Annotated in this window: 53 protein-coding genes and 1 pseudogene (1 of these 54 running past the window's edge); 35 read left to right on the plus strand and 19 right to left on the minus strand. The window is 69.2% G+C overall.

Features of this window, described 5'->3' with window-relative positions; translation table 11 throughout:
• From ACXJKB_RS14400 to ACXJKB_RS14425, 6 genes are all read left to right on the plus strand, one after another.
• On the plus strand, window positions 1-2974 hold a 2974-nt coding region (locus ACXJKB_RS14400), incomplete at its 5' end, for a glycosyl hydrolase (protein WP_457189469.1).
• A gap of 17 nt (window positions 2975-2991) precedes the next feature.
• Window positions 2992-3183: a LuxR C-terminal-related transcriptional regulator gene (locus ACXJKB_RS14405; RefSeq protein WP_457189471.1), complete on the plus strand. Its 192-nt coding sequence runs from the start codon at window positions 2992-2994 to the stop codon at window positions 3181-3183.
• A gap of 38 nt (window positions 3184-3221) precedes the next feature.
• Window positions 3222-4031, plus strand: coding sequence for a (Fe-S)-binding protein (locus ACXJKB_RS14410; RefSeq protein ID WP_457189473.1), 810 nt, complete (start codon window positions 3222-3224; stop codon window positions 4029-4031).
• A gap of 86 nt (window positions 4032-4117) precedes the next feature.
• On the plus strand, window positions 4118-5602 hold the full coding sequence (locus ACXJKB_RS14415) for a lactate utilization protein B (protein WP_457189475.1): 1485 nt from the start codon (window positions 4118-4120) through the stop codon (window positions 5600-5602).
• Between the two features lie 131 nt (window positions 5603-5733).
• Window positions 5734-6255, plus strand: coding sequence for a LutC/YkgG family protein (locus ACXJKB_RS14420; protein ID WP_457189477.1), 522 nt, complete (start codon window positions 5734-5736; stop codon window positions 6253-6255).
• Window positions 6256-6464: 209 nt separating this feature from the next.
• Complete coding sequence (locus tag ACXJKB_RS14425; RefSeq protein WP_457189479.1) at window positions 6465-9764, plus strand: family 78 glycoside hydrolase catalytic domain; 3300 nt, start codon at window positions 6465-6467, stop codon at window positions 9762-9764.
• A 71-nt stretch (window positions 9765-9835) separates the two neighbouring features.
• Here the strand turns inward: ACXJKB_RS14425 and ACXJKB_RS14430 are convergent, their stop codons facing one another.
• Together ACXJKB_RS14430 and ACXJKB_RS14435 are read right to left on the minus strand one after the other, a co-directional pair.
• A complete protein-coding gene (locus ACXJKB_RS14430; RefSeq protein WP_457189481.1) occupies window positions 9836-10072 on the minus strand; it encodes a hypothetical protein in 237 nt (78 codons plus the stop codon).
• Between the two features lie 25 nt (window positions 10073-10097).
• Window positions 10098-10754, minus strand: a complete 657-nt coding sequence (locus ACXJKB_RS14435; RefSeq protein ID WP_457189483.1) for a hypothetical protein — start codon at window positions 10752-10754, stop codon at window positions 10098-10100.
• A 114-nt stretch (window positions 10755-10868) separates the two neighbouring features.
• Here ACXJKB_RS14435 and ACXJKB_RS14440 point away from each other — a divergent pair, with 114 nt between their 5' ends.
• The 5 genes from ACXJKB_RS14440 to ACXJKB_RS14460 all read left to right on the plus strand — a co-directional run bounded on the left by ACXJKB_RS14440 (window position 10869) and on the right by ACXJKB_RS14460 (window position 14992).
• The gene (locus ACXJKB_RS14440; RefSeq protein WP_457189485.1) at window positions 10869-11861 is read left to right on the plus strand and encodes an aldo/keto reductase; all 993 of its coding nucleotides are present in this window, start codon (window positions 10869-10871) and stop codon (window positions 11859-11861) included.
• A 25-nt stretch (window positions 11862-11886) separates the two neighbouring features.
• Window positions 11887-12276, plus strand: a complete 390-nt coding sequence (locus ACXJKB_RS14445) for a DUF1801 domain-containing protein (protein WP_457189487.1) — start codon at window positions 11887-11889, stop codon at window positions 12274-12276.
• A gap of 69 nt (window positions 12277-12345) precedes the next feature.
• On the plus strand, window positions 12346-12984 hold the full coding sequence (locus tag ACXJKB_RS14450) for a hypothetical protein (RefSeq protein ID WP_457189489.1): 639 nt from the start codon (window positions 12346-12348) through the stop codon (window positions 12982-12984).
• 103 nt (window positions 12985-13087) lie between these two features.
• Window positions 13088-13387 carry a hypothetical protein gene (locus tag ACXJKB_RS14455; protein WP_457189491.1) on the plus strand — a complete coding sequence of 100 codons (300 nt, stop codon included), beginning with the start codon at window positions 13088-13090 and terminating at the stop codon, window positions 13385-13387.
• Between the two features lie 216 nt (window positions 13388-13603).
• The gene (locus tag ACXJKB_RS14460; protein WP_457189493.1) at window positions 13604-14992 is read left to right on the plus strand and encodes a calcium-binding protein; all 1389 of its coding nucleotides are present in this window, start codon (window positions 13604-13606) and stop codon (window positions 14990-14992) included.
• Between the two features lie 32 nt (window positions 14993-15024).
• Here the strand turns inward: ACXJKB_RS14460 and ACXJKB_RS14465 are convergent, their stop codons facing one another.
• Both ACXJKB_RS14465 and ACXJKB_RS14470 read right to left on the minus strand, forming a co-directional pair.
• Window positions 15025-15909 (minus strand): homocysteine S-methyltransferase family protein, encoded by an 885-nt coding sequence (locus ACXJKB_RS14465; RefSeq protein ID WP_457189495.1) that lies wholly within the window; start codon window positions 15907-15909, stop codon window positions 15025-15027.
• Entirely contained in the window at window positions 15906-16199 is a 294-nt protein-coding gene (locus tag ACXJKB_RS14470; RefSeq protein WP_300048975.1) for a virulence factor, read from the minus strand. The genes ACXJKB_RS14465 and ACXJKB_RS14470 overlap by 4 nt, the downstream gene beginning before the upstream one ends.
• Before the next feature lie 180 nt (window positions 16200-16379).
• Here ACXJKB_RS14470 and ACXJKB_RS14475 point away from each other — a divergent pair, with 180 nt between their 5' ends.
• Window positions 16380-16775 (plus strand): PLDc N-terminal domain-containing protein, encoded by a 396-nt coding sequence (locus ACXJKB_RS14475; protein ID WP_457189497.1) that lies wholly within the window; start codon window positions 16380-16382, stop codon window positions 16773-16775.
• A gap of 150 nt (window positions 16776-16925) precedes the next feature.
• On the opposite strand, the gene ACXJKB_RS14480 is transcribed toward ACXJKB_RS14475, so the two are convergent.
• Window positions 16926-17375, minus strand: coding sequence for an iron chaperone (locus ACXJKB_RS14480; RefSeq protein WP_457189498.1), 450 nt, complete (start codon window positions 17373-17375; stop codon window positions 16926-16928).
• 447 nt (window positions 17376-17822) lie between these two features.
• Between ACXJKB_RS14480 and ACXJKB_RS14485 the strand changes: the two genes are divergently transcribed.
• From ACXJKB_RS14485 to ACXJKB_RS14495, 3 genes are all read left to right on the plus strand, one after another.
• Window positions 17823-19091 carry an IS110 family RNA-guided transposase gene (locus tag ACXJKB_RS14485; RefSeq protein WP_457189500.1) on the plus strand — a complete coding sequence of 423 codons (1269 nt, stop codon included), beginning with the start codon at window positions 17823-17825 and terminating at the stop codon, window positions 19089-19091.
• A gap of 176 nt (window positions 19092-19267) precedes the next feature.
• The gene (locus ACXJKB_RS14490) at window positions 19268-20179 is read left to right on the plus strand and encodes a tyrosine-type recombinase/integrase (RefSeq protein ID WP_457189502.1); all 912 of its coding nucleotides are present in this window, start codon (window positions 19268-19270) and stop codon (window positions 20177-20179) included.
• A gap of 524 nt (window positions 20180-20703) precedes the next feature.
• Window positions 20704-21606, plus strand: coding sequence for a VOC family protein (locus tag ACXJKB_RS14495; protein WP_457189504.1), 903 nt, complete (start codon window positions 20704-20706; stop codon window positions 21604-21606).
• Window positions 21607-21870: 264 nt separating this feature from the next.
• On the opposite strand, the gene ACXJKB_RS14500 is transcribed toward ACXJKB_RS14495, so the two are convergent.
• From ACXJKB_RS14500 to ACXJKB_RS14510, 3 genes are all read right to left on the minus strand, one after another.
• Window positions 21871-22650 (minus strand): class I SAM-dependent methyltransferase, encoded by a 780-nt coding sequence (locus ACXJKB_RS14500; protein WP_457189506.1) that lies wholly within the window; start codon window positions 22648-22650, stop codon window positions 21871-21873.
• A gap of 619 nt (window positions 22651-23269) precedes the next feature.
• Entirely contained in the window at window positions 23270-24280 is a 1011-nt protein-coding gene (locus ACXJKB_RS14505) for a hypothetical protein (RefSeq protein WP_457189508.1), read from the minus strand.
• A gap of 458 nt (window positions 24281-24738) precedes the next feature.
• Window positions 24739-25338: a TetR/AcrR family transcriptional regulator gene (locus ACXJKB_RS14510; protein WP_457189510.1), complete on the minus strand. Its 600-nt coding sequence runs from the start codon at window positions 25336-25338 to the stop codon at window positions 24739-24741.
• Between ACXJKB_RS14510 and ACXJKB_RS14515 the strand changes: the two genes are divergently transcribed.
• A complete protein-coding gene (locus tag ACXJKB_RS14515) occupies window positions 25337-25561 on the plus strand; it encodes a hypothetical protein (protein ID WP_457189512.1) in 225 nt (74 codons plus the stop codon). The genes ACXJKB_RS14510 and ACXJKB_RS14515 overlap by 2 nt on opposite strands.
• A gap of 373 nt (window positions 25562-25934) precedes the next feature.
• Here the strand turns inward: ACXJKB_RS14515 and ACXJKB_RS14520 are convergent, their stop codons facing one another.
• From ACXJKB_RS14520 to ACXJKB_RS14530, 3 genes and pseudogenes are all read right to left on the minus strand, one after another.
• Complete coding sequence (locus ACXJKB_RS14520) at window positions 25935-26309, minus strand: hypothetical protein (protein WP_457189743.1); 375 nt, start codon at window positions 26307-26309, stop codon at window positions 25935-25937.
• Window positions 26269-26451, minus strand: a complete 183-nt coding sequence (locus tag ACXJKB_RS14525; protein WP_457189745.1) for a hypothetical protein — start codon at window positions 26449-26451, stop codon at window positions 26269-26271. Before ACXJKB_RS14525 ends, ACXJKB_RS14520 begins: the two co-directional genes overlap by 41 nt.
• 26 nt (window positions 26452-26477) lie before the next feature.
• A pseudogene (locus ACXJKB_RS14530) lies at window positions 26478-26840 on the minus strand (hypothetical protein); the annotation flags it as partial.
• Window positions 26841-26981: 141 nt separating this feature from the next.
• On the opposite strand from ACXJKB_RS14530, the gene ACXJKB_RS14535 reads away from it, so the two are divergent.
• From ACXJKB_RS14535 to ACXJKB_RS14550, 4 genes are all read left to right on the plus strand, one after another.
• Window positions 26982-28124: a serine hydrolase domain-containing protein gene (locus ACXJKB_RS14535; protein ID WP_457189514.1), complete on the plus strand. Its 1143-nt coding sequence runs from the start codon at window positions 26982-26984 to the stop codon at window positions 28122-28124.
• A gap of 294 nt (window positions 28125-28418) precedes the next feature.
• Window positions 28419-31313 carry an ATP-binding protein gene (locus ACXJKB_RS14540; protein WP_457189515.1) on the plus strand — a complete coding sequence of 965 codons (2895 nt, stop codon included), beginning with the start codon at window positions 28419-28421 and terminating at the stop codon, window positions 31311-31313.
• 995 nt (window positions 31314-32308) lie between these two features.
• Window positions 32309-33736: an alpha/beta hydrolase gene (locus ACXJKB_RS14545; protein WP_457189517.1), complete on the plus strand. Its 1428-nt coding sequence runs from the start codon at window positions 32309-32311 to the stop codon at window positions 33734-33736.
• A 605-nt stretch (window positions 33737-34341) separates the two neighbouring features.
• Window positions 34342-35427: a fibronectin type III domain-containing protein gene (locus ACXJKB_RS14550; protein ID WP_457189519.1), complete on the plus strand. Its 1086-nt coding sequence runs from the start codon at window positions 34342-34344 to the stop codon at window positions 35425-35427.
• 494 nt (window positions 35428-35921) lie between these two features.
• Here ACXJKB_RS14550 and ACXJKB_RS14555 read toward each other — a convergent pair whose 3' ends face one another.
• The gene (locus ACXJKB_RS14555) at window positions 35922-36401 is read right to left on the minus strand and encodes a hypothetical protein (protein WP_457189521.1); all 480 of its coding nucleotides are present in this window, start codon (window positions 36399-36401) and stop codon (window positions 35922-35924) included.
• A 241-nt stretch (window positions 36402-36642) separates the two neighbouring features.
• Entirely contained in the window at window positions 36643-38568 is a 1926-nt protein-coding gene (locus tag ACXJKB_RS14560; protein WP_457189523.1) for a hypothetical protein, read from the minus strand.
• 594 nt (window positions 38569-39162) lie between these two features.
• Between ACXJKB_RS14560 and ACXJKB_RS14565 the strand changes: the two genes are divergently transcribed.
• The 9 genes from ACXJKB_RS14565 to ACXJKB_RS14605 all read left to right on the plus strand — a co-directional run bounded on the left by ACXJKB_RS14565 (window position 39163) and on the right by ACXJKB_RS14605 (window position 45280).
• Window positions 39163-39975 (plus strand): hypothetical protein, encoded by an 813-nt coding sequence (locus tag ACXJKB_RS14565; protein ID WP_457189525.1) that lies wholly within the window; start codon window positions 39163-39165, stop codon window positions 39973-39975.
• 476 nt (window positions 39976-40451) lie between these two features.
• Window positions 40452-40775 (plus strand): WXG100 family type VII secretion target, encoded by a 324-nt coding sequence (locus ACXJKB_RS14570; protein ID WP_457189527.1) that lies wholly within the window; start codon window positions 40452-40454, stop codon window positions 40773-40775.
• A gap of 2 nt (window positions 40776-40777) precedes the next feature.
• The gene (locus tag ACXJKB_RS14575; protein ID WP_457189529.1) at window positions 40778-41080 is read left to right on the plus strand and encodes a WXG100 family type VII secretion target; all 303 of its coding nucleotides are present in this window, start codon (window positions 40778-40780) and stop codon (window positions 41078-41080) included.
• Entirely contained in the window at window positions 41077-42429 is a 1353-nt protein-coding gene (locus tag ACXJKB_RS14580; RefSeq protein WP_457189532.1) for an HNH/ENDO VII family nuclease, read from the plus strand. Before ACXJKB_RS14575 ends, ACXJKB_RS14580 begins: the two co-directional genes overlap by 4 nt.
• Window positions 42430-42509: 80 nt before the next feature.
• Window positions 42510-43082, plus strand: a complete 573-nt coding sequence (locus ACXJKB_RS14585) for a hypothetical protein (protein WP_457189533.1) — start codon at window positions 42510-42512, stop codon at window positions 43080-43082.
• Window positions 43083-43145: 63 nt separating this feature from the next.
• Window positions 43146-43493: a DUF2185 domain-containing protein gene (locus ACXJKB_RS14590; protein ID WP_457189534.1), complete on the plus strand. Its 348-nt coding sequence runs from the start codon at window positions 43146-43148 to the stop codon at window positions 43491-43493.
• A gap of 1 nt (window position 43494) precedes the next feature.
• Window positions 43495-43830 (plus strand): hypothetical protein, encoded by a 336-nt coding sequence (locus tag ACXJKB_RS14595; protein ID WP_457189536.1) that lies wholly within the window; start codon window positions 43495-43497, stop codon window positions 43828-43830.
• Between the two features lie 92 nt (window positions 43831-43922).
• Window positions 43923-44540: a hypothetical protein gene (locus ACXJKB_RS14600; RefSeq protein ID WP_457189538.1), complete on the plus strand. Its 618-nt coding sequence runs from the start codon at window positions 43923-43925 to the stop codon at window positions 44538-44540.
• Between the two features lie 521 nt (window positions 44541-45061).
• Entirely contained in the window at window positions 45062-45280 is a 219-nt protein-coding gene (locus ACXJKB_RS14605) for a hypothetical protein (RefSeq protein WP_457189540.1), read from the plus strand.
• Between the two features lie 4 nt (window positions 45281-45284).
• On the opposite strand, the gene ACXJKB_RS14610 is transcribed toward ACXJKB_RS14605, so the two are convergent.
• Both ACXJKB_RS14610 and ACXJKB_RS14615 read right to left on the minus strand, forming a co-directional pair.
• Window positions 45285-45524 (minus strand): hypothetical protein, encoded by a 240-nt coding sequence (locus tag ACXJKB_RS14610; RefSeq protein WP_457189542.1) that lies wholly within the window; start codon window positions 45522-45524, stop codon window positions 45285-45287.
• A 113-nt stretch (window positions 45525-45637) separates the two neighbouring features.
• A complete protein-coding gene (locus ACXJKB_RS14615; protein WP_457189544.1) occupies window positions 45638-46615 on the minus strand; it encodes a hypothetical protein in 978 nt (325 codons plus the stop codon).
• Between the two features lie 1686 nt (window positions 46616-48301).
• On the opposite strand from ACXJKB_RS14615, the gene ACXJKB_RS14620 reads away from it, so the two are divergent.
• A complete protein-coding gene (locus ACXJKB_RS14620; protein WP_457189546.1) occupies window positions 48302-49186 on the plus strand; it encodes a phosphorothioated DNA-binding restriction endonuclease in 885 nt (294 codons plus the stop codon).
• A gap of 250 nt (window positions 49187-49436) precedes the next feature.
• On the plus strand, window positions 49437-50645 hold the full coding sequence (locus tag ACXJKB_RS14625; protein WP_457189548.1) for a calcium-binding protein: 1209 nt from the start codon (window positions 49437-49439) through the stop codon (window positions 50643-50645).
• A 101-nt stretch (window positions 50646-50746) separates the two neighbouring features.
• On the opposite strand, the gene ACXJKB_RS14630 is transcribed toward ACXJKB_RS14625, so the two are convergent.
• Together ACXJKB_RS14630 and ACXJKB_RS14635 are read right to left on the minus strand one after the other, a co-directional pair.
• Entirely contained in the window at window positions 50747-51418 is a 672-nt protein-coding gene (locus tag ACXJKB_RS14630) for a hypothetical protein (RefSeq protein WP_457189550.1), read from the minus strand.
• A gap of 325 nt (window positions 51419-51743) precedes the next feature.
• Window positions 51744-52412 carry a hypothetical protein gene (locus tag ACXJKB_RS14635; protein WP_457189551.1) on the minus strand — a complete coding sequence of 223 codons (669 nt, stop codon included), beginning with the start codon at window positions 52410-52412 and terminating at the stop codon, window positions 51744-51746.
• A 252-nt stretch (window positions 52413-52664) separates the two neighbouring features.
• On the opposite strand from ACXJKB_RS14635, the gene ACXJKB_RS14640 reads away from it, so the two are divergent.
• Together ACXJKB_RS14640 and ACXJKB_RS14645 are read left to right on the plus strand one after the other, a co-directional pair.
• On the plus strand, window positions 52665-53384 hold the full coding sequence (locus ACXJKB_RS14640; protein WP_457189553.1) for a thermonuclease family protein: 720 nt from the start codon (window positions 52665-52667) through the stop codon (window positions 53382-53384).
• A 391-nt stretch (window positions 53385-53775) separates the two neighbouring features.
• Complete coding sequence (locus tag ACXJKB_RS14645) at window positions 53776-54189, plus strand: hypothetical protein (RefSeq protein ID WP_457189555.1); 414 nt, start codon at window positions 53776-53778, stop codon at window positions 54187-54189.
• Window positions 54190-54452: 263 nt separating this feature from the next.
• Here ACXJKB_RS14645 and ACXJKB_RS14650 read toward each other — a convergent pair whose 3' ends face one another.
• Complete coding sequence (locus tag ACXJKB_RS14650; protein ID WP_457189557.1) at window positions 54453-55103, minus strand: potassium channel family protein; 651 nt, start codon at window positions 55101-55103, stop codon at window positions 54453-54455.
• Window positions 55104-55421: 318 nt separating this feature from the next.
• Between ACXJKB_RS14650 and ACXJKB_RS14655 the strand changes: the two genes are divergently transcribed.
• Window positions 55422-55754 carry a hypothetical protein gene (locus tag ACXJKB_RS14655; protein ID WP_457189559.1) on the plus strand — a complete coding sequence of 111 codons (333 nt, stop codon included), beginning with the start codon at window positions 55422-55424 and terminating at the stop codon, window positions 55752-55754.
• Between the two features lie 211 nt (window positions 55755-55965).
• Window positions 55966-57459 (plus strand): hypothetical protein, encoded by a 1494-nt coding sequence (locus ACXJKB_RS14660; RefSeq protein WP_457189561.1) that lies wholly within the window; start codon window positions 55966-55968, stop codon window positions 57457-57459.
• A 121-nt stretch (window positions 57460-57580) separates the two neighbouring features.
• Here the strand turns inward: ACXJKB_RS14660 and ACXJKB_RS14665 are convergent, their stop codons facing one another.
• Window positions 57581-57671: the 3' end of a hypothetical protein gene (locus ACXJKB_RS14665; RefSeq protein WP_457189563.1), read on the minus strand. 206 nt of this gene lie beyond the right edge of the window; only the last 91 of its 297 coding nucleotides appear in the window; the start codon falls outside the window, past its right edge; it ends in the stop codon at window positions 57581-57583.

The following is a 57671-nucleotide window of genomic DNA, read 5'->3' on the forward strand; positions in this document are numbered from 1 at the left end:
CCCCGGCGGCGCCTCGGCCGCCACCCAGTGGCTGCCCAAGGACCTCGTGCGGCGCTTCGCCTCGCCCGGCACCGCGACCGCGGCCGGCTTCCGCTGGTGGTGGCCGCACGGGCTCGTCGACCCCGTCGAGATCGCGCGGGAGGTCGACCAGGTCGCCGACGCCGGCTTCGGCGTCCTCGAGGTCGCGGACGTCACCCACAGCCTCCGTGCCCGCAACATCACCATCGACGTCGGGACGCACGGCTGGGGCACAGCCCCGTGGGTCGCCGGCGTGAAGGCCGCCCTCTCGCGCGCCGCGGAGCGCGACGTGCGCATCGACGTCACCGTCGGCCCGTCGTGGCCYGCCGCCGTCTCGACCATCACCCCGGACGACGACGCCGCCTGCACCGAGCTCGCGCACGGGCTGGCCGACCTGGCCGCCGGGGCGACGTACGACGGACCCGTCCCGGCCGCCGTGCTGCACGCCGAGGACGTGGTCACCGAGCAGACCCTGGTGGCGCTGCAGGCGCACCGCTACACCCCGTCGACCAACACGCGCGTGCTGCCGCAGGTCGACCCCGACTCCTACGTCGAACTGCTCGACCAGGTCGTCGACGGCCGCATCACCTGGACGGCGCCGGCGGCGCCCGCCGGAGGGTCGTGGGTGCTGCTGTCCTTCTGGCAGCGCGGATCGGCCCAGGAGCCCGAGGCCGCGCCGCACACCAGCCCCCGGTCGTACGTCGTGGACCACTTCAGTGCGCTCGGCTCACAGGCCGTCGTCGACCTGTGGGAGGACCGGGTCCTCGACCGCGAGCTGCGCGGCCTCCTCGGCCGCGCCGGTGGCTACCTCTTCGAGGACTCGCTGGAGATCGAGACGGAGGCGACCATCTGGACGCCGAAGATGTTCGAGGAGTTCGAGAAGCGCGCCGGCTACGACCTGCGCCCCTGGCTGCCGGTCGTGATGGAGCTGAAGGAGAAGTACCTCTACGACCTCGGCACCGGCGCCAACGCCGCGACGACCGACAGCCTGCGCACCAACCAGGTCCGCGACGACTACAACCAGGTGCTCTCGGACCTCTACCGGGACCACCACCTGCTCCCGCTGCAGGCCTTCGCCCGCACGCTCGGCATGGGCCTGCGGGTCCAGCCCTACGGCCTCGAGACCGACACGGTGGAGCACGCGGCGCTGCTCGACATCCCCGAGACCGAGTCGCTCGGCTTCAAGAACCTCGACGACTACCGGGTGATGGCGGGCGGTCGCGACATGGGCGGCCACACGATCCTGTCCTGCGAGGCGATCTGCTACAACGGCGCGGCCTACAACACGATGCTCGGCGGCAACAGCGCCAGCCCGACGCAGCAGAACCAGGCGCTCCTCACCCTCAACAGCATCTTCGCCGCGGGCGTGAACCAGGCGATCATCCACGGATTCCCCTACGCCGACGCGCCCGGCGTGACCTGGCCGGGCTTCGCCGCCTTCTCGCCCTACTACAACGGCGCGATCGGCTTCGGCGAGGCCTGGGGGCCGCGGACCCCGCAGTGGCAGCACATGCCCGACATCGCGGCGTACCTCTCGCGCACCCAGCTGGTCCTGCAGACCGGCACACCGAAGTACGACGTGGTCTTCCTGCGGCAGAAGGGCTGGACGTCCACGGGCATCGGCGCCTTCTGGGCGACGAACGACGGCATCCCGCTCGGGTGGACCCACTCCTTCGCGACTCCGGCCCTGCTCGACCTGCCGCTGGCCACGGTCCGCGGTGGCCGGCTGGCCCCGGACGGTCCCGCCTACAAGGCAATGATCGTCGGCACCGACCAGTTCCGCGGCCAGGTCGCCACGATGGCCGTCCCGACCGCGCGACGGGTGCTCGAGCTCGGACGCGCCGGGCTGCCGATCGTCTTCGTGCGGGACTGGTCGGACCCGCGCCCCGTCGGTCTGCCCGAGGGCACGCCCGACGCCGAGGCCGCCGAGCTGCGCGACCTCGTCGCGCAGATCAAGGCGTTGCCCACGACCCGAGTGGCGGCGGCCGACGCCGACATCCCGGGCGCGCTCGCCTCGCTCGGCATCACGCCCGACGTCGAGCACGAGCGGTCGACCGTGATGACCCTGCGGCGGGTGGTCGGCGACGTCGACCTCTACTACGTCGCCAACGCGCGGCACGCCGAGAACCGCAGGCTGAACCGCGTGACACAGGACGTCTGGCTGACCACCACCTCGCCGCGCGCGGTGCCGGTGGTGCTCGACGCCTGGACGGGCGAGACCCGCCCGGTCGGCCTCTGGGAGCGCCAGGCCGACCGGGTGCGGGTCCGCGTGGACCTCGCCCCCGGCCAGTCCACCGTGATCGCCTTCGCGACCCCGCAGTCGGCCGATCCCGCCCAGCTGCACGCGATCGCCACCACCGCCCTCGACGTGCTGCGCGAGCCGGGCAAGCTCGTGGCCCGCGCGGGCACCGCCGGCAGCCACACCGTCACCCTCGGCGACGGCCGCACGGTCGCCGCGAAGGTGGACCGGGTCCGCGACCCGGTCGTCCCGACGTCCTGGCGGCTCGAGGTCGAGGACTGGCAGCCCGGCGCGACGGCCACCGAGACGGTCAAGCCGGTACGGACGGCCGAGCTGACCACGCTGGTGCCGTGGAGCCAGATCCCCGGGCTCGAGGACGTCTCGGGTCTCGGTCGCTACACCACCCAGGTCGACCTCGGCTCCGACTGGACCGACCGCGACGGCGCCTGGCTCGAGCTCGGCGAGGTCACCGACACGTTCCGGGTCACCGTCAACGGCGTGGCGGTGGGTGGGTGCGACCCGCTGCACCCGCGCGTCGACCTTGCCGGCCTGCTGCGCCGCGGTACCAACGTCATCGAGGTCGAGGTGGCCTCCACCCTCCTCAACCGGCTGCGCACGGTGACGCCGGCTGTCTACGGCGTGGCCCAGCGCCAGGCGTACGGCCTGCTCGGACCCGTCCGCCTGGTGCCGTACGTCGACCAGCCGGTCCGCCGCTGACGATGGGTAGGAGCCCGGTGCCCCTCGGCGACGACGAGCTCGTCGTGCTGCGGCTGATGGCCGAGGGGCGGACGGTCGAGGCGGTGGCGCGCCGGCTCGATGTCTCCGAACGGACCGTGAGGCGCAAGGCCCGTGCGGCGTGCGAGAGCGTGGGCGTCGACACCACTGTCGAGGCGATCGTGTGGGCCGTGCGCCGGCGGCTCATCTGAGAACACCACACCTGCATCACCATGAAAGGATCGCCAGCGTGAGGGTCGCCCTCCAGGTCACCTGCGTCAACGACGCCATGTTCCCCGACACGGGGAAGGCCGTCGTGCGGTTGCTGCGCCGTCTCGGGGTCGAGGTCGACTTCCCGCGGGCGCAGACGTGCTGCGGCCAGCCGATGGTCAACACGGGCTACCTCGACGAGGCGGTGCCGGTGGTGCGTGCGTTCGTCGACGCGTTCGCGGGGTACGACGCCATCGTCACGCCGTCGGGCTCGTGCGCCGGGTCGGCGCGGCACCAGCACTCCATCGTCGCCGACCGGTCGGGTGATCCTGCGCTGGCGGCGGCCGTCGCGGAGACCGGACCGCGGACCTACGAGCTGAGCGAGTTCCTCGTCGACGTCCTTGGCGTCACCGACGTCGGTGCCTACTTCCCGCACCGGGTGACCTACCACCCGACCTGCCACAGCCTGCGGATGCTCGGCGTCGGCGACCGGCCCACCCGGCTGCTCGAGGCCGTCCGCGGCATCGAGCTGGTCGACCTCCCCAACGCCACCGAGTGCTGCGGCTTCGGCGGCACCTTCGCCCTCAAGAACGCGGACACGTCGATCGCGATGGGCGCCGACAAGGCGCGGCACGTGCGCGACACCGGTGCGGAGGTGCTGGTCGCCGGCGACAACTCCTGCCTGATGCATGTCGGCGGGATGCTCTCGCGCCAGCGGGCCGGCGTCCGCGTCATGCACCTCGCTGAGGTCCTGGCGGCCACGGAGAGCACCGAGGGCGACCCCGGACCCAGCAACCGGCTGGTCGAGGAGGTCGCGCAACGACCGTCACGAGACCGAGGCACCCGATGAACACCCCACGCCGTTCTTCTCCTCCGCTCCGCTCCCCCGAACAACGCCGCGGGGACCCCGAAAAGCGGAGCGCCACCTTCGTCGGCATGCCGGCGTTCCCGACCGCCGCGCGTGAGGCGCTGGCCGACACCCAGCTGCGCCGGAACCTCGCCCACGCCACTCGCACGATCCGCGACAAGCGCGCCGCGGTCGTCGCCGAGGTGGAGGACTGGGAGGAGCTGCGGGTCGCGGGCGCCGCGGTGAAGGAGGCCGCGCTGCGCGACCTCGCCACCCACCTCGAGATCCTCGAGGCATCGCTGACCCGCGCCGGCGCGACCGTGCACTGGGCCCGCGACGCCGAGGAGGCGTGCGCGATCGTCGCGTCAGTCGCCCACGCCCACGGCGTCGACGAGGTCGTGAAGGTCAAGTCGATGGCCACCGGGGAGATCGGCCTCAACGAGGCCCTCGAGGCCGAGGGCATCGCTGCCTGGGAGACCGACCTCGCCGAGCTGATCGTCCAGCTCGGCGACGACCTGCCCTCCCACATCCTGGTGCCGGCGATCCACCGCAACCGGGCCGAGGTGCGCGAGATCTTCCGCCGCCGGATGGGCGACGTCGGGCGGCCCGCGCCCGCCGACCTGACCGACGAGCCGTCCGTCCTGGCCGGGGCTGCGCGCGAGCACCTGCGCGAGAAGTTCCTGCGTGCGAAGGTCGCCGTCAGCGGCGCCAACTTCGCCGTCGCCGACACCGGCACGCTCGTCGTCGTCGAGTCCGAGGGCAACGGGCGGATGTGCCTGACCCTGCCCGACGTGCTGGTGAGCGTGGTCGGCATCGAGAAGGTCGTCGCCACGTGGTCCGACCTCGACCCGATGCTGCGGCTGCTGCCGCGCTCGTCGACGGGGGAGCGGATGAACCCCTACACCTCGACCTGGTCGGGCGTGACGCCCGGCGACGGTCCGCAGGAGGTGCACGTCGTCCTGCTCGACAACGGCCGCACCCGCGCGCTCGCCGACGACGTCGGCCGCCAGGCCCTGCGCTGCATCCGCTGCTCGGCGTGCCTCAACGTCTGCCCGGTCTACGAGCGGGTCGGCGGCCACGCCTACGGCTCGGTCTACCCCGGCCCGATCGGCGCGATCCTCAACCCGCTCCTCAACGGCGTCGCCGACGAGCAGACCGCGTCCTTGCCCTACGCGTCGTCGCTGTGCGGCGCGTGCTTCGAGGTCTGCCCGGTCCGCATCGACATCCCGTCGGTGCTCGTCGACCAACGCGCCGCCGTCGTCGACTCGCACCGCGGCGACCGGGTGCCGAAGCCGGAAGCGGTCGCGATGAAGGCCGCCGCGTGGACGTTCTCGTCCGCGAAGCGGCTCGCGAGGGCCGAGCGCGCCTCCGGGCTCGCCGGCCGGGTCATCGGTCGCTTCTCCCGTACGACGCTGCCCGGAGGCCGCGCCGCCGCGGGYCGCCTGCCCGGGCCCRCCGCCGCCTGGACCGGAGCGCGCGACCTTCCCGCCCCGCCGACCGAGTCCTTCCGCGAGTGGTGGGACCGCACCGACGGTGGACGCGGCCCCGACAACGAGCAGGAGGGCCGTTCATGATCACCCCACGACGTTCTTCGCCTCCCCCGCTCCGCTCCTCCGTCGAACAACGCCGCGGGGACCCCGAAACCAGCGCGCGCGATGAGATCCTCGGGCGTGTCCGCTCGGCCCTGTCCGGCGTGTCGCCCGCGGTGGACCTCCCTCCGGCCCCTCGGGCCCCCGACCGCGGCGACCTGGTCGCGCTGTTCGTCGAGCGCGTCGAGGACTACCGGGCGGTGGTGACGCGGTGCGCCCCGGACGACCTGGGCTCGGTGGTCGCCGAGGTCCTCGGGTCGGCGTCCAGCGTCGTACCTCCCGGGCTCGGCCTCGACGTCGCCGGCTCGGTCGTGGACGACGGGCTGGCCGCGGCCGCTCTCGACCGCATCGACGCCGTCGTCACCCGCGCCCGCGTCGGGATCGCCGAGACCGGCACCATCGTGCTCGACCACGCGCCCGACCAGGGCCGCCGGGCGATCAGCCTCGTGCCGGACCTGCACGTCTGCATCGTCGACGCGGCGCAGGTCGTGGCCGACGTACCCGACGCGATCGCCCTGCTCGACCCCGCCCGCCCCACGACGTGGATCAGCGGACCGTCGGCCACGAGCGACATCGAGCTCGACCGGGTCGAGGGCGTCCACGGCCCCCGCACGCTGCACGTCGTGCTGGTCGGCTGAGGCGCTGCGTCGAGCGGTGAGTGACGCAGGTCCTGCGCCTTCACAACCTGTCTGACTCACCGCTGGCCCCGCCACGTCCCACCGTCGACCGTCCATCCTTGCCGACGGCCGGTGGCGCACGGCCTGTCCGATAGCGGTCAGCGGGGTTGTGACGGCGGTCACGCAGCGCCTACGGTCGCCTGAATCGTTTCATCGTCTCGGAGGTTCCGATGTCCCGCTCGCTCTCGCGCACCCGCGGCACCGCGGCCGCGCTCGTCCTGGCGCTACCGGCTGCGCTGCTGACCATCGGCGCGGCCGACGCCGCCCCCGGCAAGCCGGGCGCCAAGCCGACTGCTCCCATCCACCTCGTCGTCGACGACCTGACCGCGCCGCTCGACGCCGCGACCACGCCACGCTTCGGCTGGCTGCCGCAGGACGTCGATCCCAACGAGGTGCAGACCGCCTACAAGATCGAGGTCCGCGACGAGGCGGGCCGCATCGTGTGGGACAGCGACAAGGTCTCGTCCCGCCAGCAGTCGTACGTCGACTACGCCGGCGCCGACCTCGAGCGGGGGGCGGCGTACACCTGGCGCGTCCGCACCTGGGACAGCGACAAGCGCCCCTCGCCCTGGTCGGCATGGTCCGGCTTCGAGACCGCGATCTCCGACGCCGACTGGGGCGACGCGGCCTGGATCCGCCGTCCCGCCGGCAACCCCGACGCCAGCGCGCTCAGCATCGTCGACGGCCGCGGCCGGGTCAGCGGCGGCAACGTCACGCTCGCGAGGGCCGGCGCCGACTGGACCGACTACGTCGTCAGCATGGACGTCACCCCGGTCACTCGCGCGGCCGCGATCGTCTTCCGGGCGCCCGACGCCGCGACCGGCTACATGTGGCAGCTCCACGCCAATGACGACGCGATCAAGACCCACCGGATGATCGGCGGCGCCTTCCCGACCGACGCGCGCCGCACGGTGCCCCACGTCATCGACCCGGGCGTCACCTACCGCCTCGGCATCAAGGTGCAGGGCCAGACGTTCACGACCAGCGTCGACGGCACGGTCGTCGACACCTGGACCGACCCGTCGGCGACCGGCTCGCGCGCCGGCACGATCGGCTTCCGCGAGGCCAGCGGCGAGGTCGCCGACTTCGACAACGTCAGCGTGACCTCTCTCGACGGCGCCACCACGCTGTTCTCCGAGGACTTCTCCGGCGACCTCTCGAAGTGGGTCCGCGGCTCGACCGGCCAGGAGGCCGACGAGTACACCCTGGCCCGCACCGAGGTCGACGTCCCCGCCGGCAAGGTCGTCCGCGCCCGCAGCTACCTCGCTGCCAGCCACACCGCCGAGCTCTACCTCGACGGCGAGCGCGCCGACCGGATGAGCAACTACGGCTACCCGAGCGAGGGCTACTACCAGGTCGCAGACGTCACCGACCTCGTGCAGCCCGGCAAGCGCCTGTCCATCGGCGCGATGCTGCACTGGTTCAGCGCCGGGCAGGGCCGCGCCGCCGGCGTCCCCGGGCTGCTCGCCCGGATCGTCGTCGACTACGCCGACGGGTCGTCGTACGTCCTGACCACCGACGGCAGCTGGAAGGTGCGTCGCGGGCCCTACGTACTCGTCGGCACCCGCAACGGCGAGGGGCTCTACGTCGAGCATCGCGACGGCCCGGCGGCCAAGGCGATCGGCGACTGGACCGCGGTCGGGTACGACGACAGCGGCTGGTCCGACGCGGTCGTGATCGGCACGCACCCGGTCGCCCCGTTCACCTCGCTCGAGGCGCAGCAGACCCGGCTCACCGAGACCATCGTCCACCCCGAGCGCATCCTCACCGCGCAGGACGGCACGCCGGTCGCCGACTTCGGCAAGGTCATCCCGGCCCGCCCGGCGGTGCACTTCGAGCAGGGCGTCGCCGGACGCGTCGTCCCGATCCGCGCGAGCTACGGCCTCGCCACCGACGGCCGCGCGTCCACCAGCGGCGTCGACACGCAGGGCACCAACATGTCCTTCCCCTACACGCAGGTCGCAGGGGAGCAGGACTACGCCGCCTTCGGTCACCTCGGCTTCCGCTACCTCGAGGTCCCGGGTGCCGGTGAGGACATCTCCGTCGACGACGTCACCGCCACGGTCGTGACCACCGCCTACCCGGAGGACGGCGAGGCGACCTTCAGCTCCTCCGACGAGACCCTCGACGCGGTGTGGGACCTCATGTCGCGCTCGCTCGAGTACTCGGTCCAGGAGACCTTCGTCGACACCCCGACCCGCGAGCAGGGCCAGTTCCTGCACGACACGGTCAACATCTCCTACGGGCTGATGGCGACCCACAGCGAGCGGGTGGCCAGCCGTCAGGCGATCCGGGAGTTCATGCTGAGCCAGACGCGCTACTGGCGCACCGGCAACGACGCCGGCCGCTACAACGCGGTCTACCCCAACGGCGACGGCAAGCGCGACATCCCCGACTTCACCGAGGTCGTGCCCGACTGGATCTGGCGCTACTACCTCGAGACCGGTGACACGCGGATGCTCGAGCAGACCTACGACGAGCTGGCCGCGACGGCGGGCTACGTCCGCCGGCACATCGCCACCTCCGGCCCGACCCAGGGCCTCGTCACCCAGCTCTCGGGAGGCAGCGGCCAGTACCTCTACGGCATCGTCGACTGGCCGGCGCACGGCCGCTTCGGCTACGACATGTCCGCCACGGCCCGCACCACGGTCAACGYCCTCGGCGTCGACGTGCTCCGCAAGGTCGCCCTGGTCGCGGAGGCCCTCGACCGCCCCGGCGACGAGGTGGCGGCGTACCGCTCCGACGCAGACGCGCTCGCCGGCCGGATGAACGCCACGCTCCGCAAGCCCGACGGGACCTACGTCGACGGCCTGCTCGGCGACGGCTCGCAGAGCCCGCACGCCGGCCAGCACGCGACGTCGTACGCCGTTGCGCTCGGCATCGCGCCGGAGGCTGACGTTCCGGCGCTGGGCGACCACCTCGCGAGGATGGGCATGAAGCAGGGCCCGATGACGGTCCACTGGCTCGTCGAGGCCCTGGCCGACTCGGGTCGTGGCGACGCGCTGCTGAAGCTGCTCACCAACGAGGACGACTACGGGTGGGCCGGCTGGCTCGAGCAGGGTGGCACCTTCACCCCGGAGGCGTGGGAGCTGAGCGGCTCGGCCAACAGCGCCTCCCACGGCTGGGGCTCGCGCGCGGCCGTCGACCTGCTGAGCGACGTCCTCGGCATCGACCTCGCGGCGCCCGGCGGCTCGGAGCTGTCGATCAGCATCCCCGACACCGGCCTGTCGCAGGCCGAGGGGACGCGGCCCACGCAGCACGGCACGGTTGCCTCGTCATGGGAGCACGACGCCAGCGGCACGTCGCTGACGACGACGATCCCGGTCAACACCACCGCGGTCGTCGAGCTGCCGCCCGGTGACTACACGGCCACCGGCCGCGGCGGCGTCCGCCCGGTGAAGGTCGCCGGCGGCGACGGCACCGTGCGCTACGAGGTCGGCTCCGGCACCTGGAGCTTCGTCTCCCGGTAGGCGTTGGCCGGCCTGGCTCGAAGATCACTCGTACCTGTGCGAGTGATCTTCGAGCTTCCGGGGCGCCCGTCCTAGGGGATGGCGTTGATCTGCTCCCAGTCGCGGATCCGCCCGTTCCACCGCTCCAGCACCCACGGCCACTGCTCGCGGAGCTCCGGCGGTCGCTGCTGGTTGCGGCTGGCGGCCCACTCGCGGGCGGCCTTCTCGGCCTCACGGCCGGTCACGGCGGTGAAGTCGCGCAGCGTGCGGTCGCGTTCGGGCGAGTCCTCCGGCCCGGGCGCGTAGGCGACGCGGTACATCACGTACATGAGCCCTCCTGAGTCTTTCCTCCACTCAGACAGGAGGGGCCGGGGAGGACTTTGATACGTAGACGTCGGGCAGGAGGTGCTCGAGGACGCCGACCTCCTCGACGTTGTGCCTCACCCACGCCTCGGCCATGGCGGTCGGGAAGACCCGCGAGGTGAGGTGACGGTTGACCGGCGTGGCCGCCCGGAGGCGGGAGCCGAGGTCCATCACGCTGACGTAGTGCGTCCCGTCGGGACCCCACGACCAGGTGTGCTCGAGCTGGAAGATCCGCACCCCGGCGATCCGGCGCACGAGCCGGATGCCGGTCTCGTCGAGCTTCTCGACGCGCTCGACGGAGTCGACGCGGAAGCGCTCGTCGCGCCCGAACGCCTCCACGATGCGATAGCTCGCGCCCTCGCCGGCGCCGCCGCCCGGCGCCGGTCGGGCCAGCTCCCACGCGATGTGGTCGAGCGGGTGCCACGCGAGGTAGCCCGACATCCGCTCGCCGGCGTACTCGATCTCGTCGCCGATGTGGCGGAACCACCACAGCAGCATCGGCGGCGTGATGCCGGCCAGCGGCCGGTGGTCGATGGTGACCCGCATCCGGTGGTGGGAGAGCCGGCGGATCGTGCTGCGGGCCGAGTCGGTGGTGCGGAGCGGGTGGAGCACCGGCCGCGGCGCGGGCAGGGTCATCGGACGGGCCACGGGCGTCACCTCCGGTCGGCGAGGGATCCCACGGTAGGGGCGGAGCGGCAATGCGGGCGAGAGGTCACCCCGCTGTGCGAGGCCGCGACCTGCCGGGGCTGTGAGACTCACCCCATGGATCACCGCACCCTCGGAAGGACCGGCCGCGAGGTCTCGGTCGTCGGTCTCGGCACCTGGCAGCTCGGCGCCGACTGGGGCGACGTCAGCGAGGCCGACGCGTTGGCCGTGCTGGAGGCCTCGGCCGAGGCCGGGGTGACGTTCTTCGACACCGCCGACGTGTACGGCGACGGCCGCAGCGAGCAGCTGGTCGGCCGCTTCGTCGCCGCCCACCCCGACGCCGGCTTCACCGTCGCGACCAAGATGGGCCGCCGCGCCGAGCAGGTGCCGGCGAGCTACGTCGAGCAGAGCTTCCGCCAGTGGCTCGACCGCTCCCGTCGCAACCTCGGCGTGGACACGATCGACATGGTGCAGCTGCACTGCCCGCCGAGCGAGGTCATCGACGACGACGCGACGTACGACGTCCTCGACCGGCTCGTCGACGACGGCGTGATCTCGGCGTACGGCGTCAGCGTCGAGACCGCCGCGCAGGCGCTCAGCGCGATCGGCCGGCCCCACGTCGCCAGCGTGCAGATCATCCTCAACGCCTTCCGGATGAAGCCGCTCGACGAGGTCCTCCCCGCGGCGGCCTCCGCCGGCGTGGGCATCATCGCCCGGGTGCCGCTGGCCTCGGGGCTGCTGTCCGGCACGTACGACCTCGACACCACGTTCGCCGAGGACGACCACCGCACCTACAACCGCGACGGCAGCGCCTTCGACGTCGGCGAGACGTTCTCCGGCGTCGACTACGAGACCGGTGTCTCTGCCGCTCAGGAGTTCTCCGCGCTCGTGTCCGACTCGGGGCTGGACGTCACGCCGGCTCAGGCCGCCATCGCGTGGATCGTGCAGCAGCCGGGCGTCTCGACCGTCATCCCGGGCGCGCGGAACGTCGACCAGGCGCGGTCCAACGCGGCAGCCGGACTGGTCGGCGAGCTGCCGCCCGCCTTCCTCGACGGCGTGGCCGACCTCTACGACCGGCGGATCCGCGACCAGGTCCACGCTCGCTGGTGAGCGCCGTCGCTGCCACAATCTGTTCATGACGGGACGCGCACATCCGGGGGTCGACGCCTACATCGCGAAGCTGCCCGAGTGGCAGCAGTCGATCTGCGAGCAGCTGCGCGAGATCGTCTGGGCCACGGACCCCGAGATCGAGGAGACGATCAAGCGGACGGTCCAGCCCTACTTCGTCCTCAGTGGCAACGTCTGCGCTCTCCTGGCGACGAAGGACCACGTCAACCTGTTCCTGTACGACCCGACGGTCAGCGATCCGGCCGGCGTGATCAACCAGGGGCACGACAACCTGACCGCCCGGTCGATCCAGGTCTACGAGGACGACGAGATCGACCGCGACGCGATCACCGGCATCCTCGCCGAGATCGTCGAGCACAACCGGCAGGGTGGCTGGCGGCGGCTGGGCCGCCCCTGACTCGTCGTTGCGTGAAGCGGCGGAAAAAGATTTACGCGACGTGTCGGCCCGCGAGTCCTACATTGAGGCATGGCTGACATCATCCTGGGCGTCCTCGCGATCGTCGCCGGGGCCGCCATGCTCGTCGCAGGCCAGGCTGTGCTGCGACTCATGATCCCCATCTGGGGCTTCTTCGCCGGCTTCGCCGCCGGCGCCGGCCTCGTCGCCGGGTTCGCCGACGAGCGCTTCCTCGGCACCGTGCTCGGCTGGGTGCTCGGCTTCGTCCTCGCGGTGGTCTTCGCGGTCCTGGCCTACCTCTACTACTACGTCGCCGTCGTCCTCGCGATGGGCGCGGCCGGCTTCGCGATCGGCTCGGGCATCATCGTCGCCCTCGGGATCTCCTGGAGCTGGGTGGCCGTCCTGGTGGGTCTGGTCGTCGGCCTCGTCCTCGGCCTGCTGTCGGTGTTCACCAACGTGCCGATGATGGTGCTCGTCATCGTCGGCTCCATCGCCGGTGCCGTCGGCGTGACGGGCGGCCTCATGCTGCTGGTGGGCTCACTGAACTCCTCCGACTTCACCCGGGGCGACTTCACCGACCGCGTCTCGAGCAGCTTCGGGTGGTCCCTGCTCCTGCTGGTGCTCGCCCTCGCCGGCATCGCCATCCAGGCCATGGAGCGTGCCCTCAGGCGCCAGACCATCCGCGAAGCCTGGTACGTCGAGGTCCCCTGACACGCCCGATCGATCAAGGTCGACGAGGACGCCCGCGGGGCTCATGGTTGGCGTGCCAACGGGAACGGGACCACATCGACCACGAGCGAGGGGAGCCCGGCCCATGACCCATCACGACGACGTACCAGACGCCGCAGGCGAGGAGCGGGAGTCGACGCCGAACGCGTCCGGCCCCGAAGGCGCGGCGGGCGGCATGGGCTCGAGCAGCGAACGGATCGGCCACACAGGGCCTGGACAGGTGGGTGCGGACGGCCTCCGGGACACCTCGGTCGTGGACTCCGATGCCGATGCGCCGCCGGAGCAGAGCCGCGGTGGCGAGGAACCCCAGCCGGACGGACTCGAGCCGAAGGCCGGCTACCCCAGCCTGGACCCGCGACACGAGGACAAGCCCGACAAGGGCTGACCCGAGCCGACCACGTCCCACTTTTCCCGGGGCGTTCGGGACTCCCGTCCCGTGTGTCCAGCCCGAGAGGCGCCCATCCTCGATGGAATCGGATGCCACGAAGGAGACGGGGACATGGACACACACGGAGGCACAGCAGGTTCATCGAGGCGGGCTCCCGGACGGACGGGGCCGCCTCGTCTGGCCCTGGCCGGCTTCGCGCTAGTCGCGCCGTTGATGGCGGTCGTCCCGGCGAGTGCCGCCGCGGGCACGTGCGACGGCAGGGCCGCGACCCATCTCGGCACGCCGGGGGACGACGTGCTCACGGGGACGAACGGCGACGACGTGATGGTCGGGCTGGGGGGCGACGACACCATCTCGGGCTTCCTCGGCAACGACGTCATCTGTGGCGATGAAGGGACGGACCGGCTGGCTGGGTTCGCGGGCGACGACCGCATCTTCGGCGGGTTCGACAGCGATGCCGGCGGCGACGTCATCTGGCCGGGAGCGGGCAACGACCTTGTCGACGCCGGCCTCGATCCCCTGACGCGCGACGACTACTCCCTCCCCGCGGACACGGTGCTCTACTCGGACCTCCTCGGCGCCGGACTCCCCGGCGGGATCAGGGCCGACCTCACCCCCGTCGGCGGACTGGGCTACGTGGCAGAGCCGTCGGGCACCGACCAGATCGTCGTGACGGAGGCCCTGAGCATCGTGGGCACGCGAGCTGCGGACGTCCTGATCGGCTCGCCGTACCTCGACGTGCTGATCGGGCGCGGCGGCGCTGACCAGATCGACGGCGCCGGCGGCAACGACACCCTCGTCTCCGACTTCACGAACACGGACGTCGACCCGGCGACCGACGCGCCGGACGACATCGACGGAGGGCCGGGCATGGACTGGATCCGCCTGGGACTGGCCGGGGGTACGGCGCGTGGCGGGGAGGAGATGGATCACCTCGAGGTCCATCCGGAGACGGCCCCGGCCGTCCTGCGCGGTCAGAGCGGGCCCGACGAGCTCCTGGTCGAGGCCGTGGAGGACGTCGACGTCGATGGCGGGGGAGGCCACGACACCATCTTCCTCAGGCTCGCCCCCACCTCCCGGGCGATGTCAGTGGACGGGGGAGGCTCCCGGGATCTCGCCATCCTCAACGTGCGCAAGGGCGGCTTCGCGAAGGGCTCGACGATCACCGTGGACCAGGGCCGCGGGGTGCTTCGGACCAGGGCGCGGGCCGGTCGGGTGCGGAGCCTCGAGGTCATGGCGATCTTCAGCAAGGACGAGCGCTGGCGGTTCCGCGGCACCCCCCACAACGACGACCTCTTCATTCAAGGAGGACGCAGTCTGGAGGCCGTGATGCGCGCGGGCCGGGACTCCGTCATCGGCACACGCGGGCCGGACGTCCTGGACCTGGGCACGGGTCGTGGCGACTTCGCGAACGGCCGCCAGGGACAGGACACCTGCCTCGGCGCCGAGCGGGTCAGGAGCTGCGAGAACGTGCGGTCCGGCCGGTCAGGTCGAGCCGCGCTCCTCCCCGATGCGCGGGCACGTGAGGCGGTCCAGCGACTCGAGCGTGGCACGCAGGTCGTGCCGCGGCTGCCGCTCGAGGAGTTCGAGCTCCACGGGTGATCGAGCCTCGACCCGACCGGTGGGACGGGGACTCAGGCAGGGGTCAGGGTGGCGCCCATGGCGGCGATGTGTGCCGGCGTCGAGCCGCAGCATCCGCCGACCAGGTCGATCCCGAGCTCGGCCAGCCGGGCTGCGTGCGACGCCATGTCGCCAGCAGTGGCGTCGTACTCGAAGTGGTCGCCCACCACCTGCGGAAGCCCGGCGTTGGACTGGGCGACCAGGAGGATGTCGTCGGTGCGGGCCTGCGCCATCTCCGCGGCGATGATCTCCATCTCCGCGGGACCGCGACCGCAGTTGGCCCCCACGGCGTCGGCACCCGCCGCGGCGAGGTGCGCCACGGCGTCGCCCGGGCGGACGCCCATCATGGTGCGCAGGTTGGTGTCGAAGCTCATCGTCACGGCGACCGGAAGACCGGGCGCGACCTCCCGCGCCGCGGCGAGTGCCGCGTCAGCCTCGCCGAGGTCGCTCAGCGTCTCGACCAGCACCAGGTCGATGCCGCCCTCGACCAGCGCGGTGAGCTGTTCGGCGAACAGCGCCTGGGCCTCCTCGCCGGTCAGGGTCCCGAGCGGCGCCAGCAGCTCGCCGGTCGGGCCGAGGTCGCCGGCGACGAGCAGTCCGTGCTCGTCCGCCACAGATCGTGCCAGCTGCGCCGCTGCCCGGTTCACCTCGCCGACGCGGTCGCCGAGCCCGTGCAGGTCCAGGCGCGGCCGGGTGCCACCGAAGCTGTTCGTCGTCAGCAGCCGAGCCCCCGCCGTGGCGTAGGCCGCGTGCGCCGCGCGCACCGCGTCGGGGTTCTCGAGGTTCCAGAGCTCTCCGGGTACGCCGTCCTCGAGGCCGCTGTCCTGGAGCAGCGTGCCCATGCCGCCGTCGAGCAGGACCGGACGGTCCGTGCGCAGCAGCGCCCTGAGCCGGTTCACTGGCCCAGCTCGTCGAGGTATCGGTTGATCCTGTCGGCCGGCCATTCCGCGTCGAGCTCGGCGACGACCCGGTCGAGCACCTCGCTCGGCGTGCCGTCGGCCTCGGTCCAGGGAGACCGTTCCCAGCCCGCCAGGTAGTCGTCGGCCCCGGTGTCACCGAGCCGCATCGCAGCCTCGTCGATCGCCTCCTGGAACCGCGGCGCGAGCTGTGACTTCACCGTTTCCTCGTCCGCCCGGGCAGCGACCATCGACGGAAGGTCGCGCCACCGGGTCACCTGGTACTCCGCCATGTGTCGCAGCGTAGTTCGGGCGCCGCGTCTCGACGGGGATGGTCCGGGGAGTGAGGCCACCAGCGTCGGACTGCCTTCGCGGGTGATGCTCACCCTCCGCGGGTGAGCGGCGACCACCGTCCGCGGTGCCACACTGCGGCACACCGGTCGACCGGACCGGACCTGCGAGAGGGCACTGCCATGGACTCCATGACCAACGACTTCGGGGACGTGATCCTCTGGTCCTTCTGGTTCTTCATCTGGATCGCCGCACTCATGGTGTGGTTCCGGTGCCTGTTCGACCTGTTCGGAGACCACACGCTCAGCGGCTGGGGCAAGGCCGGGTGGGCGCTGCTCCTCATCTTCGTCCCCTGGGTGGGCGCCCTGATCTACCTGATCGCCCGCGGCCGCAGCATGACCGAACGGCAGCTCAGCAGGGCAAAGGAGATGCAGGCCGCGCAGGACCAGTACATCCAACAGGTCGCCGGCACGTCGACCTCACCCGCCGACCAGATCGCCAACGCCAAGGCGCTGCTCGACTCCGGCACCATCGACCAGAGCGAGTTCGACACACTGAAGGCCAAGGCTCTCGCCTGACCCCCTCCAGTTGGGTTCATGCTCGTCGGAACGTCTCACCCGGATCTCGGGATGTCCGGATCGTGACGGGCGCCGACAGGCGGCGACAAGACGCACGCTCTCGGCCGCGCGCGTGCACCGCGCACAGGTGCAGAAGTGTGGCCAGCGGGCCTAGCCCGCTGCATTCTTCACCAGCTTTCGGATCAGCTTCTCCTCGGCCTGGCCGATCGCAATCACCGCGTACGACGTCACCCACATCGCGCCGTCGTCCAGTTGGGCGGCCTCCTCGAACCCGATGGTGGCGTAGCGGGACTTGAACTTCGACGCAGGCTTGAAGAAGACGACGACCTTGCCATTGCGGGCGTAGGACGGGAAGCCGTACCAGGTCTTCGGGTCCAGCCCTGGAGCCACCTCGAGCACGATCCGGTGGATCGCCTCGGCGAGCCCACGGTCGGGCTGGGGCAGCGCCGTGATTGCTTCGACGCAAGCTTCGGCCTCGTCGGCCTTCTTAGCGCCGCCCTTCTTCTCTGCACGTAGCTCCGCAGCGCGCTGCTTCATGGCGGCCAGCTCGTCCTCGGAGAAGCCGGAATCGGATGTGTTGGTCGTGGAATTGGTGGCCATGGCCTCAGCCTATGATCGTCTCGCGGGGCGGAGACGTCTCTGACCCTGGCCGCTCTTCGACAGTGCCCCTTCTTGAGCAAGAGCCCCCGACGGCAGGTCCGCGTCACGCGAGCCTAGGTCAGGGCTCGCCGGCTCAGCTCCATCGAAGGGCACGCTTGTCGGCTGATGATTGCGCCCGGCAGGAGGCGATAGCACGCACTCCGCCAAGGCGCGGAATGCGGCTACTAAGAGACTTCCCGCAGGATCGGGGTCTGGCCAGACTTCGATCCAGGTGATCGGCGGGACGCTCTCATTGCGGCTGCCCACCCGTTTCGGGTGTGGCTCACATCTGGACTGCGACCCGTCGACCACCGTGACGAGGAGTGGCTCCAGAGGGGTCTGCCCAGCTCGTGGTAGCAATGCCCACCTCGTCGTCCATTGGCACCGGCCACAAGACGAGGTGAGCAGATGAGCAACACGAAGAAGGGCGTGATCATCGGGGTCGATCCCCACAAGATGTCGGCGACCATCGAGGTCGTCGACACCCACGAACAGCTACTCGGTGGCGGTCGGTTCGACACCACCAACGCCGGCTATGCCGCCATGCGCCGTTATGTGAAGCAGTGGCCCGACCGCGTTTGGGCGGTCGAGGGCGCCAACGGCGCCGGCCGTCCGTTGGCGCAAAGACTCGTCGCGGCAGGCGAGCAGGTCGTCGATGTTCCGGCCRAGCTCGCAGCGCGGGTGCGGCTCTTCGACACCGGTCACAACCGCAAGACCGACGCCCTGGACGCCCACTCCATCGCCGTCGTCGCGGTCCGCACCGAAGGGTTGCGGGTGGTGGTCGAGGACGGTGSMCTCGAGGCGCTGCGGATGCTCACCGACCGCCGCGACGAGCTCGCCCACCAGCGGGTCCAGACGGTCAACCGACTGCAGCGCCTGCTCAGCGAACTGCTGCCTGGCCAGCGCAAACGCGACCTGTCCGCCACCCAGGCCAAAGCCATGCTCGCCACCATCAGGCCCCGCGACATCGTCGGCAAGACCCGGCGCCGGATGGCCGCCGAGGAGATCGCCGACCTGGTCGCGGTCGACGCAAAGCTGAAGAAGATCRAGGCCGAGCTGAAGGCCGCGGTCCTCGAGCGCGGCTCGCACCTGATGGACATCTATGGCGTCGGACCAGCCGGCGCGGCCCGTGTCCTGGCCGATGTCGGCGACGTGGCCCGGTTCGCTGATCGCAATCGGTTCGCGTCCTGGACCGGGACCGCGCCCCTGGACGTCTCATCGGGCGAGCAGACCCGGCACCGGCTCTCACGTGCGGGGAACCGGCGGATGAACCACGTCCTGCACGTCGCGGCGATCGTGCAGATCCGTCACGACACCGACGGCCGCGCCTACTACCGACGCAAGCTCGCCGCCGGGAAGACACCGATGGAAGCCCTGAGGTGCCTGAAACGACGTCTGTCCGACGTCGTCTACCGCCAGCTCGTCGCCGCGCCGCACGCGCCCGGCAGCTGGCTGAGGCGGGTCCGGGAGGGCACTGCGGGGCGACACTTCAATCCAGCGCGGCCGACTCGCACCCGCTCATCGACACTTCGGATCAGCCACTTCCCGGACCCGCGAAGCCGACGCTACGCCGACCACCAGCCGCTCGGAAGACCCTCGCCAAAGCCGTGCCTTGACACAGAGGGGTGCCAGATCCGGACAGCGCACTCGCGCAGCCGGTTGACACTGCGGAGGTAGCCCGGCCCGGATCGCACCCAGGGGTCCCGGCCCTTACCGTGCCTTCGACCTTGGCAGCACCCTAAGCGGATGCACTCATCTCGGCATGTGCGGATCTCATGAAGAGCCTGAACGTCCTGAGCGACGGAGGCCGTGAGGGCGTTGACGAACCCGCTGAGGCGAGGCGTCGTGGACCGATGGATACCAACACCCTTCCCGCCCTGACCGACGCCGATGACCCGATGCTGCGCCTCGCCGTCGCCGCTCACCTCGCCCGCTACAAAGGGCAAAGCCGCGCCCACACCGCCTCCGACCTCAACCTCTACCTGCGCTGGTGCATCGAGAAGGACCTCAGGCCGCTACAAGCCGGGCGAGCGCACGTCGAGCTCTACCTGCGCTGGCTTCAAGAAGTCCAACGCCTGCGACCCTCGACGGTGTCGCGGCGACTCTCCGTGCTGGCCACGTTTTACCGGACCTGCGTCATCGACCAGATCCTCGAGCACTCACCCGCCGAGTACGTCCGACGCCCACACGTGCCCCTCGAATCGCCCACGCTCGGTCTCAGCCACCTGCAGTTCGAGGCCATTCTCACCGCCGGCCGCGACTCCGCCAACGCCAACGACTTCGCCCTCGTCGCGATGCTCGGACTGCTCGGCCTCCGCGTGTTCGAGGCAACCGGGTCTAACGTCCAAGCGCTTGGCGAAGCCCGCGGTCACCGCGTCCTCACCGTGCACGGCAAGGGCGACAAGACCGCCCTGATCCCGCTTCCTCCAGCGGTCGGTCGTGCCATCGACCAGGCGATCGCCGACCGCACTGTCGGCCCAATCCTGCTCAACCGCTACGCCCGACGCATGGACCGGCACGCGGCCACCCGCCGCCTGCGACAACTCGCCAGATCGGCCAACGTCACGACCGCCCGCATGCACCCACACATGCTGCGCCACACGTTTGTGACCACGATGCTCGACGCCGGCGTCGATCTGCGCGACGTCCAGATCGCTGCTCGGCACGCCGACCCGCGGACCACCATGCGCTACGACCGAGCTCGCAACAACCTCGACCGCCACCCCAACTACATCTTGGCCTCATTCATGGCCTCAGCGACCTGACGACCGCACATGCCGATGCGCGAATGTCAGGATCGCGCGGCCAACTCAAGCGCTCGAAGCACGCCGATGAGGTGGGGCAACTCGTGCCACGCCTCCCCCGGGTCTCGCCAGCGGTCCTCGAGCATGGTCCTAGATCGTCGGTCACCTGCCCCGCAGTGAAGGTGTCAGGTTCGCGCGTCATGTCGAAGGCTTCATCGACCGACAGATGCCAGTAGTAGTCCACCTGAAGCGGCACCTCGGCGCCAAGCCGCGCCTCAACCAGGTCAAGTGCCTGCTGCACAGAAGATCGCAGATCGGACAGTCTGACGACCAAGGGATCTGTCATGAGGACAAGCCTTGCAGATCGACTGCCCGGATCTGCCGCGTTGAGGGCGGGCTACGCTCGCCCGGATCTGCCGCGATCCGTGTCCGCTCATGCCGATGTGCGAGCGCAGCGAGCGCAAGGTCGGCCGAGGTCAGCGGTCGATCATGCACTGCGTGGCCTCGTTGTAGCGGTCGCCTTGCACTTGCACGGACGTCGAGGCTTGGTCGAGCTCGGCGAGGTCCTTCCAAGCGGAATGCGGACAGCGGCTGACCTGAAGCGCGCCTACCCTCAAAACATGGAGACACAGCAGCGGACCTATCCCGCGGGCGTCACGTCCTGGATCGACCTGGAGCAGCCCGACCTCGGCGCTACGCAGGCGTTCTACGGAGGGTTGTTCGGGTGGCAGTTCGAGGTGGCGGGCGGCGGCGAATACGTCATCGCCCGGCTGAACGGTCGAGACGCGGGCGGGCTGGTCGAGGGCGACGGCGAGGGCGACGGCAGCAGCTGGACGACGTACGTCGCGGTGGACGACGCCGACGCGACGGCCGCGCGCGTGGCAGCAGCGGGCGGAACCGTCGTCGAGCCGGTGGGCGTGGTCGGTCCGGCCGGGCGGATGGCCGTGGTCGACGACCCGGCGGGGGCCCGGTTCCGGCTTTGGGAGGCCGGGCACCGGCTCGGCGCGCAGGTCACCAACGCGCCCGGGTCGTGGAATTTCAGCGACCTCCACGGGGTCGCCGCCGGCACGGTCGAGCGCTTCTACGCCGACGTGTTCGGCTGGGTCGTTACGGACGTCGGGTTCGGCCAAATGATCCGCTGCCCCGGTTACGGTGACCACTTGGCGGCCACGGTCGATCCGGGTATCCATGAGCGCCAGGCCGGCGTTTCCGTGCCCGACGGGTTCGCAGACGCGATCGGCTGGATTGTCGCCCGCGACCCCGAGACGAGCCCGCACTGGCACGTGACGTTCGCCGTCGCCGACCGTGACGCTGCTGCCGCCGATGTCGTACGGCTGGGCGGAACCGTACTGGCCTCCGACGACACCGACTGGACCCGGACGGCCCTCGTCCGGGACCCCCAGGGGGCGCAGCTCACGCTCAGCCAATTCACCCCGCCGTCCGATTGAGACGACAGCATCCGCATCAGCGACGACCGGCGTTGGAGAAGGTCGGGGTCAGCGGGCCAGGGCCAGACCGCGTGCTCGTCTCCGAGACCGCTCGTCCCGCGACTACCTACTGTGCAGAGGGAACGCCCTCGATGAGGCGCGTGCTCTGCTGACGGTAGGCGGCTGAAGAACGCCGTCGCTCAGTGAGCTTCACGTAATGTCCGGATCTGCCGCGATCGGGCGGCAGGAGATCACCGGTCCCGGCACTTCCCAACTGAGTTGTCCTTACACCCGCCGGACGCGGTGCACGCACGTCAGCATGGGCACGTCGAAGTTGCCGTTCGCGGTCTCTTCCCGGCTCCCGAGGTACGAGCGAATCCCATCTAGCACGGTGGTCCGCTCAGGTTCCGGCATGGTCAACATCCCTGCCCTCGTCCCGAGCGTCGCCAACAGCGAATCGGCATCGCGTCGCTGGACGTGGGCGAACGCCGCCTGCTCCGCGAAGCCGAAGGGGCTGGGCCCACCCGCTCGCGAGAGGTGGACATCGGCAGTCTCCTTGCGCCAGCTCAACGGGGTGTCGCGTGGCCCGATGACGGCGCTGCCGCTGACTGCGCGCAGACCTGCTACCCAGTCGACGCGGTCGTCCATGACGTTCCACAGTCCCGCCAACACGCCGCGAGGCGCCAGCACCCTCGCGATCTCCGGGCCGGTCACGGCCATGTCGAACCAGTGCATGGCGTTGCCGGCCAGCACGGCGTCGACCGACCCGTCCGGCAAGGGAATGTCCTCCGCACTTCCAGGCAAGGCACGGACATGCTCGAGGGTCTCGCGCAGCAGGCCAAGCATCGCCGGGTCGGGCTCGACGGCAACGACATCTGCGCCCAGGACGTCCAGGACGCGAGTGAGCTTGCCCGTGCCGGCGCCCAGGTCGAGCACGCGATTGCCGGGAGCTGGCTCCAGCGCCCAGCGCAACGCATCGCGCGCGTAGTCAGGACGATGCTCGTCGTACGCAGCGGCAGCCGCCCCGAAGGACGACGCATGCCGGACACGGTCGTCAGGGTCCATCGCACCACCGTAGTGAAACGAGAAAGGCAGCCCACTCGTCGGCGGGTCCGCATCCACCGCTCGCGCCAAGGTCTGATGTGTTGAAGGGCGGCTACGCTCGCCCCGATCTGCCGATGTGCGAGCGCCCACGTCTCCCGTGACAGGAATTGCGACGAGACCAACGCGCGTCCGGGGCTTGTTCGCCGTGTTGCGAGTGTCGCCTCGCCTGGTGCGGGCAATCAGCACGGGCAAGCCTAGGAGTGGAACGGCGATGAGGTGCTGCGGTGGTTCCGCCGCTTGGCATGCGGGGATGGCGGCGGAACCCCGGCTGAACTACCTCGAGCAACGAGGCGTCCCTACCAGCTCTCCCACCTTCACCGCCGCGACGCAGGAAAACCACCACGGAACGTGCCGCGTCCCCCTCAGACACTGTCAAGGGCGGCGCGCCCAAAGCGGCACAAGGCCCTTTGAGACTTCATTCCGGACATCACGTCGGGCAATAGCTCGCCCGCGACCTTCCGACGGCGTTCGGGATGCCGGACTTCCGCCTGGACCTAGGGGCGGTTCAGGTTGGGGGCGATGAACTGGCCAACGCCCGGAGGGCCGTCTTGTATCGGCACCTCCGGGCGTGGTGCATGGGTCACCGGCCGGTGCGAACCTTGAGGGTTCGGATGACGTCCTTGTTCTTCACGATGGAGACGGTGTGGGTGCCTGACAGCTTCTCGAAGCGAGCGGTCACCATGCTCTTGGCGCCGTGACCTTGCGAGATGACCGCGATCGGCTTGCCGTCAGCCTTCACGACCCACGACACCTTCTTGGCCACCGCGGTGTCCTGGTCCTCGGTGGACAGCGTGATCTTCATCCGGTTTGCGGCCGGCTTGCTGACGCCGTAGTGGCCGATCGCGTCGGTAGCCGACTTCGTGGTCACGGCCCCGGCCAGGCCGACCGGGCCCTGAGCGCCCGTGGCGCCCGTGGCGCCCATGGCGCCGGTCGCGCCGGTCGCGCCCGTGGCGCCCGTGGCGCCGTCGACGCCGTGGTCGGTGAAGACGTAGGAGTCTGCGCCGAAGGTGATGGAGTCGATGTAGCCGTTGCCGAGGACGCCGGACCCGAGCGAGAAGCCACCGGCGACGGCGCGTGCCTGCGGCATGGCGGCCTTCCACTCGGACAGTGTGCCGAAGTAGGCCGAGCCGTTGCCGCCGTCGTTGGCGCGGGACGGGTCTGCAGCCTTGGCGGCTGTGCTGGAGCTGTTGGTCAGCCACCAGTTCTGGCCGTAGATCGACTCGCCGACGAGGATGTTGTAGTCGTTGCCGTTGCCGGTGATGCCGTCGACATCGAACACGAGCTGGGCGCCCGGAGCGGGGCTGGTGCCGGTCCAGCTGATCGAGCCCTCGGTCGGGAACTCCGGGGCGATCTGGAAGTACTCGGCTGCCTTCGCCTGGGACGAGTTGTTGTCGGTGTAGACGCGGAGGCTGTCGTCCATGAACTCGACGTGGCCGGCTGAGCGCGTGTCCGACAGAACGCCGATGAAGTCGCCGTGGCGGATCGTCTTGGTGGTGGTGGGGGTCGCTGCGCTGCCGGGAGAGGCCGCGCAGGTGATGACGATCGCTGAGGCGGTGAGCATGCCTGCGATGCGGAGACTGCGGAGGTTCATGTGGTGCCTTCCGGTGGGATCGACCTGCTGTCTGGGTCGGTTGTTGGCACAATGCTAACTACGCTGTTGACGGATCGCCAATTCCCGGCGCTCGCGACCGCCGTACCCCCGCAGCTGGTGCCGGCTCGCACGCCGGCACAGGCGCGCGTCTTCGCAACCCGCGGGCGCGAGGCCGTTGTGGTCCGGGGCATCCGCCGCACGCGGCGGGCGTCACGCGCGGCCTGGTACGGCCACGACCTCGGCCCGACTGTCGGTCTCGTGGTTGCGTGCTGCGTGGCCGCGCTTTCGACGGGCGCTCGCACGAAGCGCTGCACGGACAGTGCGAAGACCATCCCCCACGTGCTCGGGTGCTCACGACGTGGGTGGCGCAGCGGGACGCGCTGCGAGCGCGAGCGCGCCTGTTCGTGCACTCCGACCACTGCTTCGACGGAGTGGACGGTTGCCCTGCGAGCCAGCGATCAGCGTGCGCGGGCAGGGGAGCCGAAAGTTCGGAGGACGTGTTCGAGCGTTGAGGCAAGCAGTTCCTGGGTGGACTCGCGTGTGGCTTCGCCGCGCAACCATCTGCGAGTGGCGGTGCGGTTGAGGCCGGTCCAGCACTCGAGCGCGTGACCGAGCCGTGGTGAGTCTTCGGCGATGTCGGCGTGGAACGACGCCAGCAGCGCGACGGCCCGGCGCACGAGGTCATCCAGCACGCGCTTTACGTCCTCGTCGCCGACATCCTCGCCCGGCGCGATGGCGGCAAGCCAGATCGTGCGGTTTGTCTCGGTCCAGTCCAGCCACCGCGAGACCGAGTCCGCCACGCGGGCGCGGGCGCTGCGGCCCTGGGGCGGCCGGAGCTGTTCCTCGCGGACTTCGCCGAGCCACTCCAGCAATCCGACGTAGACCTCCTTCCCTCCGCCGAAGTAGTGGTGCACCAACCCGCGTGTGACACCGGCCGCCTGCGCGATGTCGCCGACTGAGATCGCGTCATAGCCGCGCTCGGCGAACAGCGAGTTGGCCGCAGTGAGAATCTGCCCGCGTCGCTGTGCGGCGTCGAGACGGTTGAAGCCCGAAGTCATGCGCAAAACCAAGCACCAACTTGGCAACGCACTCATCTGCCGCGATCCGCTCGAGCTCATCGCGGCAGATCCGGACATTCGCCTTCTAGTCCCGAGCGGGTGGAAGGACCTCACCTCTCAGGCACCTGCGGCGTACCTGCTCGTCGACTACCTGTTGGTGAGTGCTGGTCCTGCCAGCCTTGGCGTCAGCCAGACCCTCGCGGATCGCGGCCATCAGCATTGAGTCGGCGAAATGGCTTCGGTCTCAGCCGCCGCATCTTCCCCTGCTTCCACAGCAACAGCCTATGTCGGGGCCTGCCCCGCCGTCCCTAACCCGGAGAGGGGCTGCGTGCTCACTCGCCCTGGGCGGACAACCAGAGCAGTGAACAACTGTGAAGAGCGGATCCAAGGCACGGGGCGTCGCGGCAGGTCCGGACGTTTGCGAAGCCCTGGCCACCGAACAAGTACCCAAAGGAGGTCCCGATACGGCTAGGTACTGCTTGGGCTTGCCCTCCTCGACGTTGTCTGGTTCGTCGGGCACGGGATGTAGATCGCCCCGAGTGTTCGCATTGCCGGGTAACCCACTCGGGGTCCGTCGGGCCAGAGCGCGCGATGCGTCAGCAGGTTCGGTGGTAGCCCTTGGACTTGGCGATCGCCTTGCGTTCCCATCGCACGTAGGAGTTCTTGAGCCAGTACCGGATGCTGCGATCTACGTTGGCGAAACCGCTGTCGATCTGGCTACCTCCGATGTCCCACCCACCCTTCTTCCGTTCCAGAACACGGTAGAGGTAACCCTTGGAGTCGTGGTCGGGCGCCGCCCTGTCGATGTGGGGTATCACGACCATGCCCGGCTTGACCCACGAGCGCAGGTTCCGCTTCGCCGCCCTGGCCTCGCAAGACCTATTGGGAATCTTGACCCCGAGAAGGCGCACCACTTCCGGGGCATTCACGTCATCGCTGACCTTGATCAACTGGCCGTCGATGACCTTCACCACTCGGATGACGGGAGTCGGAGTCGGAGTCGGAGTCGGAGTCGGAGTCGGAGTTGGCGTCGGAGTTGGCGTGGCGGTGGCCGTCGGAGTGGGTGTTGGCGTCGTCGTGGGCGGTGTCGTGGGCGTCGTGGAGTACGAGCATGGGCACGGGTTGCTTTCGCAGGCGATCCCGTCGCCATCGGAGTCAAGGTTGTGCGGGTCGGAGTACGGGCCACCAGCCGCGAGGAAGAACGCCTGCGCCGCGGCCTGTGTTGAGAAGTCGGTGCAGTTGCGATCAGTAGCCGCTCCAGCGCCTACGGCGGTAAGTCCGACCACCGCGCTAATCAGCAGCACGAGGCTGGCGGCGGCGGTCGTGGCAGCGCGGACGACGTGATTCATGCTTGGCGACTCCCTGGACGATTCTGCGGTCTCCGAGAGGTTAGACAAAGGGCTTGATCCCCGTTCTCGAAACCCGAAACCTCGGGGACGCTTTCTCTCGGGCTCACCCGCCGCGATGTCGGTCCAGTCATGGACAACAACACGCAAGCACATCGGCAGATCCGTGCGCTCGGTTCGCGGCAGATCCGGTAGCCCGCGCTAGGCGGCTGCTTGAGATGCCGAGACCGTCGCGCGGACCATCCCGCGCCGTCGTCGGGTGTTGCGGCCGGGCTGTCGGAGGTAGACGCTGGGGGAATGCACGTGCCGTGCATACGAGGTGGCCGCTCCGGAGCCAGCCTGGTCCTGGCGCTGGTGCTGCTCGCCGCCTGCACCTCCGGCTCAGACGACTCACCTCGCCCGTCGAGCGACACCTCGGACGCGGCTGCCGATGCTGCGGAGGAACCTCTCGTTCTCGACCGGATCGTCGAGTCGTGGCAGAGCCCCAGCGCCGACGTCTACCTCGAGGACCTCCCTGGGGCGATTCTCGTGGCCTCCGAGAAKGGTGAGACCCGCTCCCTCGCCGTCGGCAGCTCTCGACTGGACCCSGACGAGCCGATGYGCGTCGACGACCGCTTCGGCGCCGGAAGCGTCACCAAGCCGATGGTCGCAGCRGCCATTCTSCAGCTCGAGGACGAGGGAGCACTCAAGCTCACGGACACGGTCGAGGAGTGGCTCCCAGGCATGCTGSCCTTCGGCAAGGCGGTCACCATCGAAGACCTSCTCGACCACCGCAGCGGCATCTTCGACGTCGTCAACGCTGAACCGGACGTTCCTCTCGGCATCGATCTGACCGACCAACGGCTACGCCGYCTGCTGGACCACCCGCCCACAGGRCCACCGGRCAAGACCACGCGCTACACCAACCCGGGCTACTGGCTGCTCGGCAAGATCATCGAGCGGGCGACCGGCCACCARCTGGCCCGCGAACTGGACACGCGGGTGTTCACCCCTGCAGGGATGACAGACACCGTGCTGTCAGCCGACCTGCGCGGCGAACCGCGCCTCGTGCGCGGGTACAACAARGACGGCGASGACATCACGCCGGGCGACTACACGGGACCTTGGGCCGCTGGCAGTGTCGTGACCACCGGCGGCGACCTCGTCCGGTTCCTCGACACCCTCCTCMACAAGGACCTCGTCTCCGACGCGAACCTGAACGAGATGACCACCTCTCGCGGAGACCTGGCACCCGGCGCGGGCTACGGGCTCGGCRTCGTGCTTGCCGGCAGCCCGTGCGGTGAACTCATCGGCCACGACGGCGAAATCGCCGGCTACCGCACCTTCGCCTTCTACAACCCGGCCAACGACCGCACCGTCGTCTCCTTCACCAACACCTCGGCGAACGCTGCCGACGAGGCGCTCTCCTACCTCACCGTCCAGGGCCTCTGCTACCGGTGATACGGACCCCCCGCGCGGGACTCACCGACCAGACGTTGGGCGCAACTCAAGCACCGACCTCATCTCGACAGATCCAACGCACCATCAGCGGCAGATCCGGACTCGGACGGACGAACTCCGGTACGGCAGACATGCAGCGATGCGCACGCCACCTGGTACGACGATGCGTGTCGTGCCCGACGGGACAAGCCTCGCGGCCCGCGGCAGATGTGGCCGTGGTGGCCCCGGCGACTGGGTTGCCGGACCAGCGTGTGCGGGGGATCCTCGACACAGGGTGGGTGGTTGGAGGGCTCCATGACTGCACTTCGCAGACCCGACGTGGTGGGTCCGGCCAAGTCCTTGTACGACGCCCTTCACGACCTCCACCACCGCGCCGGCTGGCCGTCATTGCGCACCCTGGCCGGCGAGACGGGCGTGTCGCACACCACTGTGTCGAAGGCATTCTCGGGCCCTGCACTTCCCTCGTGGGGCACCCTTGAACTGCTCGTGGAGGCCCTCGGTGGTGACCCCGTGTTCTTCCACGGACTCTGGCTCGCGGCTTCGCTCCCTACCTACGACGACGGCTCAGGCTCGACCCCCGCGCCGCAGATCGCAGGGCGGCGTCCCGAGCTCGCCGCGGTACGACGTCATCTCGACACCGGGACCGGCCTCCTGCTGGTCGCAGGCGAGGCCGGGATCGGCAAGACGACACTGGTCAGTACGGCGGGTGAGGAAGCAGGGTCCGTGGTCCTTGTAGGCCACTGCCTGCCCCTCTCGACGGAGATCCCGTTGCTTCCGTTCGCCGAGACGCTGCGCTCACTGCACGAAGAGGACAGGGGCGCGACCCTCGAGGAGGTGCTACGGGACTGTCCTGATTACGTCGGTCCGTCACTGACCAGATTGCTGCCATCGCTCATCACGACCAACGAGCTCGGCGGCACCGACCCTCTGTGGTCCCACGAACGTCTGTTTGCGGCGGTTCGCACAGCTCTTGAGGCCCTTCAACGCAAGCGCGCGACTGCCCTTATCATCGAGGACCTCCACTGGGCCGACGCCGACAGCCTCGACCTCCTCGAGCAGATGGCGCAGTCCTCGCCCGTGAGAGTCGTCGGCACTTGGCGTCTCGACGATCCCGACGTCCCCACGCACCGCCGCGACTGGCTGACCCGCGCGCGTCGAGGGACGAAGTGCATAGAACTGGCACCCCTGTCACTGGAGGACAGCACCGTGCAGTTGCGTCTCCTCCGTCCAGACGTCACTGACGAGCAGGCCCGCGCGATCCACGAGCGGAGTCAAGGTCAGCCACTGTTCACCGAGCAGCTCCTGGACGCGCCAGGTAGTTCCTCGCCCTACCTGGACGACCTCCTCGACCGTCGGATCCGCCCGTTGCGCCGGCGCTCATGGCGGGTTGCGTCTGTGCTCGGGACCGCGGCCCGCCCACTTACCGAGGGCACCCTTCGCGTCGCGACCGGACTCGGGCGGCGGCAGATGGCGGAGTCGTTGCGCGAGCTACATGAAGCACGGCTCGTGGAGATCTCGGGTGACACCGTTCACCTGCGCCACCCACTACTCGCGGAGGCGGTGCGCCGCAGGCTGATGCCGGGCGAGACCGCCGACGTGCACCTGCGGTTGGCGCGCGCGATGTCGGCAGACCCGGGAGCCGAACCGGCCGAGGTCGCCATCCACTGGCAGCACGCTGGCGCGCCGGCTGATGAGCTGACCTGGCGGATACGCGCCGCCCGCGCAGCGTCTGAACGATTCGCCGCTTCGCAGGCGGCGGATCACTGGCTGCGGGCGCTGGACCTGTGGCCGCAGGACAGCTCGACGGCTGGCGAGCCACCGCTCCGACGCTACGCCGTCATCGCGGGTGCGGCGGATCAGCTCGTTCTGGCCGGACGCTCCGCCGAGGAGACGCCGGTGCTCGAGGAGGCTCTTCGCGCGCCCGAAGAGTTCGAGGAGGTGGAGCGGGCCGACCTGTTACGCCTCCTGGCCCGCGTCAACTCCACCCAATGGACCGCAGTTGGGGGCGGGCTCGAGCTCATCGACCAGTCGATCGCGCTGTACCGGACGCTGCCGCCGTCTGGCGGTCTCGCTGCGGCGCTTCGATGGAAGTCGGTGGAGCTCGAGTGGCACGGACGCCGCGACGAGGCGATCGCGGCCATCACAGAGGCTGCTTCTGCGGCCGCTCTCGCCGGAGACCTCACGCTGGTTCGCTCAATCCGCGCGCAGCGAGCCTGGCAGCTCGCCGTCGCAGGAGAAGAAGCGGCGGTCGACGAGATCGAGTCCCTCCGAGCTGAGTTCCCCAGCGGTACCGACCTCGAGCATGACGTGTCCGTCGCCCTGCGCCACACCGACATCCTGCTCATGAGCTGCCGACCGGCCACAGAGGTCGAGAGTGCGGCCCGACGGGAGCTCGACCGCGCCGAGTGGAGCGACCTCAACGACCATCACGTCAAGATCTTGAAGGGCAACGTCGCCCAAGCCTGGAGGCGGAGTGGAGACTTCGGCCGCGCGCTGCAGGTCCTCGCCGTGGACACCGAGCTCCATGACCCGGGCAGCGGTCCACCGTTCCTGCATCCTGAGCGAGCCTTGCTGGAGCTGCTGCAAGGCAACATCGCCGAGGCACGGCGGCGCCTGGCGTTTCTCATACCGGGCCGTCACGAACCCCTGGATCCGTTCATCACTGAAGCCCACATGCAGTACGACTTCTGGGCGGGCGACCCAAGCGACGCATTCGTCAGGTTCAAGGGCCTGGCGGACTCGCGTCACGACGAGATGTCGCCCGGGACAGTGGGCGACTTCCTGGCGCTCGGCGCCCGCGCCGCAGCTGAGAGCACCGCGCGGTCGTCCTCGTCGGAACGACGGGACGCCACCCGATCGCTGCTCGGGATCCGTRCGCGCCTGCACCATGACCCCTACGAGCCGCCGGCTGTACGCGCGGACAGAGCCGCCAAGCCCCAATGGTCCGCCGAGCTCGCGAGGATCCGAGGCCAAGACACGGTCGAGACATGGGTTGCGGCGGTCCGTACATGGGATGGTCTCAGCCGTCCCCACGACGCGGCCTACTCCCGCTGGCGTGCCGCTGAATGCGCGTTGCGCGATGGCAAAGGTTCAGTCGCGACTCGATTGCTCAAGCGCGCTGCGGCCGACGCGCGCGAGCACGTACCCCTGTCAGGGGCCATCGCCCGGACCGCCGAGACAGCTAGGTGAGGCCATCACGTCACTCACCGCGGTCCATTGGAACCCCACCCCCACCGACGAGCCGACCACAGGCTCGGATCTCGGCATGACCGACGCTCGGGTCGCGGCAGATCCGGGCGAGCGTAGCCGTCCTCAACGCGGCAGATCCGGGCGAGCGTAGCGGCCCTCATTGCGGCAGTCCCGGTTGACGTGCGGGGCAGGAACTGCTGACGGTTAGTCGTGCTTGTGCCACCACCTCTGCGAGTTCACAGTGTGGTCGCCTCGGCCCCCTACGTCTCCTAGGGACATCAAGATCACGATTCCAAGGAGGATGCCGCCGATGATGATCCAACTCCACATGGGCTCTCCATCCAGAACTGCGGGACCCATGATGCTACGCGCGGACTGGTCGGTGAACCATGACTCKTTTTGGGCACCATTGCAGGCGGACCCGCAGGACCCAAGTGGCTTGCTCGGCGGAGTCCGCACATCGGCATGAGCGGATGCCGAGGATCGGACTGGATCGGACGTCCGCTACCCCAGCAGAGGTCCCCAAAAACGTGTCGTTTTGCTTGACGTTGCTCGGGACGGGACGGGGGGCCGTCGTCGTGCGAGGTGCGGAGCTGGGCGGTGTTGGGTCGAACTGACCGACGCCCCTATGACCGGTGGGCGATAAGGCACGCCCCGCGGTCGAAGCTACGACGCTTGCCCGCCTATCCCCAGTTTGGGGTCTGGAACACCTGGGTGTTGGGAGTGACGCTACGAAGGTCGGCATCACAGCGTCCCCAGCCGCCCCCGGGAGCATCATGTCCAGAAGAATCCAGGCCGCCGGAGCTGCGATCGCGCTTAGTGCCGCCATCTTGACCGCGCCCGTGACCACGCCCACTGCCGCTGGCACGCCCGCCCCAGTGGCAGGCGCGGGAACCGGCACCTCAAGAGCCGCGGCCGGCACATTCGTCGCCTCTCCCATCAGATGGGGACGCTGCAAGGACGAGTTCCTGCGCGACGCCGGTGCCCGGTGCGGCATGCTCACTGTGCCCCTCGACCACGCCGATCCCGCCGGGGCCACCATCCGCCTCGCTGTCTCCCGCGTCAGGCACCAGGCGCGCAAGTACCGCGGCGTGATGTTCACCAACCCCGGCGGTCCCGGCGGGTCCGGCACCTACCTTGCCGGGATCGGACAGTTCGTCCCGGGACACGTCGCGCGCACCTACGACTGGGTCGGCATGGATCCACGCGGCGTCGGCGACAGCCGCCCCGCGCTGACCTGCGACAAGCGCGCCTTCAAGATCGGCACCCGGCCGAAGACCTACGACCCCGTCGACACTCGCACCCTCGAGGCGTGGCTCGACTGGTCGGAGGACTACGCAGCCGACTGCGCCACGTCGAACGCCGCCGAGCTCCTTCCCCACCTCAAGACCACCGACAACGTCGCGGACTTCGAGATCCTCCGCCAAGCCCTGCGCGCCGAGAGAGTCAGCTTCTACGGCTACTCCTACGGCACCTACATCGCCCAGGTGTACGCAACCCAGCACCCGGACCGCATCGACAAGCTCGTCCTTGACGGCGTCGTCGACCCCCGCAACATCTGGTACGCCGCCAACGTCACCCAGAACATCGCCTTCGACAAGGCGATGACACGCTTCTTCCGGTGGGCTGCACGCGGCCACGCCGACCTTCACCTCGGTCGCACCGCCGATGCGGTCGAACGCACCTACTACCGCGTCTCCCGCCGCCTGTCTCAGAAGCGCGTCAACGGCGTTGGGGCCACCGAGCTCGCAGACATCATGCTCGGCCCCGGGTACGCCACGTTCCTCTATCCCGAGGCCGCAGCCGCCCTGTCCGAGATCGCTAACCATGGCACCGCTCGCCTCGCGCGCAACGCGTACACGTCACTCAACCCGGTGGCCCCACGCGGCGACAACGGCTACGCGATGTACCTGGCCACCGTGTGCACCGACGCCCCTTGGCCCACCGACCTGAACTTCCTGCTCGCCGACAACCAGCACCTTGCGCAGGACTACCCGTTCTTCACGTGGGGCAACGCCTGGTTCAACGGCCCATGCCGCACCTGGCCGGCTGCGCCTGCACCCGTGCCGGTCGACATCGCCACCACCGACCAGGCCGCGCTCCTCATCAACGAGACGCGGGACGCCGCCACCCCCATCGACGGTGCCTACGAGGTGCGACGCCGGTTCACCCGCGCGGTCCTCATCGAAGGCGTCCGCGGCACCACCCACGCCGGCAGCCTCAACGGCGTTCGTTGCGTGGACCAACGCATCGCCACCTACCTCGCAAGCGGGCGACTTCCCCACCGTAGATCCGGGGTCCGACCAGATGTCCGCTGCCCCGCCGTCCCCGCTCCTCCAACGGGACTTCCAGACAACCAGCCTCGAGCCCGCATCAACCCACAACCCGAGACCAACCCCCGCCCTGTCGTCCCAGCTCTCTGAGCGAGTCGCCGCTCCGGTCCAGCGCGCCACATCTCGACCGCTCGGGTTGAGCACAGCCGAAGCCCACGACACACCAACGCGTTGCTCCGCACCTGAGGCCCATTCATCGGCAGAGCCGAGCGCTCATCGCGGCAGATCCGGATGCTCCGTCCAGCGCCCGCTCCTGGCGGCGACGTGGAGCTTGCAGGTCTCGCGGGAGTAGTGCAGTCATCACGGACGGTCTTCTCCTCACCGGTCGGGTCAATCACGCCCATGACATCTCACGCAAGCCGATGTGCCGTCGGTTCGTTGGAGTTTCGTGGCGCCGGACGCCGCGTGCGGGACCTACGGCCTGAGTGTCCGCGCTGCGCCTTCCTCCACGATGGGTATGACGCCGACACGCCGCTACCGAGAGCATGCAGGCGGGGAGGTGGGGTATGCCGCGGAAAACCTTGGCGACGGTGGTGCTTTCAGCAGTGCTCCTACTTTCGGCTGTCGTGGCGCCGCCCACTGCGAGTTCAGCAGACGGTCTACGAGAATTGACCGTCCGGGGGTCTCACCTCTGGCCCGACCCGCGGCCCGGATGGCTGAACAAATCCACGATCCTCGCCCGAAACGACTCTGGCATGGCGCTGACGAGTGTGCAGACACTCGTGAGCTACTACGACGCGCAGGGCGCTCTGCTGGAGCAACGGGGTGGATACGGCGGCATGTTGTCCACCGTCGGTCCCGGGGAGACCGTGGCCGCCTACAGCTTCGGCCCCAAGACCGCCGTCCGGCACACCGTCGACCTCGTCGTCGGCGAACCCACTGCGCAGGTCCCTAACCGGAACTTCCGCGTCATCTCGGTGTCGTGGCCCGACCGGGGTGTTTGGGGCAAGTTCATTGACGTCGAGGTCACCAACCTCAACCGCACCACGGCCACCCGGGTGTCCATGCAGGTGATCTGCTTCAACGACGGCCGCGTCTACGCCTTCCACGGGCCCACGTTCCCCACTGACATGGCGCCGGGCCAGACCAGTGTCCTGAGCCAGATAGTCACACCGGAAGTGACGCCGTGCGAGGTGCACCCGATGATCACGATCGATGCCACCTCTGACCCCACCGTCCCCATCGCCGTTCCGAGTCCGCCGCCATCCGCATCGGCCACGCCCGGGAGCCTTTCCGCGTCCCTGACGTGGTCTGCACCCGACAGCAACGGGGGCCCCATCTCCGGCTACATCATCACCGCCAGCCCCGGCGGACAGACCTGGTCGATGTCTGGCGCCCAGACCGATGCGACGCTCACCGGCTTGGCCGCTGGCACCAGCTACCAGTTCCGCGTCGCAGCCACCAACGCAGCCGGCACCGGCGCACCGGCCGTGACGGCACCGGTGGTGCCGAACGAACCCCCGTCGCCGGTGGCCGTCCCGGTGGTCACACCAGCACCCGCGCCAACCGCTCGGGTGCCGGGACGCGTTGCCCGGCCGACAGCGTCAGTGAAAGGACGCAGCGTGACGGTTCGCTGGCGTCCGCCCCCTACGCACGGAGCGCCGGTCACCGGCTACACGGTGCGTTCGAGCGCCGGTAAAACCATTCGTGTCGGTCCCGGGAGGAGGTGGGTCACCTTCCAAAGGCACGCGGTAGGCGCGTACCGCTTCCGCGTCGTCGCGCAAAGCCGCGTCGGCTCCGCGCCGGCCAGCCGTGCAGTGAAAGCCCGGGTCCGGGGCTGACAAGAAGGCTCGGCCCTCGTCCTTGGCCTATCTGCGTAGAAAGACATCCTGCCTGCCTCCTTGGAGATGTCGAGCGGTCCGCACCTCGGCAGATGTCTAGGTACGTGTAGGCCAGGAAGCGATGGACCGCAAGCTTGAAGCGGGTCATGGGCAGACGACGTCGTCCACGAGCTGGCGACCACTGACCCGAACCTGGCGCAGCCTCGATTGGACGCCGAGGCAAGCCTCCGCGTTCACTCGCCCAGGTCGACGCGAAAGTACGGAGCCGTGTCGATGATCGACACGAACGCCGGCGCCAGCGCCCCGTCAGCCCACGCGACGCTCACGAACAGCGTCGGGCCATCTTGGGAACGCCCTCACGCTCGCGTTGTGCGATCAGGTGCTCCCGGCTGAACCGGGCAGCGGCATGGGCCGAGCGGACCAGGCAAGCTGAAGCGCAAAGGGCCGCCCCTGCCTGGGAGTGTCCAGCGCTGGACAGCCTCGCAGGGGGAATGTCAGAGGTTCGGGCAGGAGAACGTGACCTCGACGTTGCGCTTGAGGATGCGATCCCTCTGCGGGAACATGCCCGGCTTGGTGATCGGCGCCACGTGATGCTGGTACTTGAAGGTGGCCGTCTGCTCGGTTGCGCTCGGCTTGTACAGGAAGTGGATGCCCGCAGTCACGTAGCGGGTGCCCCCCTTGCGGACGTTGTCGTAGCGACCGTTGCCGTTCACGGCGGCGTTGATGATGGCCGACGAAGTGGCGGGCTCGCCGAGGTTGTTATAGCGACCGCCGGTGACCTTGAAGCGGACCGTGACGTTGTAGGTCTCGTCGCCGAGGTCCTCGCACGTGGCGCCAACAGCACCCACGAAAATTGGGGCGACGTACTTGGGCTGGGCGGCGACAGCTCCGGCTGGGGTCGACGACACCACGGCGAGCGCGAGGAGCAGGGTTGATGCGATGGCAAGCAGCACCGGGGTGGTAGGGCGGGCCACGTTAGCGGTTTGGGGCATGCGTTCTCCTGAGGATGCGTTGTGAGTCTGGCTTGGCTGGCGTGGGGCGTCAGGGTTGGCTTCTTGGAACGCTCGGCGTCTTTATGAGGTCGGCGCGAGCGACCGGGCTGCGATAGGTCGGGTTCGATGGGTAGCCGTCGATCAGCCACGCCAGGCGCGGCGGCTCAGCCGCGCGGGTGCGCTTGCATCGTGGGCGCGTGCGGTGTGCCCACAGAGGTAGTCATCACTGTGACTTCAGGAGGTTGTCCGCATTTTCGAGGATGCTCATGGCGGGGCCGTTGAGTCCGGTCAGGGCCACCACCACTCCCGAGGGGGTGGCAACGACGTCGGTGGCGGTGAGGACGCGGTCGGCTGGCAAGTCGACGGGGTGCCAGGTCTTGGCGTTGCTCGAGAGCCACACCACCGCCCGCTGCTGCAGGCCGGCGTAGATAGCACCGGTGGCGATAAACCCGCCGTCAATCGTCTTGATGGTGCCGATCGTGTCCTCGGGCTCCCCCACCTCGACGGACGCGAACTTCTTACCGTCGGTGGTTGACCAGACAGCGTCACGGCCGCCGGCGGTGCCCTGGATGAGGGTGACGTTGCCGGAGTTGGCGCAGGAGTCGAGGTTCGTCGCGTTCGCGCCGATCCCCTTGACGTTGAGGGTCTTCCACGTGCCCTGGGTCCTGCGGAACGCGAGCGGGCGGGACCCGGTGGTGCTGTCTTCGACGCCACCGACGGCGATGAGGTCTCCGCTGGGCAGCGCGCACGTGGCGCTGAGCCAGGAGTTCGCCGAAGGAGAGGCATCGAAGGGGCCCTTCGCTCGCTTCCACGATGTGCCGTCCTTCGAGGTCCACAGGGCACCGATCGAGTGGTCGCTGGCATTGAAGCTGGCGCGGTCGTCGCCGACGACGACCCATTCCCCGTCGTGATTGGCCGCGTTCGATACGAACTCGGTGCGAGGCCCGTCGAGACCCTGTGCCGGCTCCCAGGTCGAACTGTCAGCGGCCTTGAACCATCCGACCACGTCGTAGGCGTCATTCGTGCCGCTCGGGTCACCGGCGGTCGGCCGCTGGGCCGCGACGAAGGCGTTGCCTGAGTCATCGGTCACCGCGGCCAGACCTGAGACCTCACCGAGCTCGGTCGGTGCCCACTCGGTGGACTCGAGACGCCCGTCGGTCAGAGCGAGGGGCGTCAACTCGCTGCTGCGGGACCAACCCTCGTCCTTCGTCGTCGTGACCTCCGTGTGGGCACCGACGACGAGCGTGTCGTCTCCGACCTGCTCGACGGCTTCCCACCAGCCGACGTTAGGAACGGCGCCGGTCTCCGCGGTCGTCTTCCAGCGCCCCTTTGCAGTGAGCGTGCCGGTCTGCAGCAGCCCGTTCCACGATCGCATGGCGATGATGGCCGCGCCGTCGGCGACCACGTAGGTGCTGGCACCGGGGGTGCGCCAAGGCGGCAATGCGCCGAGGGTCGTCCAGCGTCCGTCCGGGGTACGTCGAACGGCGGTGCCGGGGAGCAGTCGTTCGTCGCTGATGCTGGCGTACACGGTCTTTCCCGAGACGGTTGGAGAGCTGACCCAGCTCGACCAGCCGGATTGATGGCCTGGCACCGAGGGAAGCGACGTCTCCACTCGCCAGTCGGCACCATCCGGGGAGAACCAGGCTGCTGCGAGGTAGTTGGTGCCTCGCAGGGAGTAGCCGGTCGCCAAAAATCCCCCGCCAGGGATAGCCACGACGCCGTTGAGCGTCGGCTCGGTGCTCGCAAGAGGGGCCTGCGGATCCCACGTGGCGCCGGCGTCGTTTGACGTCAGAGGGATGACCTGCCCGCCACCCTCCTCCCGCTCCACGTTGATGAGCACTACGAGAGTCTTCTTGGAAGCTGCGGCGCCGCTGATGCTGGTCACCCGCCCGTAGTCGGGGGTCGGCAAGGTCACCGGGTCGCCTTGGTCGAGCATCACCACGACGGGCTGGTCCTCAGCATCAACGCCAGCGACGAACGGCCCACTCGTGGGCTCGCCTGCGACCAGGCTCAGTGCGATTCCACGCTCGACGATCTCGGTCGGCAGCTCGACGGGAGTCCATGTCTTGCGATCCTCCGAAGACTGGAGGAAAGGTTCGTTGACGCCTGCAACCCAGCGGCTGCCCAGGACGTAGGACGTGTCGCCCACTGCGGCAAGCCCACTGACGGCTGAGTCGCCGTCTCCGACGTCCAACGTCATCCCTTTGTCAGGTCCAACCGCATCAGCGTTCCAAAGGGTGGCGGCCGCTGGTGCGCCMGGCGGGGTCACACGCCCCCCTACCAAGGCAGGGCGCCGGCCCTGACTGGGCAGAGTCGCCGCAACGGCCACCAAGGGCTCTGACGAAGTAGCGGCGTCTGCGTCGACGGTCGACCACTCCGCCTTGACGCCGCCGACGCCGTCATTGGTCACCCCCAACCCGGGCGACGAGTCCTCGGTACAAGCGGAGAGCGCAAAGCAAACCGAGACGACAACTGCAGGTAAARGGGCGCGCGAACGCAACGAGGTGCTCCGATCTGGGCATGGCAAGGCAGAACGTCGAACGGTATGTGGGACGAGAGTGGCTTGTGGTGCGAACTGGGGAATCGGCAAAAGACGCCGGGTACGCGGACCGATTTCCTCATCCCTTGGTACCGGGAAGGCTCCGAAACGCCTTCGGGAGGCCGAAGGCTGGTTACCGTGCCGCGGCGGCCGGACATCCTGGGGTTACCTGCCCCATCCAGGGCCGCTTTAGGAGAACCAGCTGTGCGTACCCGCACCCTCATCGCGTCCGTCGCCGCCGGCGTCGTCCTCACCGGCTGCTCGGCCTCCGCGGACGAGCCCACGCCCCCGAAGCCCGACGCCACCAGCTCGGCCACCCCCTCAGCCAGCAGCTCGGCCAGTCCCGAGCTCCCCGAGACCTCCTCCACCACCACCGCCGTCCCCGAGGTCTCCGTGACTGAGACCAAGCCCGCCAAGCCGGCGCGCCCCACCGGGTGGACCGGACCCAAGGACGGCATCCGCATCGAGTCGACGGCGCTCAGCATGCACGGCGAGGCCAACGCCAAGGCTGCCGCGAACGCCGCCATGAACTTCCTGCGCAAGTGGACCCTGCGCGAGGACCTCATGCGCGCCGACCTGCCCGCCGCGCGCACCGCGCTCCAGGGCGTCACCCCCGAGCTCGCCCCGAACGCGGCCGCCGCGTGGCAGCAGAACCTCACTGCGGCCAAGGACCTCAAGAACGATGACGCGTGGGGCAACCTGCAGGCCCTGGTCCGCGTCGGTTCCCCCGGCGCCATGTGGGACATCCCCGCCGACGAGCCGCTGGTCACCAACCGCACCTTCCTCGGCGACGTGTTCGTCGCCAGCGACCGCGGCTTCGGCGGACTCCGGGTCAACATCGACTACGCCAACGACTACACGCGCGTGACCAACCCCGCCAAGCCGCAGGCTGGCCGGATGCGCGTGCACCAGGAGTCGATGGTCAGCCTGGTGATGACCAACAACGACGGCAACGGCTGGAAGATCACCTCATGGGAGGGCACCTTCGACTCCGACGAACCCGTGGCCCTCAACTGACTGGGTGTGTCTTTGCTTCCAGGACGGATGTCGGATCCGATTGTGCCCGTTTGCGCGGCTAGTTGTTGGCACTCGTAACGGCTTACGCGGCGAACTTCTGATCCGCTCTGCCACCTCATAGTCGAGCCTGCACAGACCCTCAAGGTCGTCGACGAGGAACGACTGCGGGCCACGCAAGTCGGCCTCCAGAAAACCCCGGACGCACCGGTGGCGTTGGTCGAACGCCCGGTCAGAACGAGCTGGATGCGCTCAACGGCCACGATCGGGCCGTCCACTGCCGTCGACGCCGACGTAGCCCGCGGCCACCCTCCCAGCGGCTCTCGGCGTTGGTGCGAGGAGACTGYGACCCACGAGGCTGAGCGCGCGCCGTGCAGCTCGTTTGGATCGGGCGCTGTGGAAAACCCCTCTCGTTGAGGATTCACTCCCGGCGCGGGTGGGTAGAACCCTTGGCGACCGACTCGGGCAGGGGGCACATCGTGGACCAGGTGCAGGTGATGCACGCGGCCTTCGCGAAGGCGAAGGACGACGTGTACGACGCGGCGGAACGGCTGCGCACGGGCCGCAATCAGATTGATGGACGGGTTCGTGGGTTCCTGAACGCCGGATGGTCGGGCGAGGCGGCCGACGCCTTCTCGGACGCGTGGGAGGAGTGGAAGGAGTCCGCCGGCGAAGTCCTCGCTGGGCTCACCGCGATGCGTGAGCTGCTGGATGAAACCCAGAGCGACTTCATCACCTCCGACGACGCCTCCCAGCAGCGCCTCGACGCGTTGTCCGCGCGCATCATCGACAGGCTGGGCTGACCGTGGCCGGGCGCGCTTTCGCCATCGACACCGACGACCTCGACGCCGTCATCTCCGACGTTCAAGCCACCGAGAACGCCCTCGAGGCACTGACGAACGACATCGAGAAGCAGATTGCCGCCCTCCAGTCCACGTGGGAGGGCCTCGCCGCAGAGGCGCAGGCCGAGGCCCACAAGACGTGGGAGGAAGGCATGCGCGGCATGCGCGCCGCCCTTGCCGATCTACGAGCCTCGGCCAGGAACGCACACACGAACTACACGGGAGCCGCGGACGCGAACGTGAAGATGTGGGAGTCGTTCTCATGAGGATCGAGGTCGACTCCGGCGGCTACACCAGTGCGGCATCCGCCCTCGAGACCGCGAACGGGCTTGCCGCGGACGCCTACGAAACGCTGAGCGGCAAGCTCGGCGGTTTCGGCGGCATGGGTGGCGACGACAAGTCGTCGGAGGAGTTCGTCCCGAACTACGACTCCGGCGCCTCAGCCGCCGTCACGGCAATGGCGGACCTCGTGACGGCGTTCGGGACCCTGGCGACCATCGCGGAGGCCTCCGGTGCCAACCACGCCGATGCGGACGCCGGGTCGGTCCATGGCAGAAGGGGGGGCGGGTCTGGCGCGCAGGAGGATGTCGACCCGGTCGAGGTGTCCCCTTACACCCCACCGACGGCGTCGGGTGCGAACGCTGAGGACACCCCGCAGTTCTGGGACGTCATCCTCGACTACCTCGAGGGCTACGCGTGGCCCGGCGCCGACACCGGCCGGCTCGGTGAGGCCGCGTCGGCGTGGGATGCCGCTGCGTCGAGCCTCGACCGGCTGAGCGTGTACTGCGACGTCGCCAAGACCCAGCTGGGTAACCAGCGTTCGCCCGAGATCCCGGCCGCGAAGGCGGCGATCGGCGAGGTGAAGCAGGGCGCCGCTGACATCGCCGGCGCGTGCCGAGAACTTGCCTCGGCATGCCGGGACTACGCGAACCAGGTCGAGGAGACGAAGAGCACCGTCAAGGGCCTGATGAAGGACCTCGCCATCGAGGTCGGCGCCACCGCAGTGGTCGCCGGCATCGGGTCGTTCTTCACCGCCGGCCTCGCCGCCGGCGGTGGTGCCGCGCTCGTCGCAGCTCGCGCCGCGAACTACGCACGCCGCGTCATCACCGCTTTGTCGGCCATCCGGGGCGTTCGGGCGGTGTTCACCATCGTTCGCACCGTCGACAAGCTCACCGACGTTACCCGCATCCTGCGCAAGTTCCGCTCCGCGCGGGCCCTGCGGCGGCGGCCCACCGGCAAGCTGCCCGTCAAGGGCAAGCCGAACTCCTACGGCTACGACAGGCACGGCGACCGCCTTCCGTACGCGAACTCCCGGCCCGGATACGACAAAGACCAGGTCAACAAGGTCTGGGAGAACGCGAAGGACGAGAACGGTGACGTGTGGGTCCTCAACAAGGACGGGGACCTCGTCAAGATCGACTGGCAGCCCGGGCAGCCCCAAAAGGATGTGTGGGACATGGGCCACGTCCGCGGCGAGGAGTACCGGAAACTGCGCGATGAGTACCTGTCGGGCAAGATCACCAAGGAAGAGTTCTTGGAGCGATACCGAGACCCTAGGAACTACGAAGTTGCCCACCCAGGGCGAAATCGTTCGCACGTCGACGAAGCTCCATAGCTGGAGCAGATCGACGGTCCGAACAGCACAACCAGACAGCGTGAGACTGTCGCAACGAGACTGATAGGCACACTGAGCCCATGGGACTGTTCAACCGCAATAAGCCTCGTGACACGAGCGCGCTGCACGCCGCGCTGACCCGGGGCACCTACGCCGACTTCGAGAAGGTCTACGACCCAGCGTGGGTGAACTACGAGTTCGAGCACGACACGTTGCTGTCGCTGGCCCTGACCAACGCCGATTCCCCCTCCCGGGTCGCCATCACCAATCGCCTTCTCGACGACGGTGCCGACGTTCGCGAGGCCATGCCGCTGCACCGCTTCCTGGACCGCGGCGAGCACGACTTCGCGGCGGAGGCGCCGCTGCTGAAGCGCCTCCTGGATGCTGGCGCGAACGTCAACGCGGTCGACTCGAAGGTCGGCACCCCGCTCGAGACCCTCGCCGCGAAGTTCAAGTTCAGCGACGTCACACTCACGCCCTTCTACGACGTCCTCCTCGCACGCCCGGACCTCGACCTGCTGCAGGCGGGCCTGGACGGCCGCACCGTGCTGACGAACCTGCGGAAGTGGTCGGCCAAGCGCGGCGAGCTCGTCATCCGCGCCGAGCAGACCCTCACCGACCGCGGGATACCGGTCCCGCCACCAGCCCAGTAGCAAGGCCGAACCAGCCAACCGCACTGACGCAGCCGCACCCCACCCGAGACGTCAAGGAGCCTCATGCCGATCGAGTTCATCCCCGCCGCCGGCGCCTGCCTGGTCTCGAAGAACGTGCTCACCGGAGCCGGCCGCATCAAGTGGATGGTCCGCGAAGAGTCTCAAGCCACTGCCGACAACGGATGGCGGATCTTTTCCGACGTCGACACCACCGAGTACCTCAGCGACGCCAACAACCTCGTCATCACCGACTTCAACTCCGTGTGCGAGCTCGAGCCGGCGCTCATCGGCATCTGGAACCTCCCCGTGGGCTCCGACCTGCAGATCGTCGACGAAGGCAACGGCATCGAAGTCGTCGACACAGCTACCGGCCGGCCGGTACCCGCCGAGCAGCTCTACGTCCCTCAGTGACATGACCTGGCAGCCGCAGGACCCCGCACAAGACAAAGCCGCCGACGACCGGGACGAGTTCCTGGCGTTCACCGGCGACCAGGCGTCCGCCGCACGCCTGCGCGCCAACCTGGTCAGCATCGCCGAGGACCACCCCGGCACCGGCGTCGCGTCCATCGTCGGGGAGGTCCTGTCAGGCCGCCGCCCCATCCGCGACCTCGCCGACGACCCGGAGTTCTCCACCATCATCGAAGTCGGCATGGACGACTACCGCAGCTACCTCGCGTCCTTGACGCCAGAAGAGCGCGCCGAGATGGTTGCGAATGCCAAGGACAATGCCAGCGCATCGGAGTCATGACCCGTGCAACGCTGCGCCAGTCCAGCAACTGGCTTGGGTCTGGCTGTGTTGGAACCGCTGCTTCGGCACGCGTCGCCACATAGGTTCCCTTCATGATCTCTCGTAACAACTGCCGCCGCCGAGGCGTCACCACCCTCGCCACCGCTGGCCTGTTGGCGGCGGCCGCGTTCGTCCCGGCTTCGGCTGGCTCGAGCTCGGAGCGGGAGGTGCTGGCGTCCGTGAAGGACCCGCGCGGGGATGTGCGCGTCCATCACCGCATCCGCGGCCTCTCGATGGACGAGCGGACCTCCATCGACTTGAGGAAGGTGACGGTCGAGGCGCGCGGGTCGGGCACGCGGTTCACCGTGCAGTTGCGGGACGTGCGACGGACCCGCGGATGGGACCAGATGGTATTCTTCAACATCTCCCAGCCGGCCGGTAGCGACGACTTGTTCTCGGGTTCGGTCGGGTTCAGCCCCCAAGCGGCGAGCTTGTCGTACGCGTACCTGAACTTCGGGACCGACGGAACGGACTTCGAGTCGTGCGACCCGCTGCGCGCGAAGGTGTCATGGAAGCGGGACGTGGTGAGCTTGGACGTACCGCGCCGGTGTCTGCCGGACTCGGAGGCTGTGGTGCGCGTGCAGTCGTTGACTGGCTACTTCAGGTCGGATGCGGCGGGCCCGTGGTCGAGCGACCGGGCACGGTTCGCAGGAGCTGTCAGCCTGCGTTGAGCTGGGGCCCAATTGCGTCGGTGGAGGTGGAGGTCGGGGCGGTTCGCAACGACCTCGAATGAGCGGCTAACCCGCCCACACCGATACGACCCCGACCAGCCCGTCGGCTGTCGCCAAGGCCGACAAGCTGGCCCGTGAGCAGGCGATCGACCGGCGACGGGGTCATCGCCATGGTCCTCCCGGACGCCTACCGGATCTGCGCCCCGAACGGGTGCGTCTACGTCAACAAGTCGCGGTACTGCAGCGGTGGAACGTACTGCGGCGAGGTGGTCGTCTCCGGGAACAACCTCCCCTCCCCGCAGTGTCTGGCCGGCTACCGATGCCGGACGACGGCGCAGGGCAGGTTCAAGACCCTGTCCGGTAACGCCAACGGGATCACCAACGCCGAGCTCAGCTCGTGGGTTCAGTGCGGTGTGGAGATCGGTTCTGCGGCGGGTGCGGGTCTCACGAGAGGCTGGGGCTTCGGCGCTGCTCTCGGCGTGGCCTGGGCTACGTGGGGATGCGCCCACTAGGAGGCGACCATGACTCGACCGACGCCGCTCGACTACTTCCTGACGGCAGCGCTGGTCGCTGTGGGGATCTGGGAGCTCCTTGACGACCGGGTCGTCCTCGGCATCGGCTTCGTCGTGCTGGGCCTGCTGGCATTGGCATCGGCGAGGATTCCTCGAGTTCAGTCCGTCATGGCGTGGCCTCGTCGCCGCCGAGAGGATCGGGAAGGTGACGAGGTCAGTCGTCGGTAGCACTTCACGAACGCCCCACCCGCTGCAGGCGGGCGTTCGTCATGCCATGAAATGGCAACGGCGAACAGCAGCCGCGGCAATGCGGCATCACGTCTCGTTCGAGGCACCAGCGCAGGTAGGCGTTGAGGTCGGAGGCGGTGTGGGCGCGGCTCTGTTCCTTGTAGCGGGCGAGGTGCGCTGCGACGTCCAGCCGCATCATCGGGCAATCGGCGTCCTGCACGGCGCGGATGGTGTTGGTGTCCATCGCACTACGTCGCCCGGGCAGCAGCCGGCCGTCAAACGCTCCCCACATCAGCGTTCGCGCCGCTATCTCGCGGCACAGGAATCTTGACCGACAAGCTCCCCGCCCGCCCGTCCCTAGGAGCGGACCGTAGCCCTCAGGTCCTCGATGAAGAGGTTGTCGATGCGACGGGAGACGGTCTGGGTTCCCCAAGGCTTGAGCGTGAAGTTCCAGGACCGCTCCTTGGCTCGCACCGTCACGCTCACGCGGCGCCGGGTGCTGTTGCCGACGTACATCTCCTTGCGCTTCTGGTACTTGCCGTCCGCGTAGTGGAGGCCGACCGAGACGCCGCGGCTCGTGATCCACTCGCTAGTCGTCCAGGCCGCATAGTCGACACGCCAGCGCTTGTCGTATGAGATGACGGCCGACGTGCGCCATGCCCCGTTGTGCTTGTCTCCGTAGTACCGCGTGTAGGGAGACCCCTCGTACGGGGCGCCGTGCCCGTCGAGGATGCGCTCGACCTGGTCTCGGTGCATGCCGTTGCGGATCTGCTTCCACTCCCCGCGGGTCGTCACCCATTCGTGGGTGTCATCCGGGTCGTCCGCCGGGTCGACCCGGTTGTTGGCGTGTGCCGGCGCCGGGTGAGGTGCGGGCGGCGACGGGTAGACGGGCGGTGCCGGCGGAGGCGGCGGAGGCGGCGATGTGCGGGTGACCGTGAACGGTTGGTCCACGACGAAGGTGCGGTTACCGGTGTACGGCTCGGTGGTGTCGATGGACTTGATGGTGGCTCGGATGCGGAGGTTGGTGACGCCCTCTAGCACGCCCAAACGGTGTTGGGTCGTGGCCGTGGTGACAGAAGCGGGCTGACGAGACTCGGGGCTCCAGGTGCCAGCGGGCCAGGTGCCCGAGGCGTCGGTCGTCCAAGCCGACACGGTCCACTCGGTCGCGCCATCAGGGAGCGACACGTTCCACGTGACCGGAAGCTCGACTGTGCTGCTCGTGGTGGACACGTCGGCCACCGAGTGCGTCACGGTCAGGTCGGCGCCCGCTGCCTGCGCGGGTGCGGCAGCGCCAAGTGCGAGAACCGACGAGATGAGCGCGGCGGTCAGCGCCAAGATGAACAATTGCGGTCGCGGCATGGAGTCCTTCTCGTGGCTAGGTCCGAGCCCCCGTAGAGGCGCTCGGTTGCCTCGAGCCCCCCACGGATGATGGCGGGCTGGCTTGTTGGCACCACGCTAATAGACTTGTTGGCGATTCGCCAAATTTGCGGTGGGCCGATAGCCCCCTCGCGGCGCGGTCCCCGGGCTCTGCGATACACGTGGGCAACAGAGCAGCAGCAGTGAGGCTGTTCGCGAAGCTGGTGTCGCCAGAAGGAACACACCCAGTGAGAGACGAAGCGCCGGCTCACGGGGTCAAGCTGGTGAGAGTCGTGACGCGTCGACCCACACGTCTGTGAGCACCCACTCCCCGTTCTCGAACACTGTGGTGCACACGTGGCCTTGGTAGTGGCCGCCGATGTTGCGCCAACGGAGGAGCAGAGCGGCCTGCCGGCCGTAACCTTTGGACTCGTACCAGCAGTGCCGCACCGGCGATGGCGGGGAACTGTGCGCTGCGGTAGGAGTTGAGGTAGCGGAAGGCGCCGTCGCCATCCAGGACGGTGAAGCGGTCGGTGGAATGCCGTGGAACCCGGCGGTTGCGTGCCCGAGCCCGGGCCGGCCCGCACGGTCGTCGCGACCAGCTCGCCCGGCATCGCTGGCACGCGTGTTTGCGATGCGCTCGGCGAGCGTCTCACGCGGAGGGTCGTTGTCCCTTCGTCCCATCCCGCCGGCCATACCACCACCTCATCGAACGTTTGTTCGACATCCTACGACGGTTCGAGCGTCCCTGGTTGACAACAAGGTGCCGACAGCGGCCATGCCGGCAGCGCGCTGACTTCTTCGACGAACGAGCGGCTGACCGTCCGACCGCCGCGGGCGAGCCCTGCGATTGGCTTTGACGAGCTCAGTTTCCAACGCGGCGACGTCAACGGTCTCGTGGTTTCCAGGCCCAGCTGGGTTGTCCTTGTCGTCGCCCATGCCGCGACGCTGACCGCGCCCCGCCGACATCGGGCTGTGGAGAGCGGATCGGGGCCGGTTGGCGCGGGTAGCGTGTTGCACATGTCGGACGGGGACGACGAGTGGGTGACCATCATGGCCGCCGCGCGCATCTTGGGGACGCACCCGTCGAACGTGCCGAAATTGACCCGTCGTGGGTTGCTGCATCCTCGAAGCGAGCGCCCGAGCCTGCGGAAGTCAGAGGTGCTGGCGTTGCGGGACGCGCGCGCGGAGGCCTCCCGGCTCCGAGCAATGCCGAAGCCCGGTCCGCAGCCGCGTGCAGAGCCCCAGCCCCCTGACGACGCGCACGCTTGGGTACGCGCGGATGTCGTGGCTGCGTTCCTCGGAGTGCAACCGGCGGCAGTGCACCAACGCTCGCGTCGGGGAAGGATGCCGTACGCCCTGGGCTCCGACGGGCGGACGCGCTTCTACCAGCTGCCGCAGGTGCACGCCGCGATCAGGGCGCAGAACTTGTCCAAGAGCCGGTCGGTGAGCGAGCTGCGTGCGGAGGGATTGCCACAGTCACGTCAGCCTGATCCGTGGGCGACAGCGCACGGTGGGTCGTGATGACCTGGCGGCAGTCCGGCTTGTTTGCATCCCGTGTCGGGGGGCCACTGGCTCGATGTCATCCGACGCCTTCGCGGACACAGCCGACCAGCCCTGGCGTTCGACCGACGCTGGCCTGCGCGGCGTGGAAGCATCCCCGGCATGAGCTCGAGCGCCGTCCCGGAGCTGACACGGCTTCGCCAGCATCGTCGTGATGACGGGGCGCGGTCGCCGCACAAGCCGTTGCTAGTGCTGCTGGCGCTGGGGCGCCTTGCTCGCATGGGGTCCTCGGCGCTCTCGTGGGAGGAGGCGCGCACCGAACTGGCCGCCCTCCTCGAGAACTTCGGCCCGGTGTCGAAGACCGAGCCCGCTCAGGCAGCGGCGTACCCGTTCACGCGACTACGGTCGGACGGCGTGTGGGTGCTCGACGAGGACGTCGACATGGACAAGGTCGCGCAGCTCAACGACATCGCCCCGACGGGTCGTCTGTCGGCTGCGGTGGAGGCCCAACTGGCGTCGCCGGGGGCCCTCCATGCGACGGCGCGGGAGCTCGTGGAGGCGGAGTTCCCTCCGAGCTTGTTCGCAGATGTGCTGACGGCGGCCGGGTTGGACCCCGACGAGGTGTTCGGCACGGTCGTGCGGCTGCCCGGGCGGAAGCGATCGACGTCGTGGGCCGCATCCATCCTCGCCGCCTGGGACCGGCAATGCGCGTTCTGCGGGTTCGACGGCCAGCTCGGGTCCGGGTCGGTCGGCTTGGACGCGGCGCACGTGCGGTGGTTCAACCACGACGGCCCGGATGACCCGGACAACGGGCTCGCGTTGTGCTCGCTGCATCACCGGCTCTTCGACCGCGGAGCGCTCGGACTGACGGCCGAGTACCGGGTGCAGGTCTCTGGGGCGTACTCGGCGCGTACGGGCGCAGGACGGCGCGTGTACGACCTGCACGACGTCGAACTGAGGCCGCGCCCTGGGACGCCGGTGCCGGCGTCCGCGCATGTGACGTGGCATCAGCGCGAGGTGTTCAAGGGCGTTCGTCTGAGCGCTTGAAGGGCCTATCCTCAGGGCGTGGTGCGGTCCCCGCGCGCGTGTAACGGGCAAACCATTGGCAGCGCCCCAGGTGCGGAGGAAACTAGGCCTCGAGTCGCCCGCACCTGACAGCCTGACCTACCTGGGCAGCCGGTCCGGACGGCGCCTCGCCGCCAGCGCCGCGCCTCGCGAGTTGCGAGGCTGTTCCCGTTCGGCGTGACCGGCTCGAGGAGGCACGATGGGTGTCCTTTTAGCTTCAGGGGTAGGCGTCTTGCTTGCTGCGGCCGCGGCGTTCGCGTCGACGGAGCCCGTCGCAGAGGCAGACGCCGGCTCGGAGCGGCCCCGCGGGTCCGGTATAACCGGAGCCCGGCTCGCAGAGCTCCCGAACTCCCAAGCGGTTGGCGAGGCGGCCGCGACCCTGCCCGCGTACGCGGTGGGGCAGGCGTACGTCGGCCCCGCGCTGCCGGCCGAGCAGCGCAACAAGCCGACGTGCATGGGTCACCCGGTCTCGCCCGGCGGGCTCGGGACCGCGGGCGACGACCGCTTCACCGGCACTCCTGACCCCGACGTCATCGTCGCTGGCGCCGGCGACGACGTCGTCAACGGCCGCGGCGCAGAAGACATCATCTGCGGTGGTCCCGGCGACGACAAGCTCATCGGCGGCCGCAGCCTCGCCAAGGAAGGTCGACCCAACATCCGTGGCGGTGACCGTCTCTCCGGAGGGCCAGGTGACGACCGCGTCATCGACCGCTACGGCCACGGAGACCGGCTGTTCGGCGGGCCCGGTCCCGACCGGCTGACATCGGTCGGCGCATGGCGGACCGTCAAGGCCGGCCCGGGCGACGACCACGTAGCCACCGCCGACGGCATCGACGAAAGCGTGAACGGCGGTCCCGGCGACGACACCATCGTGTCCCTCAGCGGCGGCGGCTACAGGGGCTACGCCGGCGGCAAAGGACACGACACCTTGCACCTCGGCGGTGACGGCGACATCGGCGTCCGCCTCACCATCGACGGCGACCACCTCACCATCCACGAAGAGGGGTTCTACATCCTCAGCTTCTGGCGCAGTCCCCACCCGGTCGACGTCGACCTCGCGGCAGGCACTGTGCGCCACGTCGGCGCACCGGCCACAGCACCCGGCGACACCATCACCTACCTCGACCGCAAGGGCGCGTACTTCCACGTGTACGGCAGTCCATGGGACGACCGCATCACCAGCTCCGACCGTCCCACCGAGGTGTTCCACAGCATCGACGGCGGAGAAGGCGACGACACCCTCATTGGGCTCAGCAACGTCGACTACCTCCGAGGCGAGGAGGGCGACGACACCCTTTACGGAGGAGACAACGACGACGGCCTCGATGGCGGTCCTGGCAACGACGTCCTCGACGGCGGCTCAGGCGAAGACCAAGCAGACGGAGGGCTTGGTGCCGACACGTGCCTCAGCGCCGAGGACGTTCACCGCTGCGCACCGTGAGGCTCTTTGGTTTCAGTAGGGCTCCCGTTTGTCGGGTCCGGGCCGCTGTTGTGCCGCGAGTCGGAGGGTTCCGCCCTGGTGCCGAGTCGGACATGCGGCTCTCAGCGGCTCGGCGCGACGACCTTGAACCGCACGACCGAAGACTTGGACGAGTCCAGCGTGGCCGTCTTCGTCACCTTCGCGGTCGCGGTGTACCGCCCCGCCTTCTTCAGGACGACCTTCGTGACCGCGCGACCGGCGCTGAACGTGATCTTCTGCGTCACCTTCTGTGGGCCGGCGATGACGAGGAACACCGTGCCGGTCGGGGCCGAGCCGTCCGCGGCGGTGACGGTGATGGTGAACGACCGCTTCTTCTTAGCGACGCTCTTCTTCGCGGTGGTCACGGTGGCGGCGGTCGCTACGGGTGCGGTCACCGGCGGAGCAGGGGGCGGCGCGGTCACTGGTGCTGTGGCGACGCTGAAGTCCGCAGACCCTGAGCTCGGCGAGTAGATGTCCCGGTCGCTCGGGATGCCGTACGGGTCGGGCACGTAATCGACACGAACGGTGTGCGTCCCCGGGGCCGGGACCGCGAACATCTCCCCGGTGCAGGTGCCGTTGGTGCCGAGCCATACGCCGTCGAGGTAAGTGGTGCACTCGCCCTTGGTGATCTGTCCACCGGAGTGTCTGACGGTTGGTGTCGCGACCCAGTAGCCACTCAGCGAGGGGTGCGGCGCGACCGTGACGGTGGTCGTGGTGGGGATGAGCGCGGACGCTGTGCTGACAGGAAGCGCCACAGAGCCAACCAGCACCGCCAGGGCGGTCAGGACGATACGAACAACACCGGACGGCAACATGCAATGACCTTCTCCTCGAGGAAGCTCGAGACTATTCGTGTCCTGGAGACCTTGACGGGAGAACGTGAGAAGTCGCGTACGCAAGGGGCCTTCCCGCCGGCATCACAGCGCGCAACGTCATACCAGCCACCCAGTACTTGGACGTACGGTAGGCCGCTTCCGGAAACAGCTGCGCCCCTGTCGGTTCCACATCCCGCGGCATCGCGGGCTTCCCGTGAAGTACTCCGCCGTATGCGTCCACGGGCATCACGAGATTTCGTGGCGGTCAAGTCGCTGAGCGGACCGCCGCGCGGGCGAGGTCGAACGCCGCAGAGGCGGATGGGGCACTGCGGTCGCGCTGCAGGGATGCGATGCCAAGGAAGCGTCCCTGGCGGAAGTAGACGTAATTGAACCAGTCGTTTCCGGTGTTCACGTCGTGGTTGATCTGCCTGTACGCGAACTGGTCGTCGGCCAGATTGGGAGCGGCAAGCCGGCGATAGGTGTTGCCGTAGCCGTCGCCGTCGAAGTTGGGTCCGTAGCAGCTGCTGATGGTGTCGCGCTGTTCATCGAGGGCTGTCTGTGCCCGCTTCGGCTTGCGGAAGTCGTACAGGGCCACTCCGACGCTGGTGCCACCGGTGAAGAACGGGTCGCCGCCTCGTCGCGCGATGTAGTTGGCCACCCGGCCGGCGCGCGGCTGGGTGTCGGCGAGGTCGAGATACTGGCAGTCGGCCGAGGTGAGCGACAGCTGGCGTCCCCCAAGGAACTCGCGGCGACCGCCGCGGTAGACGGCGAAGATGCGCGCGACTTCCTCCACGTTGGGATACCTCGCGGGCGAAACGCGGGTGTCGGCGGCTGGTCGTTCCTCGTGTGTTGTTGCGTGCGCCGGCGTGACGACGAGCGCGCCTGTCAGGGCGATGGCCCACCCGGTGCCCAGCCGAAGAAGCGAAGTGCGCATCGAACCCCCTGTTGCACTCGGTACACACGCCGCCGCCGGGGTGGCGTTGGCAGATCTAGGTCACCTTTGCACGAGCAGCGACCACGGTTGCCCCTACTTCAAGGTGAAGCCGTGTCCCTCGTGCTGTGTGGGAAGGCCCCGGGTTGAACCAATTCGGTCTTGCGTGTCGGTGCAAGCGTCTACGGTCACGCCGTCAGCATGAACCGCTGGCGCTCGAGCGCCAGCATCTCGTCCTAGGGGGACTGCTTCAGCATGCGCAAGACCACCTTCGCGGCCGCCATCGCCGCACTCCTGAGCGTCGTTGCGACGATGCTCGTCACCTTCTCCGCGCCGGCCGGCGCGGTGTTCGTCGACCGCGACTGCGGCGACTTCCCGTCGCAGGCCGCGGCCCAGAATTTCTTCCTCGCCAACGGCGGTCCTCAAAGCGACCCGCACCGCCTCGACGACGAGGGTGACGGCGCCGCATGCGAGTCGAACCCGTGCCCGTGCATCGGCCGCGGCAACCCGGGCGGCCAGACCACCGGGAACACGAACAACCAGAACCACAACCCGGGCCCGAAGGTCTACCGCGAGACCGGCAACGTCACCCAGGTCATCGACGGCGACACCCTCAAGGTCCGCATCCGCGGCGGACGCGTCATGAGCATTCGGATGCTTGGCATCAACACGCCCGAGAAGAACGTTTGCGGTGCCGACGAGGCCACCGACAACCTGAAGCGCCTCGCGCCCGTCGGATCGACCGTCTACCTCGTCTCCGACCCGTCCCAGGCCGCCAAGGACCGCTACGGCCGGCTGCTGCGGTACGTCGCCAAGCGGGGCGGGTTCAAGGATCTGTCCTACAGGCAGGCGTACAACGGCTTCACGAAGCGCTACGTCTTCGGCGGAAAGCCGGTAGCCCGGGACGGCCAGTACGTCCGCGCCATCGCCCAGGCCCGCAAGAACGACCGCGGCCTGTGGAGCAACTGCTGGTGACCTGAGGTCACCGCAAGGTAGAGGCACCGGCCGCATGGGAGCGGTCGGTGCCTCTTCGCTCGCTCGAGCCCCGCCGACCTCGGCGGGAACCACTCATTGCAGGCGGCAACACCAGCTCGACTCACTCCTGGAGACTTCCATGGCGCGACGGTACCGACGCAGAGGCCACTACCGGCGAGGCCCCAGTGGACGCCGCCACTACGTTCGGCCTCACACGGTCCGGCGCAGCTCCGGATGGGGCAGCCTGTTCGCCCCCGCTCCCAAGCCCGCAGCCAGGCCAGCACCCAAGCCGGTGCCGAAGCCTGCTGACCGACCCGCATCTCGACCCACCCCGACAGGCTTCGCGTCGCCCGCCCGGTCGGTGTCTCGGACGCCGCCGTCGAACCACGGCATGCTGCCGGAATGGCCCAACGCAAGCTGCCCCCTGTGCGGGGCGGCGGTGTGGTTCTGGCGCAACGACGCCGGCAGCAAGGTCTACTTCGACGCTGTCGGCACCCCGTGGCCCAAGCACCCCTGCATGGACTTCTCCACTGCCGGGCCCACGCCGTCCCCGGGCCCTCCAGGACAAGGTTCGACGACCGCGACGGGCAACACCCGCGCGCCCTTCAGCGTTGAGTCGGGCCCCGGCTGCGGGCTGATGATGTTATGGCTCGTCGCCGTGCTGGCCGTGGTGTGCGTGGGCAACTACTGGCGGCTCTACGCCAACGGCGACCCGAACTTCGAGACCCCCACCGCTCCCATCATCGGGACCGCAGTCGCCGTCGCGCTTGTCCGCGCTGCCCGCCGAAAGAGTCGGCGCGCCTGAGCAGCCGGCCCGGTGCGGGGGTGGGCAGCCAGAGGCCGCGGGCGTCGGGCCTCCCAGACGAGCTCGTCGTTCCCCAGTGCCAAGGGCGGGAGGCCAGCCCGCCAGTCCCCCGGAGCCCTGGCAAGGTCACGCAGGCCAGAGGAGAGCCACACGACCCCACGCGGGCAACCGGATGAGCGCGACCGCCCGGGCGCCCGGACCGGGGCTCGCCAGGCACCGGTCCTGCGGTCAATGGAACAAGCAGCCGAGATCCGGGTGGACGTTCAGTCGTCCTGCTGGTCGGCGTGTTGGACGTTCTCGATGAGCCAGGTGGCGATCACAGCGGTGAGCGATCCGACGAGCGCGATGCCGACGAGCATGAGCCCCACCGCGATGAACCGGCCTTGGGTCGTCACGGGGAAGTGGTCGCCGTAGCCGACGGTCGTGACGGTGGTGCAGGCCCACCACAGGGCGTCTCCAGCGGTCGTGATGTTGGCATCGGGGGCGTCCCGTTCTACGTCGAGCACGGCGAGTGCTCCGAGCGAGACCGCGAAGAGAGCCGAGCCAGCGACGTAGACCGCGACCTTCCCCGCTAGGCCACCCACCGCCGAGCGGTTGATGATCCTCGCGAAGGCCAGGAGCCTCAGTAGGCGAAGGGGCCGGAACATTGGTGCGGCGATGAGCACCACGTCGTACCAGTGGTGCAGGGCATAGGAGCGACGCCGGTCTGACAGCGCGAGCCGGATGACGAAGTCGATCGTGAACGCCAGCCACACGGTCCAGGAGGCGTAGAAGAAGAAGGTTGCGAGGTCCGGATGGAGGTCGGGGTTGAGGATCGGCCATGCGTACGCGACGAGGAAGGCCCCCGCAAGCAGGAGCAAGGGAACCTCGCTCGTCTTCTCCCACGCCTCCACGCGGCTGAGTTCCCGAGACACGGCTGCACGCTACTCCGGAGCGACCGCACGGTTCAGTAGATCTGCACACTCAGACATCTGCTCGAAGGAGAGGTGGCGGGACCTCCCTCGCTGCGGGGGAGGACGTGGGTCTGCGGGCGGTGCCATGGTGGACGCCTCGTAGATCGCTCGGGAGTGGTCGCCATGTCAACAGCACGCACGAGAGTCCTCGCTGGGCTGCTGCTCGTCCTTCCGACGGCGGCGTGCGCTGAGTCCGATGAGTCAGGCGGCTCGGGGGAACCAAAGGCGACTGCCAGCGCGGACGCGGCAACCACGTGCGAGGACGCTCCAGCGTCAGTGGTGACGACCATCGAGAGCGGAATCAACGCGAAGGGCTACGAGCTGCGCGATGCCGTGATGGTGGCCGTGCCGAAGGATGAGCAGAACACCGAGGGCTACCCCGTGAACATGGTGGCCGCGAACATTGTCGGCGAGGGCGGCGACTCCACTGCGAGGGGCGTGTGGTCCATCAGCGAGGCCGACAGCCCCGGACCGATCTTCGCTCTGAACGAGCCCGCACAACTCCTGACCGAGTGGGGTGCAGCGATCCAAGACGGCTCACCGATGGCCGAGGGCCGGGACATCATGGCGTCCTCGGACAGCGCCGCGGCTGCAGAGGACTGTCTGTCCTAACGGCCATACCTACAGGAGTTCACGTCGTACGCTCGACGCAATCCAACGACAGGCGATACCCGATGCGAGGACTTGGCATCCGCGCGGCGTCCGCGGTCGCAGTGCGATGAGCACGGGGCGGCGAGCTGCACCAAGGCAGGGCACGGCCAAGCGAACTCGGCGGCCGCGAGACCTAGCCCGTGGCCCAGCGCTCGCAGCAGCGGGTGTTGCCGTGTTGGTCGCATGCCTAGGCTGCGGCACAGGAACGCCTCAAGGACCGGCGTCGACGCATGACGACGGACCGGACACAGGTGTCGCCACACCGTTCGCGCCGATCGACCTCGAGGCCGCGGCCTCCAGCACGCCGTCCGGTTCGGCGGCCGCCGAAGATGAGGGTGACGCGTCGACCCCGCTCTCATGTCCTGGCGGCCGGCCGAAGGACTGGAGTCCTCAGAAGCCGACGACCGTTCCCGGCACCCTCATCCGCGAGGCGTACTTCGGCCTGTCCGGTCTGGTCGTCGACCGGGCCGGCACGGCGACGGTGCTCTTCGAGGCCGCTGGATGGGATGCGCGGACCGCCAACGATCCCCCTGCTGCCGGTGACCCGCAGGACCCGTCCCTGGACGTCGATGACACCTACGCCTACGACGGCACCCATCTCGGTGTCGACCGGGCGGGCACCCAGACGCTCGCCTACTTCGAGGGTTCCGGCTTCTACGGCGACCAAGGCATGGAAGTCTCCGACATCGCCATCACCGACCGACCCGCGCATGGCGACTGGTCCCAGGCCCCGACCCGCGTCCGTGACCGCACGCCGGTACGCGTCGACTTGGCCGTCAACGAGGGAGGTGCCGCTGTCCTCGTCTGGGACGAACCGGGCCGCTTTGTTGGCAGGGAGCGCCTGCGGGCCGTCTACCGCCCGGCCGCAGCAGCGGCGTGGACTGACCTCGCCACACTCCCGGTCCGTGACTTCATCAGCTTCGAGGCGACGATCGACGACGCCGGACGCGCCCTGCTCGGCTACGCCCGCCCCTACGGCAAAACGAAGGGCGTCTACGTCATGCGCCGCTCACCGGCCGGCCGGTGGGGCCACCCGCATCTCCTCAGCCGCGGCAACCCAGCGCTGCCGAACGAGACCGGGAACCGGCTCTTCGGCATCACCCACGCCGGCAGCGGGGCGGCCGTCGTCACCCACGGACCCGTCGACGGGGACTTCACGCCCACCGACGTCGTGTACACCACGCGCATGAACCCCGACGGCACGTGGGAAGCGCCGGTCTCGCAACCTCATCGCCTCGGCCTCAACGGCCTCCAGACCGACGCGCACGGTCGCACCCTCCTCGCCGGCTGGGACGGCCGTACGTTGTGGGGACGCTGGAGCCGACCAGACGGCACGTGGCGCAAGCCGTTCGTCATCGCCTCGCACCTCGCCGACAGGAGCCGTTACAACCGATGGGGCCTGTGGCCGCAACTGGACGTCAACCGTCGCGGCGACGCGATCGCGACATGGGTGCGCGGACGCACCGCCCCGACCACCTGGGTTCGTTTCCAGCCCGCCGGAAGAGGCTGGGAGCGTCCGCGGCGCATCGTGCCCGCCGAGCGACCAACCAGCGACCTGCAGATGCTCCGCGCGACCCTCGGCGACTGCGGTCACGCCGCCATCGCCTGGACCAGTCCCGACCGGCCACACCGCGTCCACATCCGACGCGCAACCCCGCAACCGTAGACCCGCATCTCGCTGGCCGGCACGCATCCTCTAGGCCGCGTTGTGGTCGACCGCCACTTGCGGCCGCACGAACAGGCTCCCGGACACAAGACTCACAACTGCGCCGGAGCGTCCTTTCCTGTCACGTTGTCGAACTCCGCCAGAGCCCACCGCTCTGGAAGGACTCCGGCGCCTTCGGCGCATCGTTGACCTCCAGCAGCCCGCCGACCTTC

The organism is Nocardioides sp. P5_E3 (assembly GCF_054049275.1).

Excerpts from the sequence above, each read along its gene's own strand:
- ACXJKB_RS14430 (WP_457189481.1), bottom strand. The coding sequence starts at position 10,072 with ATGTACGTGATGTACCGCGTCGCCTACGCGCCCGGGCCGGAGGACTCG.
- ACXJKB_RS14440 (WP_457189485.1), top strand. The coding sequence starts at position 10,869 with ATGGATCACCGCACCCTCGGAAGGACCGGCCGCGAGGTCTCGGTCGTC.
- ACXJKB_RS14445 (WP_457189487.1), top strand. The coding sequence starts at position 11,887 with ATGACGGGACGCGCACATCCGGGGGTCGACGCCTACATCGCGAAGCTG.
- ACXJKB_RS14450 (WP_457189489.1), top strand. The coding sequence starts at position 12,346 with ATGGCTGACATCATCCTGGGCGTCCTCGCGATCGTCGCCGGGGCCGCC.
- ACXJKB_RS14455 (WP_457189491.1), top strand. The coding sequence starts at position 13,088 with ATGACCCATCACGACGACGTACCAGACGCCGCAGGCGAGGAGCGGGAG.
- ACXJKB_RS14460 (WP_457189493.1), top strand. The coding sequence starts at position 13,604 with ATGGCGGTCGTCCCGGCGAGTGCCGCCGCGGGCACGTGCGACGGCAGG.
- ACXJKB_RS14470 (WP_300048975.1), bottom strand. The coding sequence starts at position 16,199 with ATGGCGGAGTACCAGGTGACCCGGTGGCGCGACCTTCCGTCGATGGTC.
- ACXJKB_RS14475 (WP_457189497.1), top strand. The coding sequence starts at position 16,380 with ATGGACTCCATGACCAACGACTTCGGGGACGTGATCCTCTGGTCCTTC.
- ACXJKB_RS14480 (WP_457189498.1), bottom strand. The coding sequence starts at position 17,375 with ATGGCCACCAATTCCACGACCAACACATCCGATTCCGGCTTCTCCGAG.
- ACXJKB_RS14490 (WP_457189502.1), top strand. The coding sequence starts at position 19,268 with ATGGATACCAACACCCTTCCCGCCCTGACCGACGCCGATGACCCGATG.
- ACXJKB_RS14500 (WP_457189506.1), bottom strand. The coding sequence starts at position 22,650 with ATGGACCCTGACGACCGTGTCCGGCATGCGTCGTCCTTCGGGGCGGCT.
- ACXJKB_RS14505 (WP_457189508.1), bottom strand. The coding sequence starts at position 24,280 with ATGAACCTCCGCAGTCTCCGCATCGCAGGCATGCTCACCGCCTCAGCG.
- ACXJKB_RS14515 (WP_457189512.1), top strand. The coding sequence starts at position 25,337 with ATGCGCAAAACCAAGCACCAACTTGGCAACGCACTCATCTGCCGCGAT.
- ACXJKB_RS14510 (WP_457189510.1), bottom strand. The coding sequence starts at position 25,338 with ATGACTTCGGGCTTCAACCGTCTCGACGCCGCACAGCGACGCGGGCAG.
- ACXJKB_RS14525 (WP_457189745.1), bottom strand. The coding sequence starts at position 26,451 with ATGCTCGTACTCCACGACGCCCACGACACCGCCCACGACGACGCCAAC.
- ACXJKB_RS14545 (WP_457189517.1), top strand. The coding sequence starts at position 32,309 with ATGCTCACTGTGCCCCTCGACCACGCCGATCCCGCCGGGGCCACCATC.
- ACXJKB_RS14550 (WP_457189519.1), top strand. The coding sequence starts at position 34,342 with ATGGCGCTGACGAGTGTGCAGACACTCGTGAGCTACTACGACGCGCAG.
- ACXJKB_RS14580 (WP_457189532.1), top strand. The coding sequence starts at position 41,077 with ATGAGGATCGAGGTCGACTCCGGCGGCTACACCAGTGCGGCATCCGCC.
- ACXJKB_RS14585 (WP_457189533.1), top strand. The coding sequence starts at position 42,510 with ATGGGACTGTTCAACCGCAATAAGCCTCGTGACACGAGCGCGCTGCAC.
- ACXJKB_RS14590 (WP_457189534.1), top strand. The coding sequence starts at position 43,146 with ATGCCGATCGAGTTCATCCCCGCCGCCGGCGCCTGCCTGGTCTCGAAG.
- ACXJKB_RS14595 (WP_457189536.1), top strand. The coding sequence starts at position 43,495 with ATGACCTGGCAGCCGCAGGACCCCGCACAAGACAAAGCCGCCGACGAC.
- ACXJKB_RS14600 (WP_457189538.1), top strand. The coding sequence starts at position 43,923 with ATGATCTCTCGTAACAACTGCCGCCGCCGAGGCGTCACCACCCTCGCC.
- ACXJKB_RS14605 (WP_457189540.1), top strand. The coding sequence starts at position 45,062 with ATGACTCGACCGACGCCGCTCGACTACTTCCTGACGGCAGCGCTGGTC.
- ACXJKB_RS14610 (WP_457189542.1), bottom strand. The coding sequence starts at position 45,524 with ATGGACACCAACACCATCCGCGCCGTGCAGGACGCCGATTGCCCGATG.
- ACXJKB_RS14620 (WP_457189546.1), top strand. The coding sequence starts at position 48,302 with ATGAGCTCGAGCGCCGTCCCGGAGCTGACACGGCTTCGCCAGCATCGT.
- ACXJKB_RS14635 (WP_457189551.1), bottom strand. The coding sequence starts at position 52,412 with ATGCGCACTTCGCTTCTTCGGCTGGGCACCGGGTGGGCCATCGCCCTG.
- ACXJKB_RS14640 (WP_457189553.1), top strand. The coding sequence starts at position 52,665 with ATGCGCAAGACCACCTTCGCGGCCGCCATCGCCGCACTCCTGAGCGTC.
- ACXJKB_RS14645 (WP_457189555.1), top strand. The coding sequence starts at position 53,776 with ATGCTGCCGGAATGGCCCAACGCAAGCTGCCCCCTGTGCGGGGCGGCG.